Below are 50,941 nucleotides of genomic sequence, written 5' to 3' on the forward strand. Positions count from 1 at the left end.
GCAGCAGGAGCGGGATGCCGACGACGACCTGGATCAGGGCGATGAGGTGGGGCCGTACGCCCGTGATGCGCTTGGTGACGAGGGTGGAGAGGCCGTAGAGCAGCGCGGCCAGGAGCGCGAAGCCGATGCCGGTGAGCGAGCCGAGATCGCCCGGGCGCACCCCGGAGACGAGGATCAGCCCGGCGAACGCGGTACCGAGCCACATCAGTTGATGCTTCGTCAGGCGCTCGCGGAAGATGACCGCGCTGAGCAGCACGAGCAGGAACGGCTGCGTGTGGTAGACGACGGTCGCCAGCGAGATCGACGTCTCCTCGTACGCCTTGAAGAGGAACACCCAGTTGAAGACGATGAACGCCCCGCCCAGCGCGGCGAGTCCGGCCTTCTTCGGGGTGATGCCGTGATTGCGGAAGTAGCCGCGGGCGAAGGCGTAGGCGCCGAGCGCGATGGCGCCGAACAGGACGCGGAAGAACACGACGTTGAAGGCCGACGCGCCCGACTCGACGACGAAGATCCCGAGGGTGCCGGAGAGCACCATCGCTGCGGTGAGCTGGGCCGTGCCCTTGTTCTCTGAGGTCATGCCCAAGAAGCTACGAGCGGACGTATGCGCTGGTCCACGAGCCAGTGGGGCGTCCTGCCGATGGGGCCATCGACGGGGACGATAAGCCCTGACGAGAGCTCAGGGGGCCCGGTTGGGGCACCCTGTCGGAGTACGGCGTGGAGATTTTGGTCCTGGATGATCCCGCGTGCGCGGCGATGATGGGGGACTTCATCGCGGCGCGGCCGGAGTTGTGGCACGAGGACATCGGCTTCGAGGGGGGCGGTGCGGGCGGAGGTGGCGGGGGCTGAGCGCGACGTCTGCGTTGGGCAGGCGTCGCGCCTCTCGTGGCTCGTGGTTAGTCGCGCGGGCGCTTGCCCGCCTTGTCCACGACGACCCGCTCCAGGACGGCGCTGCGGCCGACCACGTCGCCCTTCTCGAAGCCCTGTGTGTCCTCGGTCGCGACCTGGCGTTCGCCGAGGAACTGCTTGGTCTCCTTGTCGAAGATCAGCTCCTGGCGCTCGCCGTCGTTCTCCCGGGCGATCGCGACTCCGTGCCGCCCGTCGGCGTCGGTCACGTCGTCGATCAGCTTGACGCCGGGGATCTTCGCCGCGGCGAGGTAGAGGGCGGCCGCTTGCTTCGGCGGCATCAGGGACTCCAGCGAGAGATCGCCGACCAGCACGAAGGTGTTCTGGTCCTCGCTCTCGCCGCCCTCGCTCACCTTGTGGAGCCAGTCCAGCATGTTGACGGGGTCGGTCGGCAGCTTCTCCAGGTTGCGGTAGTTGGTCGCCGATTCGGGCAGCGGCTCCCCCGGCCCGATGTCGGGATCGAATCGCTCCATGTCGAGATCGTGCAGCGGCTCATGGATCACGTCCCCGTGCCTGCCGTCCACCGACTGCCAGAACTCGCGCGGGTGCACGGGATCGAGCTTGGCCGGTCCGTCCCCGCCCACCCCCAGATAGCCGCCCTTGCTCCTGATGTAGACGAACTGGTCGTCCCGGATGTCCTTCTGCACGGGCTGCCGCTCGGCCGCCGCGGCGATCTCCTTCAGCATCCGCACGGTCTCCGCCGAAGGCGCCGCTTGAGCGGACTGGCCGCCGAACGGCGAGGCGACGATGACGCCCGCCGCGACGGCGGCGGCGACGGCTCCCGCGATGAGCGCGGGACGGAACCAACGCCGCTGAGACTTCTGGGACTGCTTCTCGCTTTGCCGGATCTCGGTCAACAGGTGCTCCCTGAGCAGGTGATGACGGCCCGGCGGAAGGTCACGCTCACGAAATTCACTCATCGGTTTCCCTCCCTGACGGGCCCGACCGCGGAAGTGCGGTCATCTCTCATCTGTCCGCGCCCGGCAGGCGGTTCCATATGTTTCGCGAGTTTTGTCCGCGCCCGCGAAAGACGCGAGCGTACGGTCCCGACCGGCACCCCGAGCGCCTCGGCCGCCGCCGCGTAGCCGAGCCCCGACCACACGCACAGGGCAAGGACCTCACGCTCACCGCGCCGCAGGGTCGCGAGGGCCGCTCGTACGAGGGCGAGCTGCTCCTTGTCGTCGATGCGCCCGGCGACCTCGTCGGCGAAGTCCGCCACGGTCTCCTGGCGCGGAAGGCGCGCGACCGCGGCCGCGTGCCGCCGGGCGGCGCGGCGCGCGTTGCGGGTCACGTTCGTGGCGACGCCGAGCAGCCACGGCCGCAGCGAACCGCCGTCCGCGTCGAGCCTGCCCCGCAGCCGCCACGCCTCCAGGAAGGTGAGCGACACCATGTCCTCCGCCGCCGCCCAGTCCCCCGTGAGGCGGTAGGCGTGGTTGTAGACGGAGCGCGCGTACGCGTCGAAGAGCTCACCGAAGGCGTTGGCGTCGCCGTCCCTGATGCGGACGCGCAGCGCTCTCGGGTGTGCCTGAGGTTCCCCCTGATTCGTCTCCACGCCCTCTTACCTGTCCGTACGACGAAGGCCGGTTCCCGACCCTTTTCCAGGTCATGGGAACCGGCCTCGGAAGCCGCACGCTCGGAGCGTCAGACGCCCGCGTACGAGTGCTTGCCGGTGACGAAGATGTTCACGCCGTAGTAGTTGAACAGCCAGCAGCCGAAGGCGATCAGGGCCAGGTAGGCGGCCTTGCGGCCCTTCCAGCCGGCGGTGGCGCGCGCGTGCAGGTAGCAGGCGAAGGCGACCCAGGTGATGAAGGACCAGACCTCCTTGGGGTCCCAGCCCCAGTAGCGGCCCCACGCGTCGCCGGCCCAGATCGCGCCCGCGATGATCGTGAACGTCCACAGCGGGAAGACCGCGGCGTTCACGCGGTAGCCGAACTTGTCGAGCGAGGCCGCGGCCGGCAGCCGCTCCATGACGGAGGTGGCGAACTTGCCGGGCTGTCCGCCGCGCTCCAGCTTCGACTCGTAGCTGTCCCGGAAGAGGTAGAGCACCGTGGCGACGCCGCCGACGTAGAAGCAGGCCCCGCAGAAGATCGCGGTGGAGACGTGGATCCACAGCCAGTACGAGTGCAGGGCGGGAACCAGCTGGTCGCTCGCGGTGTACAGGACGGTGACGGCGAGGCCGAGGTCGAGCAGGACCGTGGTGATCAGCGGAAGGCCGAGCCAGCCGACGTTCTTCTTCAGCGCCATGAGCACGAGGTACACGCCGACGGCCATCGTGGAGAACGTCAGGTTGAACTCGTACATGTTGCCCCACGGCGCCCGCTGCACCGAGAGCGCGCGGGTGAGCACACCGCCGAACTCGACGAGAAACGCGAGCACGGTGAGGGACACCGCGATACGGCCGTAGAGGTCGCCCTTCTCGTCACCGGCCGAGGCACCGGGGCCGTCCGGCACGTCACGGCGTCCGGCGGCCGAGCGCGTGACGACCTTGGGGGCGGTCTGCGGCCGCTCCAGGACGGCGGTGCCGCCCTTCGCCTTGGTGGTGACCGCGGGCGCCTTGGCGGCGGTGTCGGTCTTCGCGGTGATCGCGGCGGCCGTACGGGCGACCTTGCTGCGGCTGCCGAGGATCCACTCGGCCATGTGCGCGAAGAACGCCAGGAGATAGACGGCCATCGCGGAGTAGATCAGCACATTGCTGATGTGCGCGAGGTTCTCGTTCGGTTCGGCGGCGAGGGTGGTGGCGAGATTCACTTCTCAGCCCCTTCGGCAGGAACAACTTGGGGGGTGGAATCGGCATGTCCGGTACCGGCATGCCCGGCTTGGTCCGCGTCGGGCGCGCTCGGCGCCTTCTCGTGGAGGTGGGCGGCGAGGTCGCCGAGCTCATCGGGCAGCTTGGCGGACTCGCTGCGGCCGAGCCCGGCCATCTCGACGACGGTCACGCCGTCGGCGCCCCGGACGGCCCGCACCCACACGCGGCGGCGCCGGATGAACAGCGACCCCGCGAGGCCGACGATGGCGGAGATCGCCCCGACGAGCGCCCACATGCTGCCGGGCTGCTGGGAGATCTGGAAGGTCGCCCAGCGCTTGATGTCCTTCTCGAAGGTGATCGAGCCTGCGCCGTTCGGCAGCTTCATCGTCTCGCCGGGCACCATCCGCTGCTTCAGGAGCTCGCCCTTGGCGTCCTTGAACTTGGACATCTTGCTGGTGTCCAGCTGGTACACGTTCTGCGGCAGACCCGAGTCCACACCGAGGCTTCCGTGGTACGCGGACAGCGCGAGCACCGGATAGTCCAGCGCGGGGAACTGGGAGAACATGTTGCCCTGCCCGGAGCCCGCGAACGTCGGCACGAAGAAGGCGTTGAAGCCCAGCTGCTCCTTCTTGCCGTTCTTGTCGCGGTAGCCGTCGAGGACCTTGATGGCGCCGGTCGCCGTGCCGTTGGAGTCGATCGGCAGGAGCGGTGTCGACTGGCGGCTGACGATCTTGCCCTTGCCGTCGCGCACGGTGACGGTCGGCGCGTAGCCCTGGCCGATGAGGTAGACCTTCGAGCCGTCGACCTCGAGCGGCTTGTTGACCTCGATGGCCTTCTTCTTCTCGGGGCCGTCGATTCCCTCGCTGTAGGTGACGTTCGCCCGGTAGGTGCGGGCCGTCCCCTTCTCGGGGCCCTTCCTCTCGAACGTCGACTCGAAGCTGTCCAGCTTGAAGCTGAACGGCGCCAGGTCGTCGGTGTTGAAGAGGTTGCCGGACTTGAAGTTGTCGTACTGGGTGAGGGTGTTGGCGAACCCGTCGCCCTGGACGACGAGCTTGCCGCCCTCGGACTTGAACAGGGCGCCGACGGCGAAGGCCACCAGGAGCACGATCAGCGAGATGTGGAAGAAGAGGTTGCCCGCCTCACGCAGGTAGCCCTTCTCCGCGGCCACGGACGCGGTGGCGCCGCCCTTGCCGGAGGTGAGGTCCGCACGGAACCGGCGGCCCTTGAGCAGCCCGAGTGCGGCCTCGTGGACCTGCTCGGGCTCGGCCTCGGTGCGCCAGGTGGTGTAGGCGGGCAGCCGGTCGAGCCGTTTGGGCGCGCCCGGCGGACGGCCGCGCAGCTGGCCGACGAACTGCCAGGTGCGGGGCACGATGCAGCCGATGAGGGAGACGAAGAGCAGGATGTAGATCGCCGAGAACCACACCGAGCTGTAGACGTCGAACAGCTGGAACTTCTCGTAGATCGGCGCGAGCGTGGTGTGCGCGGCCTTGAAGTCCTGGACCTTCAGCTCGTCGATGCTGGTCTGCGGGATCAGCGAGCCGGGGATCGCGCCGAGCGAGAGCAGCAGCAGGAGGAGCAGCGCGACCCGCATCGAGGTCAGCTGCCGCCACATCCAGCGCACCCAGCCGGTGGCCTCGCGGCCCGCCCAGGCCAGCCAGCCCGCGGTGCCGGGGGCGCGGTTGCCGCCGAAGGATCCGGGCATGGCCCGGTCGACGGGCGCGGTGGAGAGCTGGGAGCCCGCGGCGCCCAGGTCGCTGTGCTCTTCAGGGGCTTCGGTCTTGCTCATGGATCAGATCCCCACCGTGTAGCCGTTGGACCAGACCTGCATCTGCTGCAAGATGCTGTCCCAGACGCCGGTGACAAGCAGCAGTCCGGTCGCGATCATCATGATGCCGCCGATGCGCATCACCCAGACGTAATGCTTCTTGACCCAGCTGAACGCGCCGAGCGCCTTGCGGAAGGCGATCGCCGCGAGGATGAACGGAACGCCGAGCCCCAGGCAGTACGCGACGCTCAGTATGGCCCCGCGGCCCGCGTTCGCCTGGTCGAGGGCCAGCGCGTTGACGGACGTGAGGGTCGGGCCGACGCAGGGCGCCCAGCCGACGGCGAACAGCGCGCCCAGTATCGGGGCGCCCGCGAGCCCGGCGGCGGGCTTCTTGTGGAAGCGGAACTCCCGCTGGGACAGCCACGGCATGAGCCCCATGAAGAAGATGCCGAGGACGATCATCAGTGCGCCGAGCACCTTGGTGATGACGTCCTGGTACTCCTGGAGGTTCTGCCCGGCGTAGCCGAAGAGCGCTCCGGTGGAGACGAAGACGGCGGTGAAGCCGAGCACGAAGAGCCCGGCGCCCGCGGCCATCCGCCCCCGTTTGGCCTCCGCGAGATCCGTGCCGCCGACTCCGGTGACGTAGGACAGATAGCCCGGTACGAGCGGCAGTACGCACGGCGAGAAGAAGGAGACGAGGCCGCCGAGCAGTGCCACGGGGAGCGCGACGAGAAGCGCGCCGTTCATGACGGTCTGGTTCGCTTCGCCGGCGGCGGCGAGGGTGGACATCACGGGGAAATCACTTCTCCGCGATCAGCGGGTCGATCATCTTGCGCAGGTTCTTCTCGTTGAGCGCCTGCTGCGAGCGGGCCGCGATCTTGCCCTCGCGGTCCAGGATGATCGTGGAGGGGATGAACTTCGGGTTCATCGTGCCCTTGGGGAAGCGCAGCATCAGCTTGCCCATCGGGTCGTGCAGGCTCGGGTAGGAGATCTTCCACTCCTTCTCGAACGCGAGCGCCGGGTCCTTCTGCGGATCGCGGGTGTTGATCCCGACGAACTGCACGTCCTTGCCGGAGAGGTCCTTGGAGACCTTCGCGAAGTTCGGCGCCTCGGCCCGGCAGGGCGAACACCAGGAGCCCCAGACGTTCAGGACGACGATCTTGCCCTTGTAGTCGTCGACGTCGAGGTGCTTGCCCGTGAGGGTGTCCCCTTCGAGCTTGGGCCCGTCCTGGCGCTCACCCTTGTCGGCGGTGGCGATGCCGTCGGAGCCGGTGACGAAGTTGGTGTTCCCCGAGCCGCCTGACGTGCCGCCTGAGCTGCACGCCGACAGGGTCAGCGCGGCGACCGCGGCCCCGGCGCCCAGCAGGGCGGTGCGGCTGCGGCTACGGCTGCGGTTCGTGCTGCGGGGGACTCGGCGGGCGGCACTCATGTGAAAAGTTTCGCATGTCTGTTTCGGGGATCTTCCGCACCCCCCGGGGTTGCGGAAAGTCCCATTTCAGGCGGCCTTCCCGAGTCCCTTCCAGCCACTGGTGGGCGCCTGGCCGACTTCGAGGCCCTGCAGGTCGGCGAGGACCTTCGGGTCCTGGACGTCGAGCCAGTCGACGAACTGCCGGAATGAGACGAGGCGCACGTCCTTCTTGCCCGCGATGTGCTTCAGGGCCGCCTCGACGGCGTCCATGTAGATGCCGCCGTTCCACTCCTCGAAGTGGTTGCCGATGAAGAACGGCGCGCGGTTGGACTCGTAGGCCCGCTTGAATCCGGCTATGTAGGACTCGGTGGCCTGCTTGCGCCAGCCCGGGTAGTTGGCCGGCGGGGCCTTCGTGGAGTTCTGCGACTGGTTGGCCAGGATGTTGTAGTCCATGGACAGGACCTCGAAGGTGTGGCCGGGGAACGGCATCGCCTGGAGCGGCAGATCCCAGACGCCCGACTTCTTCCGGGGCCAGCGCTGGAGGCCGCCGGACGACGAGGCGTCGTAGCGCCAGCCGAGCTTCTTCGCGGTCGGCAGCAGGTTCTCCTGGCCGAGCAGACAGGGCGTACGGCCGCCGACGAGTTCCTTGTCGTAGTCGAAAGGCAGCGACGGCAGATCGGTCCAGCCGGTATTCGTCCGCCATTCCTTCACGAACGAAGTGGCCTGGTCGATTTCGCTCTGCCATTGCGCGGGCGTCCAGTTGGCGACCGTGCCGCTGCCCGCGCAGAAGTGCCCGTTGAAGTGCGTGCCGATCTCATGGCCTTCGAGCCAGGCCTGCCGGACGTACTTCAGCGTCTCCTTTATGTGACCGTCGGTGAGGTAACCGATGTCGGACGCCCCGACCTTGTTGTTCGGCGGCTTGTAGAGCCGCTTCTTCGACTCGGGCAGGAGATAAAGCCCGGAGAGGAAGAACGTCATGCGGGCGTCGTGTTCCTCGGCGAGCTTGAGGAAACGCGGGAAGAGGCCGTTGCCGACCTCGCCCGCGCCGTCCCAGGAGAAGACCACGAACTGCGGGGGCGTCTCACCCGGCTGGAGGGGAACGGGCTTGCCCGGCTGATTGGGCTGCTTGCCCGTGTACGAGGTCGAACCGTCGCCGATCGGCTTCGCCGGACGCTTGCCGCCGGTCTTGCCGTTCTCCGCCTTGTCGGCGGAACCGCCCGATTGACTGCCGCCGCCCGTGCCGCAGCCCGCGAGTCCCACGGCGGCGGCGGTTCCGACGCCGAGGCCGATCATTCCCCTGCGACTGATGTCGCGCATTCCATCCCCATTCGTCGCGCCCTTCGTCCATGCACGATGGACGCCCCGTTAGAGGGCACGACGAACAAGGGGGTTCCTGGCAACACGCACATATTTAGCGCCTTTTACCAAGAATGGACATACAGTCGCCGGTCAATTACCTGGCGTGGGCGCCCCGAAGGGGCGCGGGGAACTGCGCACCCAGCCACGACGACGCCGCAGACAATCGACGGCAATACCAGCGGAGCGCTTATGCGCCGAACGCCTTGGCCTTCCCCTTCACCGGCTTCGCGCCCGCCAGGAGATGCGCCGGAACGAGATCCCGGGCCGGTTCCGTGTACCCCACCGAGACGATCTTGTCGCCGCGGTACGTGAAGGTCGTGAGCGAGGCGAGCGTGCACTGCCGCTTGCGCGGGTCGTGCCACAGGCGCCGCTTCTCCACGAAGCTCCGCACGATCCAGATCGGCAGCTGATGGCTGACGCACACCGCCTCATGCCCGCGGGCCGCGTCCTTCGCCGCGTCCAGGGCGCCCATCATCCGCACGACCTGCTCGACGTACGGCTCGCCCCAGGACGGCTTGAAGGGGTTGACCAGGTGCTTCCAGTTCTCCGGGTTCTTCAGCGCGCCGTCGCCCACGCCGAAGGTCTTGCCCTCGAAGACGTTGCCCGCCTCGATGAGCCGCGCGTCCGACGCAAGCTCCAGACCGTGCTCCTTGGCGATCGGCGTCGCCGTCTCCTGCGCACGGTCCAGGGGCGAGGCCACGACGTGCGTGATGTCACGCGAGGCCAGGTGCTCGGCGACCCGGTCGGCCATCTGCCGCCCCAGGTCGGAGAGGTGGTAGTCGGGAAGGCGCCCGTAGAGGATCCCCTCCGGGTTCTCCACCTCGCCGTGGCGCATCACATGGACGACGGTGAGCTCGCTGCCCGCGCTCATGCGGTGGCCTCCGTGGACTCAGTGGCTTCGGCGGCCGCGCGCGCCGCAGCGGGAAGGGCCGCGGCGATCTTCTCGATCGCCTGCTCGTCATGGGCGGTGGAGACGAACCAGGACTCGAAGGCCGACGGCGGCAGATACACGCCCTGCGACAGCATCGAGTGGAAGAACGCGGTGAAGCGGAACGACTCCTGCGTCTTCGCGTCCTCGTAGTTGCGCACCTCACGCTCGGTGAAGAACACGGAGAACATGTTCGACGCGTTCTGCAGCCGGTGCGCGACGCCCTCCTTGGAGAGCGCGTCGGTCACCAGGGCCCGCAGCTGCCCGGAAACGATGTCGACCTTGTCGTACGCCGCGTCGTCGAGCAGCCGCAGCTGCGCGAGGCCCGCGGCCGTCGCGACCGGGTTCCCCGACAGGGTGCCCGCCTGGTAGACGGGGCCGACCGGGGCGAGGTGCTCCATGACGTCGGCACGACCACCGAACGCGGCGGCCGGGAAGCCGCCGCCCATGACCTTGCCGAAGGTCATCAGGTCGGGCCGCACGCCGTCGACGCCGAACCAGCCCGCCTTCGACGTACGGAAGCCGGTCATCACCTCGTCCGAGATGTACAGCGCGCCGTTCTCCCGGCAGAGGTCCGCGAGGCTCTGGTTGAAGCCTTCGAGCGGCGGTACGACGCCCATGTTGCCGGGCGACGCCTCGGTGATGACGCAGGCGATCTCACCGGCGTTCGCCGCGAAGGCGGCGCGCACGGCCTCGATGTCGTTGTACGGAACGACGATCGTGTCGCCCGCCTGGGCGCCCGTGACACCGGGGGTGTCCGGAAGGCCGAACGTGGCGAGACCGGATCCCGCCGCGGCGAGCAGCGCGTCCACGTGACCGTGATAACACCCGGCGAACTTGATGATCTTGGCGCGGCCGGTGAAACCGCGCGCGAGACGGATCGCCGACATCGTCGCCTCGGTGCCGCTGGACACCAGCCGCACCTGCTCGACGGGCTCGATGCGCGCGACGATCTCCTCGGCGAGCGCGACCTCGCCCTCGCCCGGCGTACCGAAGGACGTGCCGCGGGCGACAGCCTCCTGAACTGCGGCGATGACATCGGGGTGGGAGTGGCCGAGGATCATCGGCCCCCACGAGCAGACGAGGTCGACGTACTCACGGCCGTCGGCGTCCGTCAGGTACGGACCGGTACCGGACACCATGAAGCGGGGCGTACCGCCCACAGCGCGGAAAGCGCGCACGGGAGAGTTCACACCGCCGGGTGTCACGGCCGCCGCACGGTCGAAGAGAGTCTGCGAAACTGGGGCGCTATACGGGAAGCTCACATGAACCATGGTGTCAGAGGCTTCGGACATCCTGCGGACAGGTGTTTCACTCGACGTTTTAGCCGGTGACCGTGGGGGAGGTCACTGACACGATGATCGGGTTGCGCGGCGGGGGCCGCGAGGCCTAGAAAAGCAGGGGCGGGCGCCCTGGAAAAGCAGTCGGGTGGAGATATGCATCGCGGTGGCGGACTGGGCGAGGGGACCGACGGCCTGGGTCCGCGGCGTGCCCGGCGGATCGGCAGGCACCGGCGCGAGGCTGAGGCGGCCGAGGCAGCAAAGGCCGTGGCACGTGGCGAGACGGAGCAGGACCGGGCGGCAACCAGGAGTGGCCGGGTGGGTGGGGTGACCTACAAGTACTTCGGAGCTCCGGACGGCGCGACCGCCGCCCGTGTGCCCATTTCGATGCGCCCCGAGGAGCTCGGCGGCGACGAGCTCGGCATGGGCGGCATGTTCACGAAGATCAAGCCGGAGACAGTGGCCGCGATGGTCCTGACCGGCATCGAGGGCATACCCCTGCACAAGGTGCCCCCACTCGAACTGGTCGTCCTGCACCCCGACTACGCCGTGGTGAAGCTCCCCATGACGGTCGTCGACCCGCTGCGCGGCGTCGGCGAGGAGTCGGTCGGGGCCGCGGCCTTCATCTGGTCCACGGTCCCCGACCGCGGCGGCCCGCGCGACGCGTTCAACGTCTACCAACTGCTGCACGAATGGCAGGACTTCAGCCACCGGCTGCATGACGCGGGGCATCAGGCCTACTGCCTGGTGTGGCCGTGACCGTTCTGATGTGGCCCTGACCTGAGCCCCGCGTCCCTCCCTTACTCCGTCCTGAGCGCGGCCAGTTGCTGCTCGAAGGGGATCAGTGCCTCTTCGCGTACCGGCGCGGGCCGCATGATGTCGGCCAGTTCGGCCGCGGCCCGCTCGATCCGCTCGTTCAGACCGTCCGCGCCCCAGTCCTCGGACGCCGCGTACACGGCCGTCGGTACGGCAAGGGCACGCAGGTAGGCGAAGAGCGGACGCATCGCGTGCTCCAGGACCAGCGAGTGCCGTGCGCTGCCGCCGGTCGCCGCGAGCAGCACCGGCGTACCGGCGATCGCGTCCTTGTCCAGGACGGTCAGCACGTCGAAGAACGACTTGAACAGACCGCTGTACGAGGCGGAGAAGACCGGCGTGACGACGATCAGGGCGTCCGCGCCCTTCACCGCGTCCGCCGCCGCGCTCAGCTCCGGTCCTGGGAAGCCGGTCACGAAGTTGTGCGCAATCTCCACCGCCAGGTCGCGGAGTTCGACGGTCTCGATCTCCACGTCGGCGCGGCGCTCGGTGGCCGCCGCGAGGCGGTCGGCAAGGAGGCGGGTGGAGGAGGGGACGCTGAGTCCCGCGGAGACGACGACGAGTTTCATGCGGAGACTCCGTTCTCGCTCTGGAGGGCCGAGACGCGTGCCGCGTGGGTCGGCGCGTCCGGGACGGTCGCCGGGCGGTTCTTGGCGAACTCCTCGCGCAGGACCGGGACGACCTCCTCGCCGAGGATGTCCAGCTGCTCAAGGACGGTCTTGAGGGGCAGGCCCGCGTGGTCCATCAGGAACAGCTGGCGCTGGTAGTCGCCGACGGTGTCGCGGAAGGACAGCGTCCGGTCGATCACCTGCTGCGGGGAGCCGACGGTCAGCGGCGTCTGGGAGGTGAACTCCTCCAGGGAAGGACCGTGTCCGTAGACGGGCGCGTTGTCGAAGTACGGGCGGAACTCGCGTACGGCGTCCTGGGAGTTCTTCCGCATGAACACCTGGCCGCCGAGTCCGACGATCGCCTGCTCCTCGGTGCCGTGCCCGTAGTGCGCGAACCGGCGGCGGTAGAGGTCGACCATCTTCTTGGTGTGCTCCTGCGGCCAGAAGATGTTGTTGTGGAAGAAGCCGTCGCCGTAGTACGCGGCCTGCTCGGCGATCTCCGGGGAGCGGATGGAGCCGTGCCAGACGAAGGGCGCGACGCCGTCGAGCGGGCGGGGCGTCGAGGTGAACGACTGGAGGGGCGTACGGAACTTGCCCTCCCACGTCACGACGTCCTCGTGCCACAGGCGGCGCAGGAGCGCGTAGTTCTCGACGGCGAGGTTGATGCCCTCGCGGATGTCCTTGCCGAACCACGGGTAGACCGGGCCGGTGTTGCCGCGGCCCATCATCACGTCGGCCCGGCCGCCGGCCAGGTGCTGGAGCATCGCGAAATCCTCGGCGATCTTCACCGGGTCGTTCGTGGTGATCAGGGTGGTGGAGGTGGAGAGGATCAGGTTCTCGGTGCGGGCGGCGATGTAGCCGAGCATCGTGGTGGGCGAGGAGGGGACGAACGGCGGGTTGTGGTGCTCGCCGGTCGCGAAGACGTCGAGACCGACCTCCTCGGCCTTCAGCGCGATGGCGACCATGGCCTTGATGCGCTCGTGCTCGGTGGGGATGCGGCCCGTGGTGGGGTCCGGCGTCACGTCGCCGACGCTGAAGATCCCGAACTGCATGCCGGATCCGGACTGCATGGCTGACTCACTCTCCGCAGGTTGTTGACGCTTCAACTATACCTGCGGAACGGTGGGGGGTCGGCGGGTATTCCCGGGGTGGGGTTCAGGAGGGGTCGGCAGGCGTCGGCTCTGCGGGGTCCTACGGCGTCCAGCGGGGGTCACGGCCCGTCTCCGACAGGAGTCGGTCCAGCTCAGAGGCGCCTTCGGGAACGGCCACCGGCTCTCCGAAGACGCCCATCTTCCGGGCCGTCGGACCCAGACCCGCGACCGCTTCACGCAGCACGGCGACGACACCGCTGCTCTCGGGCGCCGCCTCGTACTCCTGCCCCGTGGCACGGGCCAGGTCCCAGGCGTGCACCGTCAGGTCCAGCAGCACCATGCAGCCCACGGTCCTCGCGGGCATGTCCATCGCACCCGTGGTGCCCTCTTCGGCGCCGGGCGCGGACCAGGCGGCGACGAGCTTGCCCGCCTCCTTGGCGAAACGCTCGCGCCAGTCGGGGCTCCCGGCGACGGCATCCGGGGGCGCGGCGCCGAAGTCGGAGTCCTGCTTGGCGGCGAGCGCCTGGAACTGGACGGTCACCTGGAAAAGGTGGTTGACCAGCGCTTTCACGTCGTACTCGGCGCACGGAGTGGGCGCGGTGAGGCGATCGTCCGGGATCGCGCGGACCACCGGGACGGCGTGCGCCGTGGCCGCCTTCAGAAGGTCGGCAATGCTGTTCTCGGTCATGCCACGACGCTATGGCGGGGGCGTGCGCCCGGGCTTGAAGAAACGCGACACGTGCGAGACCCCGGCATACGATCCAGCCATGGCCGACGCCGACGCCACTCCCTCCGCCCCGTGCGGCGACACCGCCCCGCGCAGCGACACCAAGGGCATCGTCGACGCCGCCGGACTCCTGGCCCGCACACGGTTCCGCAGGCACCTGGCCGCGCCCGCCCTGCACCCCTACGTGGAGCAGTACTGGCTGATCGACTGGGACCTCTCGGAGCCGTACGCCTCGCACGTCGTGCCGCATCCGTCCGTGAACGTCGTCTTCCAGCGGCTCCCCGGGCAGGAGCCCTTCGCCGAGGTGGCGGGGGTCGGCCTCGAGCTCTTCACGCAGAAGCTGGAGGGGAGCGGCCGGGTCTGCGGGGTGAAGTTCCGGCCCGGCGGCTTCCGGCCGTTCGCGCCGTCGCAGCCGGTGTCCGCCTGGACGGGCCGCCGGTTCCTCCCCCTCGACGAGGTGTTCACCGAGGTCCCCGACGGCGCGCTCGACGCGGTGCTCTCCCCCGACGACGAGCACGCGCGCGTGGCGGCACTCGACGCCTTCCTCCTGGCCGTCGGCCCCGCGCCCGACCCCAGGGCCGACCTCGCCATGGCCCTGGCCGAACGCATCCGCACCGACAGCGGGATCCGCCGGGTCAGCGAGTTCGCCAGAGCGGAGGGCATGTCCGTACGGACCCTGCAGCGACTGTTCTCGGCGTACGTGGGGGTCGGCCCGAAGTGGCTGATCCTGCGCCACCGGATCCACGAGGCGCTGGAGCAGGCGGAGGCGGGCCGGCCGGTGGACTGGGCGGACGTGGCCTGCACCCTGGGCTACGCCGACCAGGCCCACCTGATCAGGGACTTCACGGCGACGGTAGGCGTCCCGCCCACGGCGTACTCCCCGCACTGACGCCCACGTCAGGCCGATGCGTCACCCCAGCTCTACGCTCCAGTCGTTGCACCGCATCCAGTGCCCCTTCGGATACTCGAAGTCGTGCTCGCCACCCGGCGTGAACCCGGCCTTGCGGCACACCCCGTTGGAAGCCGCGTGATCCGCGGCGGGAAAAGCATGCAGCCGCCGGTGCCGGCCGGCGGCCCTGGCCTCCTCGACGACCAGCCGGGCCGCCGCAGCCGCTATCCCCCGCCCCTGAAAACCGGGCAGCACGCTCCACCCCGTCTCCCAGGCGGACTCCCCCTGCCAGGACGTCTCCCAATACCCGATGGATCCGACGGCAGCGTCACCGTCGTCCACCACGATCCGGAACATCCGCCCCCGATCCCCGAGGGTCAGATAACGACGATGCCGGGACACCAACTGCTCAGGCGTCTCGGGGCCGCCCAAGTGAGCCGTCATCTCCGCGGAATTGCAGGCGACAAGAAGCTCGAAATCCTCCTCCGCCCAGGGAACCAGCCTCGGACCAACCAACGGCGATCTCTCCATGCCGACCACGCTACGGCGAGCCACTGACAACGCCCCGGGTCCCGCCGACCCGACCGCCCGGACCCGGCGACCTATCCTGGCGAAACAAGCAGGAACACACGAACGTACGTACGCCACGCCCAAGGAGCAGCCATGACCGCCGCGAACGCCGCGCCCGCCGCCACCCGCATCGCGATCGTCACCGGCGCGAGCAGCGGCATCGGTGCCGCCACCGCGCGCGGACTCGCGGCCGCCGGCTACCGCGTCGTCCTCACCGCCCGCCGCAAGGACCGCATCGAGGCCCTCGCCGCCGAGATCACGGCCGCGGGCCACGACGCGATGGCGTACGCGCTCGACATCACCGACCGCACGGCCGTCGACGAGTTCGCCACCGCCTTCCGCAAGGTCGCCGTCCTGGTCAACAACGCGGGCGGCGCGCTCGGCGCCGACACCATCGCCACCGGCGACCCCGCCGACTGGCGCCAGATGTACGAGACGAACGTCATCGGCACCCTGAACGTCACCCAGGCCCTGCTTCCCGCACTGACCGCGAGCGAGGACGGCACGATCGTGGTCCTCTCCTCCACCGCCGGGCACGGCACGTACGAGGGCGGCGGTGGCTACGTCGCCGCCAAGCACGCCGAGCACGTACTCGCCGAGACCCTCCGCCTGGAGATCGTCGGCACCCCGGTCCGCGTCATCGAGGTCGCCCCCGGCATGGTCAAGACCGAGGAGTTCGCCACGACCCGCTTCGGCGGCGACACGGAGAAGGCCGCGAAGGTCTACGCGGGCGTGGCCGCCCCCCTCACGGCGGACGACGTCGCGGACACGATCACCTGGGCGGTAACCCGCCCGCCCCACGTAAACATCGACCTCCTGGTAGTCCGCCCCCGAGCCCAGGCCTCCAACACAAAGGTCCACCGGGAGCTGTAACGACCCCCTGCGGGCCCGCCCCAAGACGCGAGTCACCCACACAGGTGAACGCGTCGTATCGCCACGCCGGTTGACGATCGACGTGCCTAGGCTCAGACCAACAACAGCAAACAGAACGGCCCCCGCCCGGGATTGCAGTCCCGGCCGGGGGCCTGACCATCAAGGAAGGACATAACTTCCTCATGGCTGAACGCGAGCCTAGCGCGCAGCAATTCACGCTGGACGACGCCCTCGGCATCGACACGCCAGCGCCCTTCATGGACCTAGAAGTCCCTGAGTACGCGTACATGTTCGGCTTCTTGCAGGCCGACGGGCATCTCTCACAACAATCCAGGGACCGAGGGCGACTCACTGTCGAGATCAACGTGCGAGACATCAAGATCCTGCACGAGTTCCAGCGTCTCACCCCGTACAACAGCACGATCCGCGAGCGCACCAGGGCTACAAACTTTTCCGAGAGCCACCACTCGGCGATCTGGACGCTGTGCTCCCTAGAAGCCAGAACAACCGTCAACCAACTCGGTCTGCCCTACGGCCGCAAGTCCAAGAAGATCACCCCACCACGCGTCGAATTCTCACGCCGCGACTACCTGCGGGGCGTCATCGATGCGGACGGGGCCGTTGGCTACACGGGGCAAGGCCTCCCGTTCGTCTCCCTGACCACGGCCAGCACCGCCGTAGGGGTCTACCTCTGCCGCTACACGCGCATGCTCACAGGGGCTGAGCGCATCATCAGGCGCAATGCCCGTGACGGCATCTACAACATCGTCTACACGAAGGAAGCGGCCATGGGGCTGGCCGCAGACCTCTACTACCCGGGCTGCCTGGCCCTAGAGCGCAAGCAGACGGCTGCCGCATCACTCGGCGCATGGGTCCGCCCGGCCGACATGAAGATCGCGCCTGAACGCCGCCGTTGGAAGCAATGGGAGGACCGTGTCCTGCTGCAGCAGGACAACCCCACCTCGGCGGCAGAAGCGCTGGGCCGAACCGTGCAGAGTTGCAGCCTCCGCCTCTGGCGTCTGCGCAGCGGCAAGGTGCCGATGCCCGCGAACGACCAGCGAGGCACTGAGGACGGGCCCGGGCTGTTGCCAGCCGGGGCCCGTCCTCACTTCAGCCCTTGACGCAGATGAACTGCTTCAGCTTCGCCACGACCTCGACGAGGTCACGCTGATGCTCCATGACCTGCTCGATCGGCTTGTACGCACCCGGGATCTCATCCACGACACCCGAGTCCTTACGGCACTCGACGCCCCGCGTCTGCTCCTCCAGGTCCCGCACCGAGAAGCGCCTCTTCGCCGCGTTGCGGCTCATTCGACGCCCCGCGCCATGCGAGGCAGAGTTGAACGCCTTCTCGTTGCCGAGGCCCTTCACGATGTACGAGCTCGTGCCCATGGACCCCGGGATGATTCCGTACTCCCCGGAACCGGCACGGATTGCGCCCTTACGCGTCACCAAGAGGTCCATCCCCCCATACCGCTCCTCCGCCACATAGTTGTGGTGGCACGAGATCTCCTGCTCGAAGGTCGGCTTGGCCTTCTTGAACTCCTTGCGGATCACGTCCTTCAGGAGAGCCATCATGATCGCGCGGTTGTACTTCGCGTACTCCTGAGCCCAGTAGAGGTCGTTCCGGTAGGCCGCCATCTGTGGGGTGTCTGAGACGAAGACCGCAAGGTCGCGGTCGACCAGGCCCTGGTTGTGCGGCAACTTCTGGGCCAGCCCGATGTGGTGCTCAGCCAGCTCCTTGCCGATGTTGCGGGACCCGGAGTGCAGCATCAGCCAGACCGCCCCGTCCACATCGAGACAAGTTTCGATCATATGATTCCCGGCTCCGAGCGTTCCCATCTGCTTAGTCGCCCGCTCCTGACGGAATTTGACCGCATCGGCAACCCCGTCAAACCGCCCCCAGAAGTCGTCCCACCCCGCAGTCCCGAACCCGTGCAGCCGCCCCGGGTCCACGGCCTCGTCATGCATCCCCCGCCCCACCGGAATCGCCTGCTCGATCTTCGAGCGGAGGCGGGACAAGTCGCCCGGCAGGTCATTTGCCGTCAGGGACGTCTTCACCGCCGACATTCCGCAGCCGATGTCGACGCCGACCGCCGCCGGGCAGACCGCGCCCTGCATGGCGATCACCGAGCCGACCGTCGCGCCCTTGCCGTAGTGGACGTCCGGCATGACCGCCAGGCCCTTGATCCAGGGCAGCGTCGCCACGTTCCTCAGCTGCTGGAGCGCGACATCCTCGACCGTGGCCGGATCCGTCCACATCCGGATCGGTACCTTGGCTCCAGGAACCTCCACGTACGACATTGCGTCCTCATTCCCCCGTAGTACCTGTAGCGCCTGTAGTTGAACAGACGTATCGAAAGTCTCTTAGCGCAAATACCGGCGCCAAGGTCAACGAAAGGGATGACGGACCGGCGTCCACGGCATTGCGTGCGATACACATTGTGTCCACCGGTCGCCCGTCAGCGGCAACCGAATAACCCCGGCGAGAAGGAGCCCACACGGTGCAGCGGAAGGCCTACGTACCGGGCGTCGCAACCCTCCTCGCGGCGCTGCTCGCCGGCTGCACGGGCGGGGGCGCACTCGGCGGCGAGGCGGACGACTCGAAGCCCGGCGAGACCGGCGGCACGACCGCCGCCGCCGAGCCCGGCAAGTACCGCACGCTCCGCGAGCCCTGCAGCCAGGTCGAACCGGGCACGCTCGACTCGATGCTGCCCGGCATCGAGGAGATGCCGGACGAGGAGCAGCAGGAGAAGGCGTACGAGGGCGAGCCGACCGTCACGTACGACACGGACCGGCGTGTGGGCTGCCGCTGGAAGGTGGAGTCCTCGGACGCCACGCACCACCTGCTCGTCGACTTCGAGCGGGTCGTCTCGTACGACACGGCTGTGAGCGATGACACCCGTGCGACGGAGGTCTACTCGTCGAAGGCGCAGAAGGCGAACCTGCCCGAGCCCTCCGCCTCCACGACGGACGACGAGGAGCAGGAGGGGGCTTCGGACGGGGACGGAGACGCGGACGCCAAGCCTTCCGGCGATACCGGCACGGATGGGGGCGAGTCGGGCAAGGGTAAGGGCAGCGACAAGGCCAAGGACAAGGACAAGGGTGACGCGGGCGACAGTGCCTCCGGTGGCTCGCCGACCGAGGCCGTCACGCCGCCCGGTCTGGAGCCCCGCATCCTTGAGGATCTGGGCGACGAGGCCTTCCTCGACGACGCGCTGACCACGGCCGCGTCAGCGACCCGACACCGCACTGTGACTGTGGTGTTCCGCACGTCGAACGTCATCGTGACGGTCGAGTACGACGAGCAGCCGGGGCGTCGCACCGACATCCCCGACAGCAAGGAAATGCAGGACAAGGCGCAGGAACTGGCCGGAAAGCTTGCCGACAAGTTGAGCGAATAGCGACGGTTCGGGCGGGTGACCGGCTCCGTGGAAGCGGAGTCGTCCGCGCCGGGCACGGCGTACCGTGGCCCATCGAACCGACGACAGCCGTCTTGAGTGACTTGAGTGAAGGAACCATGCACCGACAAGGACAGCGACTCACCCGCATACTCACCTGCGCAGCCGCCGTACCGGTGATCCTCATTGCCTCCGGCTGCTCCTCCGACTCCGGCGACTCGGGCTCGGACGGGGCCAAGAAGGACTCGGGCTCGAAGGCCTCCGCGTCGGCCTCGGGCAAGGACAAGGCCGCGACCGTGGAGAAGGCGGCGTTCAGCAAGCTGCCCGAGCCCTGCGAGGTCCTGTCGAAGAAGACGCTCGACGACCTTGTCCCGAAGGCCAAGGACAAGTCGGGCAAGGCGGGCACGTCCGACGACACGTCGGCGCGCGGCACCTGCTCCTGGGACAGCCTGGAGAACAACGGCGTCGACGGCTCGCAGTTCCGCTGGCTGCGTGTCTCGCTGATGCGCTTCGACTCGGACGCGTCGCTCGGCAGCGGTGCCAAGCGTGCGCAGGCCAACTTCGCGAAGCAGGTCGCGGACGCACAGGCGACGGAGGGCGCGAAGAGCGTCAAGACGGAGCCGGTGCCCGGGATGGGCGACCAGACGACGGTCGTGCACTACGACCTGAAGAAGGACAAGGAGAACTTCAAGCAGCAGACGGTCGTGACGCGTGTGGAGAACGCCGTCGTCACGATCGACTACAACGGCGCCGGCCTCGCGGGCGACAAGGCGCCGAGCTCGAAGGATCTGTCCAAGGACGCCGAGAAGGCCGCGAAGGAGGCCGCGGAGGCGGTCGTCTCCGCGAACAAGGCGGGCGGCGAGTCCTCCTCGAAGGGCTCGGAGAGCCCCAAGTCGGACGACTCGAAGAAGGACGACTCGAAGTCGGATGACTCGAAGTCCGACGACTCCAAGAAGGACTCCAAGTCCAGCGACACGCCCAAGAGCTGACGCCGGACGCGGACATAGCGGCGCGCGCCACGCGTAAAGGTCTCGTACAACTGGCGTCGAAGTAGCGGAAGTTGTGGAGCCCGGCCCCTTGGTGGCCGGGCTCCTGCCGTACCGGCACACCGTCTTCCGCATGCGTGTGCCAGGCTGTCGCTCGCAACAAACCGAACAGGGAGGGGTTCGCGGGTGGCCGCGATGCAGCTGACACGCACGCACCGGATACTCATCGGCGTGGTCGTCGCCGGTGCGGTCGTCATCGCCGGTATCGGTTTCGCGGGGTCGTACGCGGCCGTGCGCGAGCTGGCCGAGAAGAAGGGCTTCGGCGGCTTCTCGGTGGTCTTCCCCATCGGTATCGACGCGGGTATCTGCGTCCTGCTGGCTCTCGACCTCCTGCTGACGTGGATCCGCATTCCCTTCCCGCTCCTTCGTCAGACGGCGTGGCTCCTGACGGCGGCGACGATCGCCTTCAACGGCGCCGCCGCCTGGCCGGACCCGCTGGGCGTGGGCATGCACGCCGTCATCCCGGTCCTGTTCGTGGTGGCCGTGGAGGCTGCGCGCCACGCGGTGGGCCGCATCGCCGACATCACGGCCGACAAGCACATGGAGGGCGTCCGCCTCACGCGCTGGCTGCTGTCGCCCGTGCCGACGTTCAAGCTGTGGCGCCGGATGAAGCTGTGGGAGCTGCGTTCGTACGAGCAGGTCATCAAGCTGGAGCAGGACCGCCTGATCTACCAGGCCCGCCTCCAGGCCCGCTTCGGCCGCTCCTGGCGCCGCAAGGCCCCGGTCGAGTCGCTGATGCCGCTGCGCCTGGCGCGGTTCGGCGTTCCGCTTGCGGAGACCGCTCCGGCGGGCCTCGCGGCGGCGGGCATCGAGCCCGCGCTGCTTCCGCCGGCGCCGGTGCCGGTGGCGGCGGAGCCGCAGCAGCACGAGCTGGTGGCGGCGCCTGAGCAGCGGGCCGAGCGGGAGCAGGAGCCGGAGCCCCGGCCGGAGCAGCAGGAGCAGCCCGGACAGCAGGAGCAGCAGGGACCGCAGGAGCAGCAGGGACCGCAGGAGCAGCCCACGCCCGAGGGCGGGCACGTGAGCCCGTGGTTCGCGGCTCAGCAGCCCTCGTACGTTCCCGAGGAGCCGCACGACCAGTGGTACGCGGAGCAGCAGGCGTACGCGGACCAGCAGGCCTATGCCGATCAGCAGGCCTATCTGGAGCAGCAGCAGGCGTACTTCGACGAGCACGGTCAGGCGGCGGCTGCCCCCGTCGGGCCGGAGTCCGAGTTCCAGGTCCCGGCGGGGCCGGGCCGTACCCGTCCGCTCGGTGGTCAGCACCTGATTCCGGGGCCGCGCGAGGAGCAGGGTCCGGAAGGCGAGACGCAGGAGGACGCGCCGGAGGAGCTGGGGCCGCTGCCCGAGGCTTCGGGTCTCCCGGACGACGTCTCGCGTGACGACGCGTACTTCGCCGCGTTCCGCAAGTACGTGAGCGAGCTCGGGGACTATCCCAACGCCCGGCAGTTCGGCCTGTACCTGATGGATCTGTACGGCGTCACCGGCCAGGCGGGCGGCCCTCCGGCGGAGAGCACGCTGCGCCCGTACCTGCGTGATTTCCGGGGTCGCTACCAGGAGGAGCTGGACTCCGAGTACAGCGCGTAGCGTCGGGCCCGCTTGCCCTGACCGGGGTCTCAGGCCCGGCCCGGGTCTCAGGCCCTGCTGCGGGCGCGCTTCTTGCCGGTCTCGCCCCAGATGGCGAGGGCGGCGCCGACGATGAACAGGGCGAGGTACGCGGGGGTGGGGATGTCCCACCACCTCTGGAGTAGGCCCCACGGCTTGTCCCCGAAGATGCGGCCGGCGGCCCCGAGGGCCCCCTGGATCCCGGCGACCCACCCGACGATGGCGATGATTTCCTTCATACGTCCACGATCACGCACCCCGAACCCCGGCACGTCCTGCCCCGGAGTGATCCCCCGGTAGTCCAAAGGATGCAGGGCCTCTACAGCCCCCCAAGAAGCCCGCCGCTTCGCGGCGGAGTCTTTGCCGCCCACCCACCCGATTACCCGGGGTGCTCGGGTGGGTGGGCGGGAGAGCATCCGCCGCGAAGCGGCGGCCCAGTCCACGGCATACGAAGGGGGCCCCGCCCAGCGAAGAGGGGCCCCGCCCAGCGAACCGGACGGCACCCCCTCCCCGTACAGGCAAAGCGCCAAGCGTTACGCGCCGAGCAGCTTCCGCACCCGCTCCGCGCCCACGGCGAGCAGCAGTGTGGGCAGTCGCGGCCCCGTCTCCCGCGTCACCAGGAGGCGGTACAGGAGAGCGAAGAAGGACCGCTGCGCGACCTTGATCTCCGGGGGGAGTTCCTTCGCCGTCGCGTCCGCGGAGAACCCGGCCTGCACCTTCGGCACGCCGTACACCAGGTGCGTGAGCCCGTCGAGGGACCAGTGCGAGTCCAGGCCCTCAAGGAGCAGCCGCAGCGACTCGCGCCCCTCGTCGTCCAGGGAGGAGAGCAGCTCGGTGTCCGGCTCCGCGCGCACGATGGTGCGGGCGTCGGCCGGGACCTGGGTGGTGATCCAGTTCTCGGCACGGTCGAGCCGCGGCCGCGCCTCGTCCAGGGACGAGATCGGGTCGGAGGGGTCCAGGTCCCGCAGAATCCGCAGGGTCTGGTCCTCCGCGCCCGCCGTGACGTCCGCGACGGACGCGAGCGTCCGGTACGGAAGCGGACGCGGGGTCGCGGGCAGCGAACCCGCGGCCGTACGCACCGCACGCGAGTGCGCGGCGGCGTCGGCGGGCAGCGCGGAGCCGTCGGCGACCTTCGCGTCCAGCTTGTCCCACTCGTCGTAGAGCCGCTGGATCTCCTGGTCGAAGGCGATCTTGAAGGACTGGTTGGGCTTGCGCCGGGCGTAGAGCCACCGGAGCAGCGGGGCCTCCATGATCTCCAGCGCGTCGGCCGGGGTCGGCACGCCGCCCTTGGAGGACGACATCTTCGCCATGCCGGAGATGCCCACGAACGCGTACATCGGTCCGATCGGCTGCACGCCGTCGAAGATCTCGCGCACGATCTGCCCGCCGACCACGAAGGACGACCCCGGAGACGAGTGGTCCACGCCGCTCGGCTCGAAGATGACGCCCTCGTAGGCCCAGCGCATGGGCCAGTCGACCTTCCAGACCAGCTTGCCGCGGTTGAACTCGCTGAGGTGGACGGTCTCGCTGTGCCCGCAGTCGGCGCACACGTACGAGAGCTCGGTGCTCTCGTCGTCGTACGACGTGACGGTGGTCAGGTCCTTCTCACACGCGCCGCAGTACGGCTTGTACGGGAAGTACCCGCTGGTGCCGCCGCTGCCGTCGTCCTCGCTGGCGGCGCCGGACCCCTCGGCGGCCTCGAGCTCGGCCTCGTCGACGGGCTTCTGCGACTGCTTCTGGCCGCCCTTCCCGGGGGCCTTCTTGGTGCGGTACTGGTCGAGGATCGCGTCGATGTCACCGCGGTGCTTCATCGCGTGCAGGACCTGCTCGCGGTAGACGCCCGAGGTGTACTGCGCGGTCTGACTGATCCCGTCGTACTCCACGCCCAGCTCGTCCAGCGCCTCGGTCATGGCCGCCTTGAAGTGCTCGGCCCAGTTCGCGTACGCGGAACCGGCCGGGGCGGGCACGGAGGTGAGGGGCTTGCCGATGTGCTGGGCCCAGGTCTCCTTGTCGACGCCGAAGATGCCTTCCGGGACCTTGCGGTACCGGTCGTAGTCGTCCCAGGAGATGAGGTGACGGACCTCGTGCCCGCGCCGCCGGATCTCGTCCGCGACCAGGTGCGGGGTCATGACCTCGCGGAGATTGCCCAGGTGGATGGGGCCGGACGGGGAGAGCCCGGAGGCGACGACGACCGGTTTGCCCGGGGCACGACGCTCCGACTCGGCGATGACCTCGTCCGCGTAGCGGGAGACCCAGTCGGTGGTATCGGTGCTCTGAGCCACGATCGGCACGCCTTTCTTCTTCTACGTGAGTACCGCTTGTCGGAGTCATTCTCCCAGCAAGCCACGCGAGAGCGAAAACGCCTTTGCACCCCATGGGATACTTGCCGGGTCTATCTGCACCTCGAGGAGAACGGCATCCACTCCATGGCCTCGGTCACGTCCCTCACCGCCTCCGTCCACCAGCGCCTCGCGGACGCCCTTTCGGCTGCCCTGCCGGAGGCCGGCGCCGCCGACCCGCTGCTGCGACGAAGCGACCGGGCCGACTACCAGGCCAACGGGATCCTGGCCCTCGCCAAGAAGGCGAAGGCGAACCCGCGCGAGCTGGCGACCCAAGTCGTCGAGCAGATCACCAACGGCGATCTGCTGGCCGATGTCGAGGTGTCGGGCCCCGGCTTCCTGAACGTCACGGTCACCGACAAGGCGATCACCGAGACGCTGGCGGCCCGCGCTGCCGACGGCGACCGGCTCGGCGTGCCGCTGAACCCGGCGGCGGGCACGACGGTCATCGACTACGCCCAGCCGAACGTGGCGAAGGAGATGCACGTCGGTCACCTGCGCTCGGCGGTCATCGGCGACGCGCTGCGCGGCATGCTCGACTTCACGGGCGAGAAGACGATCGGCCGCCACCACATCGGCGACTGGGGCACCCAGTTCGGCATGCTCATCCAGTACCTGATCGAGAACCCCGACCAGTTGGCCCCGGCCGACGACGTCGACGGCGAGCAGGCCATGTCGAACCTGAACCGCATCTACAAGGCGTCCCGTGCCGTCTTCGACGCGGACGAGGACTTCAAGGAGCGGGCCCGCAAGCGGGTCGTCGCGCTCCAGTCCGGCGACAAGGAGACGCTCGACCTGTGGCAGCGGTTCGTCGACGAGTCGAAGATCTACTTCTACTCGGTCTTCGAGAAGCTGGACATGGAGATCCGGGACGACGAGATCGTCGGCGAGTCCGCGTACAACGACATGATGGCCGAGACGGCTCGGATGCTGGAGGAGTCGGGCGTCGCCGTCCGTTCCGAGGGCGCGCTCGTGGTCTTCTTCGACGAGATCCGCGGCAAGGACGACCAGCCGGTGCCGCTGATCGTGCAGAAGAAGGACGGCGGCTTCGGCTACGCGGCCTCCGACCTCTCCGCGATCCGCGACCGCGTCGCCGACCTGCACGCCACCTCGCTGATCTACGTCGTGGACGTACGGCAGTCGCTGCACTTCAAGATGGTCTTCGAGACGGCGCGCCGCGCGGGCTGGCTGAGCAACGACGTCACGGCCCACAACATGGGTTACGGCACGGTGCTCGGCGCGGACGGCAAGCCGTTCAAGACGCGTGAGGGCGAGACGGTCCGACTTGAGGACCTCCTCGACGAGGCCGTCGAGCGGGCGACCGCGGTCGTGCGGGAGAAGGCCGAGAAGATCGGCCTGACCGAGCAGGAGATCGTCGAGAACGGGCGGTTCGTCGGGATCGGCGCGGTGAAGTACGCCGACCTGTCGACGTCCGCGAACCGGGACTACAAGTTCGACCTGGACCAGATGGTGTCGCTGAACGGCGACACGTCCGTCTACCTCCAGTACGCGTACGCGCGGATCAAGTCGATCCTGCGGCGTGCCGGTGACTCGGCGGAGCCCGTCGCGCACCCGGAGCTCGAACTGGCCCCGGCCGAGCGGGCCCTTGGCCTGCATCTGGACGCGTTCGGCGATCTGGTCTTCGAGGCCGCCGCCGAGTACGCGCCGCACAAGCTGGCCGCGTACCTGTACCAGCTGGCGTCGCTGTTCACGACGTTCTACGACCAGTGCCCGGTGGTGAAGCCGCGTCCGGCGCAGGAGATCGTCGAGAACCGGCTGCTCCTGTGCGACCTGACGGCCCGCACGCTCCACCAGGGCATGGCCCTGCTGGGCATCAGGACCCCCGAGCGCCTCTGATCGTCCCTCGAACGACATGTGGCCCGCGTCCCGGAGGGGACGCGGGCCACATGTCGTTCAGGGGCGCGGCGGTCAACCGACCAGCGCACCCCCGAGCCTCCGCAGCCCCTCCGCGATCTCGTCGGGAGTCTGCGTCACGAAGCACATCCGCAGGGTGGCAACGTCAGGCGCCCCCGCATAGAACGGCGCTCCCGGCACGTACGCCACCAGATGCTTCACCACCTCGGGCAGCAAGGCGGTGGTGTCGTACCCGTCGGGCAGCTTCGCCCAGACGAACATGCCGCCCTCGGGCCGGATCCAGCTGGACCCTTCGGGCAACGCGTCCGCGAGCCCGGCCAGCATGGCGTCCCGCCGCTCGCGGTACGCGCCGGTGACGCGGGCGAGGTGCGCGTCGAGGTCGTTGTCCGCCAAGTACCGCGCCGCGGCGAGCTGGTTGACGGTCGGCGTGTGCAGATCCGCGGCCTGTTTGGCGATGGCGCAGGCACGCAGCAGCCCGGCGGGACCGCGCATCCAGCCAAGACGCAGGCCCGGCGCCATGACCTTGGAGAAGCTGCCGAGCAGGACCGTGCGGTCCTCGGCTCCGGGGTACGAGGCGATCCACGGCGCGCGCTCGCCCTCGAAGCGCAGCTCGCCGTACGGGTCGTCCTCGACGATCCACAGTCCGCGCCGCGCGGCGACGGCGGCGATCGCGGCGCGCCGGTCGGCCGGCATGGTGCGGCCCGTGGGGTTCTGGAAGGTGGGCACGGTGTAGAGCAGCTTGGGCTGGTGGAGGGCGACGAGTTCGTCCAGGGCGTCCGGGACGACCCCGGCCTCGTCGCACGGCACGGCTATCACCCGCGCGCCCGCGAAGCCGAAGGCCTGGAGGGCGGCGAGGTAACAGGGGCTCTCGACGAGGACGGTCTCGCCGGGCTCGATGAGGGCGGTGGCGAGCAGCGAGAGCGCCTGCTGCGAACCGGTGGTGACGAGCAGGTCGTCGACCTCGGTCGCCAGGCCGCGCCCGGAGAGCCGTGCGGCGATGGCGGCACGGAGGGTGGGCTCGCCCTCGGTCGTGGAGTACTGGAGGGCCCGCTCGGGCTGTTCGGTGAGCACGGCCTGGAAGGCGGCGGCGATGCCCTCCTTGTCGAAGAGGCCGGGGGCGGGGAGCCCGCCCGCGAAGTTGATGACCTCGGGCCGTGCGGTGACGGCCAGGATGTCCCGTACCGGAGAGCCCCCGACCGAGGCGGCGCGCGCGGCGAGCGGCGGGGTGGGGGCTGTGGTGGCGGCGGGGACTGCTGCGCTGACGGTCATCTGCGACTCCTTCGTTTGTCAGGCAGATTAGGTATGTCCGTGTCGCATACAAGTGTCATTTCGCGATACGGACACGGCTCGATCCGCCGGGCACGGCTGGACCTGCCGGGCACGGCTTGATCCGCCCGACGGTTGCCTGCCGCCCGGTCACGCAGCCGGTTCCGGCACGTTGTCGTTGTCGCGGTTGGTCTTCGTCCACTTCTTGGTGTCGAGCGAATAGCCGTAGACGGGGCGGCTCTTGTCGCCGCTCGTGGCGAACGGCTTGCCCGTGTCGTCGATGCGCACCGTGCCGCTTCGGCCGCCGCTGGACCACTCCAGTTCCAAGTACCAGCGTACGTAGCGGGTGTTGGCGGTCGCTTCGACGTAGAACGCCTCGGGGTCGCTGGCGCTGACCTTGTAGGGGAAATTGTCGTCCCCGGACTGGGGTGCCGGGCGGGGCACCGACGCGTCGAGGTTGACGTCGAAGGTGTGCTTGGGCACGTTGCCGCCGCAGCCGACGCCGAGGTAGCCCATCTTGTAGTTGTTCCAGGCGAGCGGGGCGCCGGTGCCCGCGACGCGGACGTTCAGGGACTCCAGGACGACGGTGTCGTCGCCCTTGCCCTGGACGACCAGCTTCACGGTCTGGTCCCTGGCGGAGACCGCGCCGTTCGCGGACGCCCAGCCGGGGGCGTCCTGCTCGTTGGGGGGCGGGGAGAGGGCGCCGGGCTCCTTGTCGACGAGGTAGGGGTGGCCGCAGGGGTCCTGCCAGTAGTGGGCCTGGGTGGAGACGGTCACCGGGGCGGCACCGCCGGCACCGCCTCCCTCGCCGCCGCCACCGGCGGCGGGCGCCGACGGCTCGTCCCCAGAGCCTTCACCCTTGCCCTTGCCCTTGCCCTCGCCCTCGCCGTCCGGTTCGCCGGAGGGCTTCGCCTCCTTGTCCGGCTTGCCCTTGCCGGACTCCTTCGCGGAGGGCGACGCGGATCCGGGGCCGTCCGGGCCGCCCTCGCGCTTGCCGTCGTCGGCGCTCGGGGAGTCGGTGGACACCTGGTTGCTGTCACCGCCGCCGGATGCGGCCTGTACGGCGACGGCGGTGGCACCGAGCGCGAGCACGACACCGGCGGCGACGAGCACGCGGGCCCTGGGCAGCCGCCTCCCCTCACGCCGCGCCGCCGCGGGGGCGGAGCCGATCACGATGCCGGGGGCTTCGTCCTTGGGGTCGGCGCCGGGAGAGGTTTCGTTGCGGGAGCTTCCGTCGCGGGGGTCTCCGTTGTGGGGGCTTTCGTTGTGGGGGCCTTCGTCGCCGGGGTTCGGTTCGCGGAGGCCTCCGTCGCGGGAATCCGTGCCTTGGGAGCCTCCGTTACGGGGGTCGCCTGCACCGGGATCGGCGGCGGCCGACTCGCCGCGGGCCGGAGCGCCGGGGTTCACGCCACCGGCCGCCGGGGCGCCGGAAGCCGCACCCCCGGAAGCCAAGCCCCCGGACACCGCACCCCCGCGGGACGGTCCAGCCGCGTCACCGGATGCCTCGCCGGGCGAAGGCTCCGGATCCTTGCGGTCACGGTCACGGTCACGTTCGCCGCGCGACGCGTCGGCCAGGATCCACCGCCGGTGGACCTCGACCATCTCCTGCCGCGAGGCCCCGCAGACCCGGGCAAACCGCTCCAACGGAGCGAACTCCGTCGGTACGGCCGACCCGCTGACATAGCGGTGCAGCGTCGACGTCGACACGTGCAATCGCTTGGCCAGCGCCCCGTAACTGAGCCCCGACCGCTCCTTCAACTCCCGCAGCAGTTCCGCGAGATCGCCCGCCCCCACGCCTTCTCCATCCCGTTCATCCGTTCCATGGAACGGAGTTATCGCAGATCACAGCCGTACGAACGTCCCAGCGTCCCCCGCTGTCGTTCCGCGCTGGCCGCCGGGACAGAACCCCGCACAAGCTCTGGGCCATACAAGCACGCCGCGTCCAGAAGCCTTTGGTCGCGACTCACGTCACGCCCGTCACACCGAAAGAGACCAGCCATGCGATTCAGCGCCAAGGCCACCGCCGCCGCAGCAGCCCTCACCGCCGCCCTCTCGCTCACCGCGCTCGGCAGCGCCGCGTCGGCCGTCGCGTCGGCCGCCACGCCCGCCGCGAAGGCCGCGCCGGTCACCTGCTCCGCCGCCACCACGAAGGTCACCGTCAAGGAGGTCAGCCGGCCCGTCAACCACCTGCTTCTGAAGGCCAAGAACACGGGCACGAAGACCTGTTACGCGTACAGCGCGCCGTTCCTCCGCTTCGACGAGGCGCAGGCCCCCACCCCGTGGCTGCACGACAGCACGCCGCAGGCGGTCGTCACGCTGGAGCCGGGCCAGAGCGCGTACGCGGGCATCGCCACGTCGTCGCCGGAAGGCTCGGAGGGCTACCGGGCCCACAGCCTGGATGTCCTGTTCTCCAACCGCGCCGCGAGCGGCGGCGTGGGCGGCCCGGCTGCGGCCAAGCTCCCGTCGGGCGGCGTGTACGTGGACAGCTCGGCGTTCGTCACGTACTGGCAGACGTCGGCGTCGGACGCGCTCCAGTGGTGACTGACGCGCCCGGCCCCGGACCCGCCTCACCAACCTCCGGGTAAGTACGCACAAAAAAGTCGGTACTTGTCCGCTTCTCCGTACACGAGAAGGATCGGAGGCGTTCCCACCAGACGCCTCCGATCGGAGCCCCCCAGCCATGCCCGCTCAGCCCGCACAGCCCGTACAGCCCGCCCAGTCCCCCGTCACCGTCCTCGGCCTCGGCCTCATGGGCACCGCCCTGGCCTCCGCCCTCATCAAGGCGGGCCACCCGACCACGGTCTGGAACCGCACCGCGTCCAAGACGGGCCCCCTGGCCGCCCAGGGAGCGACCCCCGCGGCCACGGCCGGGGAAGCCGTCACCGCGAGCCCCCTCACCCTCGTGTGCCTCACGACCAACCACGACGTCCGCGCCCTCCTCACTCCGGAGGCGGAGTCCCTCGCGGGCCGCACGCTCGTGAACCTCACCAACGGAACACCCGCCCAGGCACGGGAGTTGGCGGCCTGGGCGGCGGCGCACGGCATCACGTACATCGACGGCGGCATCATGGCCGTACCCCAGATGATCGCGACACCCGGCGCGTACATCCTCTACAGCGGTACCGACGAGGCCGCCTACGAGACGCACCGCCCCACGCTGCAAGCGCTCGCGGACACCCAGTGGGTCGGCAAGGACCCCGGCCTCGCCGCCCTCTACGACCTCTCCCTGCTCACCGGCATGTACGGGATGGCGATGGGTGTCGCGCAGGCCTACGCGCTGATCGGCAGCGAGGGCATCCCGGCCCGCGAGTTCGCGCCGCTGCTCGGGGGCTGGGTCGCGGCGATGACGGACGCGATCGTGCCGGAGACGGCCGAGGCGATCGACACCGACCAGCACCTGACCGACGTGTCCAACCTCGCCATGAACCGCGAGGCGTTTCCCAACTTCCTTCAGGCGTATGCCGATCAGGGCCTGCGGACCGAGCTGTTCGAGCCGCTTCAGGGTGTCCTGGACCGCGCGGTCGAGGAGGGCCACGGCGCGGACGGCTTCTCGCGCCTGGTGACCCTCCTCAAGCAGGACTGAGGGGCCGGCACGCAGGACTGAGGAGCCGGCACCGGGGGCTATGGCACGAGCACGACCTTCCCCGTGGTCTCCCGCCGCTCCATGGCCGCATGGGCGCGAGCCGCGTCCGCAAGCGGGAACGTCTGCACCGCGGGCACCAACTCCCCCTTCGCGGCGGCTTCCAGGGCCCGCCGCTCGAATTCGGGCCCGTCCTCGGGCCGCTCGATCAGCTGGAGCAGGGCGTTGGTGACGGTGATCCCCCGTTCCGCCACCACCCCCGCATCCGGTTCGAACTCTTCCTGCGAGGACCAGCCGATGACCACGTACCGCCCGCCCTCACCGAGCAGTCCGAACACGGCGGCGGACTTCTCGCCGCCCACCCCGTCGAGCACGGCACTGACCCGGCGCCCGTCGAGCCGCTCCCGCACGAGGTCCGCCCAGCCGGGTTCGTTGTAGTCGACGGCGAGATCGGCGCCGAGTTCCCAGACGGCCTCGACCTTGTCGGCCCCACCGGCGGCGCCGATCACGACCGCCCCGAGCGCGGCGGCGTACTGCACCACGAGCCGCCCGACGCCCCCGGCGGCTGACGTCACGAGGACCACGTCGTCGGCGGTGAGCCGGGCGGCGTCCAGGAGCCCCATGGTCGTCGCCCCGGTCATCACCATGGTCACCGCGGCCTCGAACCCGAGCCCGTCCGGCACCTCGTGCAGCCGCGCGAGATCGGCCACGGCGAGCTCGGCGTACCCGCCGGGTTCGCTGCGCGGGGTCACCACGGACCGCCCCAGCCACGCGGCATCCACACCGGGGCCCACCGCGTCGACGACCCCGGCGACCTCCCCGCCGAAGACGGAGGGCAGCTCGGGCAGCGGAGGCGCCATGTCACTCGCGGCGCCCCGCCGCATGACGGTCTCGACGAAGTGGACTCCCGCGGCCCGTACGGCGATGCGCACCTGGCCCGGCCCCGCGACGGGGTCGGGCAAGGTCTCGTACGTCAGGTTCTCGGCGGGCCCGAACTCGTGCAGGACGACGGCGTGCATGGCGTGCTCCTCGGTAGCGGCGGAACGTCGACGCACACCATCCTGGAACCTCAAGCAAACTTGAGGTCAAGAGGTCAAGAGGTCAAGCACACGGCCCGTCCGGGCCCCGGAGCCTCAGAGCTTGCGCGCCACCTCGGTCGCCCAGTACGTGAGGATCATGTTGGCGCCCGCACGCTTGATGCCGGTGAGCGATTCCATGATCGCCTGGTCCCGGTCGATCCAGCCGCGCTGGGCGGCGGCCTCGATCATCGAGTACTCGCCGGAGATCTGGTACGCCGCGACCGGCACGTCCACGGCGTCGGACACCCGCGCGAGGATGTCCAGGTAGGGCCCGGCGGGCTTCACCATGACCATGTCGGCGCCCTCTTCGAGGTCGAGCGCAAGCTCCCGCAGGGACTCACGGCTGTTGGCCGGGTCCTGCTGGTAGGTCTTGCGGTCGCCCTTCAGGGACGAGCCGACGGCCTCACGGAAGGGACCGAAGAAGGCGGACGAGTACTTCACGGTGTAGGCGAGGATGGACACGTCCTCGTGCCCCACCTGGTCCAACGCGTCGCGGATGACACCGATCTGACCGTCCATCATGCCGCTCGGGCCCACCACGTGCGCACCCGCGTCGGCCTGGACCTGCGCCATCTCGGCGTACCGCTCAAGGGTGGCGTCGTTGTCGACGCGTCCCTCGGCGTCCAGGACACCGCAGTGGCCGTGATCGGTGAACTCGTCGAGGCACAGGTCGGACATGACGATGAGGTCGTCGCCGACCTCCGCGCGCACATCGCGCAGCGCGACCTGGAGAATCCCGTCCGGATCGGTGCCGACGGTCCCCGCGGCGTCCTTCTTCTCCTCCTCCGGCACTCCGAAGAGCATGATCCCGGAGACCCCGGCCTCCATCGCCTCGACGGCGGCCTTCTTCAGGCTGTCGCGGGTGTGCTGGACGACGCCGGGCATGGCGCCGATCTCCACGGGCGCGCTGATTCCCTCGCGCACGAACGCGGGCAGGATCAGGTCGGCCGGGTGCAGCCGCGTCTGGGCGACCATGCGCCGCATGGCGGGAGTGGTCCGCAGACGCCGGGGCCGCGCTCCGGGAAACGATCCGTACTTGGTCACTGTCTCTCTCACCTCACGCTGTGTCTGGCACTCCGGCCCGCCCCAGACCCAACCTCAAACGCCGGACAGGCTGGGATATCCAGCCTGTCCGGCGTTTGAGGACGAACTCGGCGAAGCCGGTGATTCACGGTACGCCCGGCACTCAGGGTGCCGCACGCCGCCTACGGGATCCGGGACGCCGCTCGCTGGGCCGGGTGACGGGGTCCCCCGCCTCCAGGGCGGAGAGCCTGCGCCGGGTGCCGAACTCGGCAAGCGCCTCGGCGAGCTTGTGGACGGACGGCTCCGGAGCCATCACGTCCACCCGGAGCCCGTGCTCCTCCGCGGTCTTGGCGGTGGCGGGGCCGATACACGCGATGACGGTCACGTTGTGCGGCTTGCCCGCGATGCCGACCAGGTTCCGCACGGTCGACGAGGACGTGAAGAGCACCGCGTCGAACCCGCCGCCCTTGATCGCCTCGCGCGTGTCCGCCGGGGGCGGCGACGCGCGCACGGTCCGGTAGGCGGTCACGTCGTCGACCTCCCACCCGAGGTCGATGAGCCCGGCGACCAGGGTCTCCGTGGCGATGTCGGCCCGCGGCAGGAAGACCCGGTCGATCGGGTCGAAGACGGGGTCGTACGGCGGCCAGTCCTCCAGGAGACCGGCGGCCGACTGCTCGCCGCTGGGCACCAGGTCGGGCTTCACGCCGAAGGCGATCAGCGCCGCGGCCGTCTGCTCGCCCACCGCCGCGACCTTGATCCCGGCGAAGGCGCGCGCGTCGAGCCCGTACTCCTCGAACTTCTCGCGCACCGCCTTGACAGCGTTGACGCTGGTGAAGGCGATCCACTCGTAGCGGCCCGTGACGAGCCCCTTGACCGCGCGCTCCATCTGCTGCGGCGTGCGGGGCGGCTCCACGGCGATGGTCGGCACCTCATGGGGCACCGCGCCGTAGGAGCTCAGCTGGTCGGAGAGCGAGGCCGCCTGCTCCTTCGTACGCGGGACGAGCACCCGCCACCCGAAGAGCGGCTTCGACTCGAACCACGACAGCTGGTCGCGCTGGGCGGCGGCGGACCGCTCACCGACCACGGCTATGACCGGCTGTCCCCCGTCGGGCGAGGGCAGCACCTTCGCCTGCTTGAGGACCTGCGCGATGGTGCCCAGGGTCGCCTGCCACGTGCGCTGACGCGTCGTCGTACCGGCGATGGTGACCGTCATCGGGGTGTCCGGCTTGCGCCCGGAGGACACCAGTTCACCGGCGGCCGACGCCACGGAGTCCAGGGACGTCGACACGACCAGGGTCCCGTCGGACGCCCCCACCTCGCTCCAGCAGCGGTCGGACGCGGTGCGCGCGTCGACGAAACGCACGTCCGTGCCCTGTGCGTCGCGCAGCGGGACACCGGCGTAGGCGGGTACACCGACCGCCGCCGCGATGCCGGGCACGACTTCGAAGGAGATGCCCTCGGAGGCGCAGGCGAGCATCTCCTCGGCCGCGTACGTGTCGAGGCCGACGTCGCCGCTGACGGCACGTACGACCCGCTTGCCGCCCCTCGCCGCCTCCATGACAAGATTGGTCGCGGCTCGCACAGAAGACGCTTCGGCGATCGCTGATGCGTCGTCAACTGCCCCTGGCCGAGGTGTGTCCACACCTCCCCTGGCATGCGCGCGAACGACGTCGAGCACATCCGGCTCGGCGATCAGTACGTCCGCTCGGGCCAGCGCCTCCACGGCGCGCAGCGTGAGTAGTCCCGGATCTCCGGGTCCGGCACCAAGGAAGGTGACGTGCCCGTGTGCGGGAAGGCCGGGAAGGTTCGAGGTGGGGCTCAAAGTGCTCGCTCCCCCATCAGACCGGCCGCGCCCTTGGCAAGCATCTCGGCAGCGAGTTCACGGCCGAGCGCCAAGGCTTGGTCATGCGTCTCGGGCACGGGACCGGTGGTGGACAGCTGCACCAGCGCCGAGCCGTCGGTTGCCCCGACGACGCCGCGCAGGCGCATTTCCTTGACAATCTGCCCGTCGGCCAACAGGTCGGCCAGCGCTCCCACAGGTGCGCTGCAGCCGGCCTCCAGGGCGGCGAGCAGGGACCGCTCGGCGGTCACGGCGGCCCGGGTGTACGGGTCGTCGAGCTCGGCGAGCGCGGCGGTCAGCGACGCGTCGGACGCGGCGCATTCGATCGCCAGTGCCCCCTGGCCGGGGGCGGGCAGAACTGTGTCGACCGACAGGAAGTCGGTCACCTCGTCGATCCTGCCGACGCGGTGAAGTCCGGCGGCGGCGAGCACGACGGCGTCGAGCTCGCCCTTGTGCACGAATCCGATGCGGGTGTCGATGTTCCCGCGGATCGGCACGGTCTCTATGGCGATCCCGTGGTTACGTGCGTAGGCGTTGAGCTGCGCCATGCGGCGGGGCGAGCCCGTGCCGATGCGTGCGCCGCTCGTCAGCTCCGGGAAGGTCAGGCCGTCGCGCGCGATGAGCACGTCACGGGGGTCCTCGCGCGGCGGCACCGCGGCCAGGGCCAGGTCGTCCGGCTGCGCGGTCGGCAGGTCCTTCAGCGAGTGCACGGCGAAGTCGACCTCGCCGCCGAGCAGCGCGTCGCGCAGCGCGGTCACGAAGACGCCGGTGCCGCCGATCTGCGCCAGGTGCTCACGGGACGTATCGCCGTACGTCGTGATCTCCACGAGCTCTACGGGGCGGCCGGTCAACCGGCGTACGGTATCGGCCACTTGCCCGGACTGGGCCATGGCCAGCTTGCTGCGCCGTGTCCCGAGCCTGAGTGCCCTCTCGGTCATGCCCGGCCTCGATTCGGATCTGATTGCGGTGCGTTCTGATCGGTCTGATCAGTGGATTCGTTGATCTTGTCGGCCCTGCTGACGGCGGCGACCGTCTGCGGGTCGAGGTCGAAGAGGGTGCGCAGCGCGTCCGCGTACCCGGCGCCGCCGGGCTCGCCGGCCAGCTGCTTGACCCGCACGGTGGGTGCGTGCAGCAGTTTGTCGACGACGCGGCGGACGGTCTGGGTGATCTCCGCGCGCTCCTTCTGGTCAAGTCCGGGGAGCCGTCCGTCGAGCCGCGCGATCTCGCTCGCGACGACGTCGGCGGCCATGGTGCGCAGGGCGACCACGGTCGGCGTGATGTGCGCGGCCCGCTGCGCGGCGCCGAAGGCGGCGACCTCGTCGGAGACGATCGCGCGGACCTGCTCCACGTCGTCGGCCATCGGTGCGTCGGCGGACGCGTCGGCGAGCGACTCGATGTCGACGAGGCGTACGCCTTCGATGCGGTGCACGGCGGCGTCGATGTCGCGGGGCATGGCCAGGTCGAGCAGCGCGAGCAGGACGTTGCCCGTCTCGACGAGCGAGGGGCGGCGGCGCAGCTCGGGCACCCGTCCGGTGGCGGCCACGGCCGCGGCGAGCGCGGTGATCGTGTCGGTCTCGCTCTGCGGGTCGTGGCGGCGCGCGGCGGGCGCGTTGTCCACCCAGGCCGCGTGCTGTTCGAGGGTCGCGGCGTCCATCCCGGCCACGGCGTCCTCGCCCATGACGGAGAAGCCGACGCCGCGGGGTACGGCCGCACCGTCGCCGGAGAGCCCGAGCGGGCACGCCTCGTCGGTGTCGGGGGCGGTGTCGGTGTCGTACGGGGCGGAGGAGGCCGCGGAGCCGGTCGCCGGTACGCGCGGTGCCGGTGCGCCCACCGCGACGGGTGCGCCCGCGCGGTCCGCGACCGAGGCCGCGACGGCTTCGCCGGTCAGCACGAGGCCTGTGGCGCCGGTGCACGACACGGCGACATCTGCACGTGTCAGTTCGGCCGCCACCTCGTCCATCGGCACGGCGCGCGCGACGGTGCCCGTGGCGCCCGCGGTCAGGATCTCGGCCAGGCGGTGCGCCCGCTCAAGGGTGCGGTTGGCGACGACGACTTCTTCGATCCCGGCGCGCGCGAGGGTGGCCGCGGCGAGCGAGGACATGGATCCGGCGCCGATGACCAGGGCGCGCTTGCCCTTGACCCAGGTCTCGACCGGTTCGCGCCCGGCGAGCTGTTCGAGGCCGAAGGTCACGAGCGACTGCCCGGCCCGGTCGATGCCGGTCTCCGAGTGCGCGCGCTTGCCGACCCGCAGGGCCTGCTGGAAGAGGTCGTTGAGGAGGCGCCCGGCGGTGTGCAGTTCCTGGGCGCGCGCGAGGGTGTCCTTGATCTGGCCGAGGATCTGGCCCTCGCCGACGACCATCGAGTCCAGGCCGCAGGCCACCGAGAACAGGTGGTGGACGGCTCGGTCCTCGTAGTGGACGTAGAGATAAGGAGTGAGCTCTTCCAGGCCGACGCCGCTGTGCTGGGCGAGCAGCGTGGACAGCTCGGCGACGCCCGCGTGGAACTTGTCCACGTCGGCGTACAGCTCGATGCGGTTGCAGGTGGCGAGCACGGCCGCTTCGGCGGCGGGCTCGGCGGCGAGCGTGTCCTGGAGCAGCTTGGCCTGCGCGTCGGCGGCCAGGGCGGCGCGCTCCAGCACGCTCACCGGGGCGCTGCGGTGGCTCAGCCCTACGACGAGGAGACTCATGCCGGCATCACGGCGGGGACGTCCCCGTCGGGTCCTTTGCGCTGCTGCTTGGCGGCGGAGGGCGGCACGGCACCGTCGTCCGAGGCTTCCTCGCCGGCCTTGCGCTGCTCGTGGAAGGCGAGGATCTGCAGCTCGATGGAGAGGTCCACCTTGCGTACGTCGACGCCGTCGGGCACGGAGAGAACGGTGGGCGCGAAGTTCAGGATCGAGGTCACACCGGCGGCGACGAGCCGCTCGCAGACCTGCTGGGCGGCGCCCGCCGGGGTGGAGATGACGCCGATGGAGACGCCGTTGTCGCTGATGATCTTTTCGAGGTCGTCCGTGTGCTGCACCGGCATGCCCGCGACGGGCGTGCCCGCCATCGCGGGGTCGGCGTCGATCAGCGCGGCGACCCGGAAGCCGCGCGAGGCGAACCCGCCGTAATTGGCGAGCGCCGCACCGAGGTTACCGATACCGACGATCACCACGGGCCAGTCCTGGGTCAGGCCGAGCTCGCGCGAGATCTGGTAGACGAGGTACTCGACGTCGTAGCCCACGCCGCGCGTCCCGTAGGAACCGAGGTAGGAGAAGTCCTTGCGCAGCTTCGCGGAGTTGACCCCCGCGGCGGCCGCGAGCTCCTCGGAGGAGACCGTGGGCACCGAGCGCTCCGACAGTGCGGTGAGGGCTCGGAGGTACAGCGGAAGCCTGGCGACGGTGGCCTCGGGAATCCCTCGGCTGCGGGTCGCCGGTCGGTGAGTTCGGCCAGTTGCCACGGTGCTCCTGCGGGTAGAGCGGGGCTGCAGGCGGTCACACGTCCCCAGACCGCCCCGTCGAATGCAGGCTATGTCTTTGTGAACGCGTGCACAAAGATAGTGTCCGATTTGCCCGGCCAACGTGACCGGGGTCACGCGCCCCGGGCGCGCATTCCTGGAACCGGCGCGCAGGGGGCGGCGTTGCTCATTTGATGGGGGCAAAACCGCACACTCTCCTCACGATCATCGCCCCCGAGACCAAACCGCCCACGATCCTAAGGGACCATTCGGGCCGTTTGTACTCGTCGGTCAGTGACGTTTCGGACTACGGAGCGAGCGCGCGACGCAGCCGGTCTTCGTCCACGCGCCAGAAGGTGTGCTGCTCGCCGTCGACCAGAACCACCGGGATCTGTTCCCAGTAGGCCCGGTTGAGCTCTTCGTCCTGCGTGATGTCCTTCTTCTCCCACGCGACCTCCAGCTCGCCGCAGACCTTCTCGATCACCAGCTGTGCGTCATCACACAGATGGCAGCCGGGCTTGCCGATCAAGGTGACGGTCCGCTCCTGCGGCTTCTTCTTCTCCGTACGGCGGAAAATCGGGCTCATGACACCATTCTCGCCCCGCCGACGCGCCGCACGGCCCGCCATTTGCCCGCACGTTTAACGGTGCGGTCGCGGAGAGTTCACAGCACGGAATCCTGCCGACTCCGGAACGACCGAACGAACTAGCTATGCTCACGACATGGCCGCTCTCGGATGGCTCACCCCCCGTAGGCGCTCCGCCACCGCGCGGAGCGTGTTGGCAGGCGAGGCCTCGGCTGAGGCAGCGCGCAAGTCCTCCCAGGAGCTGGAGGCACTCGACGAGGCCGCGGCAGCCGCGGCCGTCGCGGAGGAACCCGCTCCACCGGAGCCCGCCGAGCCGGAGTTCCCGGTCGTCGGCGACGACAAGGCGGCTGCCTTCTTCGACCTCGACAACACCGTGATGCAGGGCGCCGCGATCTTCCACTTCGGCCGCGGCCTCTACAAGCGGAAGTTCTTCGAGCGCCAGGAGCTCGCCAGATTCGCCTGGCAGCAGGCGTGGTTCAGGCTCGCGGGCGTCGAGGACCCCGAGCACATGCAGGACGCCCGCGACAGCGCCCTGTCCATCGTCAAGGGCCACCGCGTCGCCGAGCTGATGTCCATCGGCGAGGAGATCTACGACGAGTACATGGCCGAGCGCATCTGGCCCGGCACGCGCGCCCTGGCCCAGGCCCACCTCGACGCCGGCCAGAAGGTCTGGCTGGTCACGGCCGCCCCGGTGGAGACCGCGACGATCATCGCCCGCCGCCTGGGCCTGACCGGCGCGCTCGGCACGGTCGCCGAGTCCATGGACGGCATCTATACGGGAAAGCTCGTCGGCGAGCCCCTGCACGGCCCCGCGAAGGCCGAGGCGGTACGGGCCCTGGCTTCGGCGGAGGGCCTGGACCTGGCCCGCTGCGCGGCGTACAGCGATTCGCACAACGACATCCCGATGCTGTCGCTCGTCGGGCATCCGTACGCGATCAATCCCGACGCCAAGCTGCGCAAGCACGCGCGCGAGCGGGACTGGCGCCTGCGGGACTACCGCACCGGCCGCAAGGCCGCGAAGGTCGGTATCCCGGCCGCGGCGGGCGTCGGCGCCCTGGCGGGCGGCACGGCCGCGGCCATCGCCCTGCACCGCCGCCGCCACTGAACATTCTCTCGCTCATACCCCGCCCCGGCTCCCGCCAGTCACGTTGGTAGCAGTCGACCACAACACGCACCTCGCTTAGCCGGAATGTGACCCATTTCGATCAACAAGCGATCACTGTGCGCTACTTGAACGGGCATCGACCGATAACAGAAGCGACGTAATCGGTGATTTGAGCAACTGGGTGTAGTGCCGCCTGTACGAAGCGTTATTCTCCTCAGACGCATTACGGACCCCACACGTCGCTACGACGGGTGAACGGTTCCGCACTGCACGTGATGGAAGCTCTGCCTCTGGGAGTCCCGTGTACCCACACGTCGGGGTTGACGCCTCGGGCCTGGCTACGCTGCGCGCAACGGTCGCCGACCGCTTGCGCGGCTTCGTCCCCACCGCGTACGCCGGCCCCGCCGTCCCCGCATTTGCCGTCCCCACACCCGCCGGGCCGCTCTACGCCCTGGCGGACAGCGGCGCGGCGGTCAGCAGACGGGCCCGTTCCGCCTCTGCCGCCACCTCAACCCCCACCCACCGCCGTCCCGCCGCGGACAGCGACAGCGCCCGCATGATGGACCTCGTCGAACGCGCCCAGGCGGGCGAGTCCGACGCCTTCGGCCGTCTCTACGACCAGTACAGCGACACGGTCTACCGCTATATCTACTACCGCGTCGGCGGCAAGGCGACCGCCGAGGACCTCACCAGCGAGACCTTTCTGCGCGCCCTGCGCCGCATCAGCACGTTCACCTGGCAGGGCCGCGACTTCGGCGCCTGGCTGGTCACCATCGCCCGCAACCTGGTCGCCGACCACTTCAAATCGAGCCGATTCCGCCTCGAAGTGACCACCGGCGAAATGCTCGACGCGAACGAGGTCGAGCGCAGCCCCGAGGACTCCGTCCTGGAGTCCCTCTCCAACGCCGCACTGCTCGACGCCGTGCGCCGCCTCAACCCCCAGCAGCAGGAGTGCGTGACCCTGCGCTTCCTGCAAGGCCTCTCGGTCGCCGAGACCGCTCGGGTGATGGGCAAGAACGAGGGCGCGATCAAGACCCTCCAGTACCGCGCGGTCCGTACCCTCGCCCGGCTCCTGCCGGACGACGCGCGCTAACGCCGCACCCCGCCGATAGCCCTCTGTAGCCGTGCGGAGTCGCCAACTGACCCTCCGTGGCGGCCAGATGGCCGTCGCGGAATTAGGGCGGTCCGATCATCCTCCGTCCGTAACCCAAGTGCCGCGACGCTCGTTGTGCGGGATGCAGGCTCCCTGTGGTCGCCCCCTGATTACCTCCACTCACTCGATCGTGTGGATGTACTCAGGTCGTGCAACCCTCAGGACCCCCTGGGGAGTCGACCGTCATGACGAGAGGAGGTGCCGCCAGTGATCGCGAACGTATCGGCACACCGGCGGGCGAACGCCTTCGCCCAAGCCCTTGAGGAGCAATCCGACCAGGGCCCGGCGGCCGAGCAGACCGAAGGTCCAGTCACACCCGATCCCGCGCCGTCCGAGAAGACGGCGCAGGAGCAGATGTTGACGCTCACGAACGGCCTCGGCGAACTGCCGAAGCCGGAGCTGGATCCCGAGGTCAAAGTGGTCCAGCGGGCCCAGCTCGTAGCCGCCATGGAAGCCATGCTCCTGGAGGGCACGGCCGCGGGCGGTGGGACCATCGGCACCTCGGTGCCCGAACAGCGGTCCCGCAAGGGCGCGCACCGGGCCACGGGACTGCGCAAACTGAAGCCGCGCTCCAGACTGTCGAAGGGCATCGCCGCGGGCGGGCTCACCGTCGGCGTGGCCGCAGGAGCGTTCAGCGGAGTGGCCGCCGCCAGCTCCGACGCGCTGCCGGGCGATTCGCTGTACGGCCTCAAGCGCGGCATGGAGGACCTCAAGCTCGGCATGGCCGACGGCGAGAGCGACAAGGGCGGGATCTATCTCGACCACGCCTCGACCCGCCTGAACGAAGCCCGCCGGCTGATGGAGCGGGGCCGCTCCGGCGAGCTCGACCACGAATCCCTCGGCGAAATCAGGCGCGCCCTCTCCGGCATGCGGCACGACGCCACGGAAGGCCACCGCCTGCTCCACGAGGCGTACGAACGCGACGGCTCGCTCGGTCCCATGCAGACCCTGTCCGCCTTCTCCGAGTCACACCGCAGAAGCTGGCGCGACCTGCAGAGCAGGCTGCCCGTCCAGCTCGGCGACGTGGGCGAGCAGGTGAACTCGGTCTTCGACGCGATGGACCAGGAAGTGGACCCCCTCCGCTCCCTCTTCCCCCGCACCCCGGAAAAGGGCGACACCACCGACCGGCCGAGCCAGGGCGGCTACTCCGGCTCCTCGGCCCCGGACAGCCCCTCGGCCCCGGATTCCTCGCCGCGGGACGGTGCGAGCGCCGACAAGGGCGAGCCCCGCCCGTCGGCACCGGACAAGGGCGAGGACGACGGCTTGCTGGGCGGGAACACGGGCGGCCTCCTGGACCCCCCGAAGTCCGACACGACGCCGAGCAGCCCGTCGAGCGGCGATTCGTCCGGCAAGGGCAAGGAGACCCCGGCCCCGAAGCCCGACGTCACGGTGCCTCCGATCCTCCCCGGCTTGCTGCCGGGCCTGGGGATCGACGAGGAGGACGCGAAGTAGCCAGCTGAGAACGAGCGCCGGGGGTCTGATGCATCAGACCCCCGGCGCTCGTTTTCGGCCCTCATCAACCCCTCATCGGCCCCCCATCAGCCCTCAGAAGAAGACCGACCGGCGCTGCACGAGCAGCTTGTAGAGCGTGTGCTGAATCTGCTCCCGCACCTGATCGGTCAGGTTGAACATCAGCATCGGGTCCTCGGCCGCCTCCGGCGGATATCCGTCCGTGGGAATCGGCTCCCCGAACTGAATCGTCCACTTCGTCGGCAGCGGCAACGCCCCCAGCGGCCCGAGCCAAGGGAACGTGGGCGTGATCGGGAAGTAGGGGAAGCCGAGCACCCGCGCCAGCGTCTTCGCGTTGCCGATCATCGGGTAGATCTCCTCCGCCCCCACGATCGAGCACGGAACGATCGGCGTCCCCGCACGCAGGGCGGTGGAGACGAACCCGCCACGCCCGAACCGCTGGAGCTTGTAGCGCTCGCTGAACGGCTTCCCGATGCCCTTGAACCCCTCCGGCATCACCCCGACAAGCTCACCCCGCTCCAGCAGCCGCTCGGCGTCCTCGGCGCACGCCAGGGTGTGCCCCGCCTTGCGCGCCAGTTCGTTGACCACCGGCAGCATGAAGACGAGGTCCGCCGCGAGCAGCCGCAGATGCCGCCCCTCGGGGTGGTTGTCGTGCACGGCGACCTGCATCATCAGGCCGTCGAGCGGCAGCGTCCCGGAGTGGTTGGAGACGATCAGCGCCCCGCCCTCGGACGGGATGTTCTCGATGCCCTTCACCTCGACGCGGAAGTACTTCTCGTAGAGCGGCCGCACCATGGACATCAGGACCTGGTCGGTGAGCTCCTCGTCGTAACCGAAGTCGTCGACCTCGTAGTCGCCCGTGAGCCGCCGGCGCAGGAACGCGAGGCCTCCCGCGATACGCCGCTCCAGGCCGCCGCCCTGCCGCGGCTCCGGTGCGGCCCCGGCCGCCGCCCCCGGCCCGGCGGCCTCCTGCCGCGAAGGCTGCGGCTCGGCCCCTTCCACCTGCGGCTCCCCGTCCTGCTTGCCCGGCATGGCCGTGACCTCACGCACGGCTGCCGGATCGTTCTTGCGCCGGGCAGCTCCCGTCGCGCCCCTGCGCCGCGCCGGGCGCTGCGCACCCGCGCGCGACCGGTCGTCGTCGAACGGAATGACCTTGGCGTCCGCCATCGTTGACGCTCTCCTCAGTTGGCGCTCTGGTTGCCCGCGAAGGGCAGTGTGGCGATCCGGTCGATGGCCCCCGCGACGGCCTGCGGCGGCAGAAGTCCCGGACCCCGACTGCGTACGAAGTCCGCGAAGGTCTCCGCGGTCGTGTACTTGGGGCTGAAGCCCAGTGTCTCGCGCATCTGCCGGGTGGCGACGACCCGGCCATGGGTGAGCAGCCTGATCTGCTCGGGCGAGAAGTCCGTCGCGCCCAGGGTGCGCAGCGCCTGGCCGACCCAGGTGACCGCGGGCATGAACACCGGCAGCGTCGGACGCCCCAGGCGCCGCGCGCACTGCGAGAGCAGCAGCAGACCGTCGCCCGCGATGTTGAACGTGCCGCTGTTGAGCGTGCCGCGCTCGGGCTCGCGCGCCCCGAGGCGAAGCACCTCGATCGCGTCGTCCTCGTGCACGAACTGCAGCCGCGGGTCGTAGCCGAAAACGGTCGGCAGGACCGGCAGCGAGAAGTACTCGGAGAGCGGGGAGTCCGCCGTGGGGCCCAGGATGTTGGCGAAGCGCAGCACGCAGACCGCCACGTCCGGGCGGCGGCGCGCGAATCCGCGTACGTAGCCCTCGACCTCGACGGTGTCCTTGGCGAAGCCGCCGCTCGGCAGCGACTTCGGCGGGGTCGTCTCGGTGAAGACCGCGGGGTCGCGCGGCGCGGAGCCGTACACATTGGTGCTCGACTTCACCACGAGCCGCTTGACCGTGGGCGACTTCTGGCAGGCACCGAGCAGCTGCATGGTGCCGATGACGTTGGTTTCCTTCAGCGAGCCGCGATTGCCGCCGGCCAGCGCGGTGCCCGTGACGTCCATGTGCACGACCGTGTCGACGGAGAACTCGGCCAACACCTTCGCTATCGCGGGCTGCCGGATGTCGGCCTGGACGAAGTCGGCGCCGCCCAGATGGTGCTCCGGGGGAACCGCGTCCACGGCGACCACCCGGTCGACCTCGGGGTCCCGCAGCGCGCGGCGGACGAACCGCCCGCCCAGTTGTCGGGCCACCCCGGTCACGAGCACGACCTTGCCCAAGATCAGCGCCTGCCTTCCCCAGCCCTTGAAGTCCTGCCGCGCCCCAACATTTCTCTCCTGGCACACGCTAGCGGGTCGATGTTGCGCTGTGATGACCGCCCGATGCAGGAAGTGACGACAGCCCCAACACAGGTGCACGGACCTGGCCCTATGCCCAGACCAGGACGTACGCCGGATCGGGACGCACATCCTGCCCAGAGGGTACGTTCGAAACAAGCCCCCGGGCGCTCCGGTACGGCGCGAAAACCGGCCGGAAGACGCCCCGGGCGGTTTTCGCGGACAACCAGGCGAGTACCCCGAAAACGCCGAAGCCCTCCCGCCGGATGACGGGAGGGCTTCGGTACGCGCTGTACAGCTGTCGCTTACTTCTTGTTGCGACGCTGAACGCGGGTGCGCTTCAGCAGCTTGCGGTGCTTCTTCTTGGCCATCCGCTTGCGCCGCTTCTTGATAACAGAGCCCACGACTACCCTCGCTCACTTCTCTTCACTCGGTGCGGGGCAGCTGACTGGGCCCACACGACCTACGTCGGCCCTAGCCTACCCGCCTCGTGGTGAGGGACGTAATCGAGGGGGATCGATCGACTCCGATCAGCCCGCCTCGACTCCTACATAGGACTCGCGGAGGTACTCGTGAACCGCCTGCTCCGGGACCCGGAAGGACCTCCCGACCCGGATGGCGGGCAGATGACCGCTGTGCACCAAGCGGTACACGGTCATCTTGGACACTCGCATCACCGAGGCGACTTCCGCCACGGTCAGGAACTGAACCTCGTTCAGCGGCCTCTGGTCTGCAGCCATGACACCCCACCTGAACCTTCCGCACATGACGGGCACCGGCTTCCCCTTCCGGTGACTCTTCGTCTCTGCGCGCTCACTCCCCAGACTAGGGGCGGATGATGCGAGTGGGGAAGAGGAGTAGCGATCGGCCGCCTACTGTGACAGACACGCTCGATTGAGTACATAGCGAGTAAGCGGTCGGTAGTAATCAGACCGCACAGCGTCATCAAGCGGAACGACGACGGACACCTGCCCCTCGGCCTCTCCGACGAACAGCGCGGGATCGTCCGTATCCGCCAGACCGATCGCCTCGAACCCCAGCTGACCTGCCCCGCAGACCCATCCGTGGTCCCCGATGACGAGCTCGGGAAGCAGCCCTCCGACCCCCGCGGCGGCCGCGAGCGCGGCTCGAACCGGGAGCGGGGAGTGGGTGTGTGCGCCGGTCTCACTCCCGGCGGGACGCGCGCCGGGTTCCCGCACCAGCGCGACTCCTTGTACGTAGTCAAGGTTGTACGTGCGTAGGCCGAACCGGGTCGTTATGTCGACACTGTCGCCCTGCGCGGGGGTGAGGACGGTGCACCCGGCCGCCGACAAAGCGTCCGCCAACGCGGCGTAGAAGCCGAGGAGACGGTGCGGATGTCCTGTCCCGAGAAGCACGGGAATCCGCCTTCGCGCCGCGTCCGCGAGCCTTTCGGCGAAGGCGTCGAGCGCGGCCAGCGTGCGTTCGGGGTCGATGACATCGGCCCCCGAGGTGTGCCGCGGGTCAGCGGAGACCCCGCACTTGTCCGCCATCAGCCCCAGCAGGTCGCCCGGGCCCCAACTCCACTCGGGGTCGAGCCCCAGGAGTATCCGGGGGTCCCGGGCCGCGAAGAGCCGATAGCTCCGCAGGCTCTCTTCCCGCAAGGTGGCCACGGGCCCGGCCAACCGAGCAGCCAACAGATGCGCACGCAACGCTCCGGTGCTCAACACGGGCTCGATGCTGGCGCATTACCGGGACGCCCACCCCCAAAACCCCGGAAAACCCCCACAGTTGGGCTAACGCGACGTACTCTCACATGCGGCCAGCCCGCTGCCCTACGGCAGGAGCCCCCGCAACGGAAACGCCGCCCGGCGAGCAGCAAGCACCGCCTGGTCGAGCCGGTCAGCGGGGTCGTATCCCTCGGACCAGTCCGCCCAGGAGACGGGCCAGCGCCCATCACTCATCCGCGCGGGAGCCAACTGCCGGGTACGGGCGAAGACTTCCTGCCGCCAAGCCTCCGGAATCATCTGCGAAGGCTCGATCTCCCGCCCCGCGGCAATGGCGGTCAGATGCGTCCACGACCGGGGCACCACATCCACCACGGCATACCCGCCGCCGCCCAGAGCGACCCAACGCCCCTCGGCGTACGAGTGCGCCAGGTCATGGCAGGCCACCTGCACCGCCCGCTGCGCATCGAGCGAAACGGCGAGGTGGGCGAGCGGATCCTCGAAGTGCGTATCGGCCCCGTGCTGAGTGACGAGCACCTGCGGCCGGAACTCCGCGAGCAACTCCGGCACGACAGCATGGAACGCCCGCACCCACCCCGCGTCCCCGGTCCCGGCCGGCAGGGCCACATTCACCGCCGACCCCTCCGCAGCCCCGGCCGCCCCCGTCTCCTCGGGCCACCCGGTCTGCGGAAACAGCGTCCGCGGATGCTCGTGCATCGAGATCGTCAGAACCCGCGGATCGTCCCAGAAGGCGGCCTGCACCCCGTCCCCGTGGTGCACGTCCACATCCACGTACGCGACCCGCTCGGCGCCCAGTTCGAGCAGCCGCGCGATGGCCAGCGCGGCGTCGTTGTAGATACAGAACCCCGAAGCGGACCCCGGCATCGCGTGGTGCAGCCCGCCCGCGAAGTTCACCGCGTGCAGCGCTTCCCCGCGCCACACCGCCTCGGCCGCCCCCACCGACTGCCCGGCGATCAGCGACGACACCTCGTGCATCCCCGCGAAGGCGGGATCGTCCATGGTCCCGAGGCCGTAGCTGCCGTCCGCCGACGCCGGATCGGCGGAGGCGGCCTTGACCGCGTCCACATAGTCCTCGCGGTGCACGAGCCGCAGCGTCGAATCACCGGCACGCTTGGCCGCGACGACTTCCACCTCACGGTCGAGCCCGAAGGCACCGACCAGACTTCTGGTCAGCGCGAGCCTGACCGGGTCCATGGGGTGCTCAGGACCGAAGTCATAGCCCGTTACTGCCTCGTCCCACATCAGCTGTGCGCGGCCGCTCATGCCCGTCACCGTATCGGTCCGCTCCCGGGGCGAAGGAACGGGCGTACAACAAGGTCGCGAGCACCAGCACCATGGGCACGAGCATCGCCGCGCGGTAGTTCCAGGCGTCCCCGAGCGCCCCCACCAGCGGAGAACCGATCAGGAAGCCCACATAGTTGAAGACATTGAGCCGCGCGACAGCGGCATCCGAGGCCCCGGGAAAGAGCCGCCCGGCCGCGGCGAACGTCTGCGGAACGATCACACACAGCCCGAGCCCGAGCACCGTGAAGCCCAGAATCCCGGTCCACGCCCCGGGCGCCGCCGCCACGACCGCGAACCCGAGAGCGGCCACCACCGACCCGGCCCGCACCACCGCCACGGCCCCGAACCGCCGCACGCCCAGATCCCCGAGCCCCCGCCCGAGCAGGGTCATGACCATGTAGACGTTGTAGGGGACGGTCGAGACCTCCTCCGAACTCCCGAGCACGTCCTGCAAGTACTTCGCGCTCCAGTTGGAGACGGTCGAATCCCCGATGTACGCGAAGGTCATCACCAGGCACAGCGGCAGGAGCAGCTTGAAGACGACGGGCCCGCCCTTGCCCTCACCGGCGGCACCCGCATCGCCGCCGCCATCTGCGTCGACGTACCACCGGCTCCCCACCAGCGCCGCAGGCAGCAACACCACGACCACCGGCAGATAAGAGACGAAGAGCGACAGATCCCAGTGCGCCCCCGCCCACGCGATCGACGCCCCCGCGATCCCGCCCAGGCTGTAAGCCGCGTGAAACCCCAGCATGATGCTGCGCCCGTACGTCCGCTGCAGACTCACCCCGAGCATGTTCATGGAAGCGTCGAGCGCCCCCACCGCAAGCCCGAACACCCCGAGCGCCACGCCCACTTGCCACAGGGCGTCGCCCGCGCCGACCCCGAGCAGCGCCAGGAGCACCACGGGCTGCGCCCACCGCAGCACACGGCTGGGCCGCACCCTCTTGACCAGCCACTCGGTGCCCACGCTCCCGACCCCCGCGAGGATCGGCACGGCGGCGAGGAACACGGGCAGCAGGCCGTCGGATATCCCGTAGCGATCCTGAATGGCGGGGATCCGCGTGACCAGCAACGCGAAGGTGACGCCCTGCACCAGGAAGCTGAACGCCAAAGAGGCCCTGCCGCGCCGCAGCTCATCTGTCATGGCTGCTGAGCGTAGGACCCCTGACTACCGGTGGGTAGATAGATCACCCAACCAATTCCCCGCGTCTTTCCTTCACCGCCCGAGCGCGGCGACCTCCTTCGTCACCTTCTTCTCCATCGGGTCGACGACCAGGGCGCCACTCACCATGACCGTCGCCGTGATGGTCACCGCGGCGATCACACCCCCGAGCCAGACCATGGTGTCGATGGGCAGCGTGTAGGCGCCCACCGCCCGCAGCGCCGCCTCACCGAACAGCGCCACGCCCCAGAACACCGAGAACATCCGCTCCATCCGCGCGAACCGCCCCCGCTCGGCGATCAGCCGCTCCCACACCGCGGTCCGCACCGGGTTCCCCTTCGTGACCCAGGGCTTGAGCCCGGCGGTCATCAACGGCCGCCCGCCGGCCACGGACACCAGCACGGCGATGCCGATCGTCGCGGTGATCCCGCTGTCCTTGGCCAGCATCAGCCGCGGGTCACCGGCCACCAGGCTGAGCAGCAGCCCGACGACGTTGGCAGCCAGGATGAGCGCCGCGAGCCCGTTCACGCGCCGGTCCTTGACCACGCTCCACAGCGTCCGCCCGGCGGGCACCACACTGCTCCAGGCGAGCGCCGCCATCGTGCCCATGCCGAACCCCTTGCTGAGCAGGTAGTACGAGGCTGTGGGCACCGCCGCGTCGAGCACGAGCGGCTTGAGCGACTCCCAGCGCGACTGCCGGACGGAGGCTTCCGCGGGGACCGCCTCTGCGGCTCCTGTGGCTTCCGTGGCTCCTGCGGCGGCCGTGGTGGTGACGAGCTGGCTCATGGTGATCGGTCCTCCGTCGTCCCTGTGACTGTCGCAGTCACTGAGTGCGTCCCGTTCGTTCTCGACGTACTCAGCTTCGCCGCGACCACCCATCGGCCGACAGAAACGATCGTCCGGACCTGGCAGTGACAAATGTCAGGCCGATACCCATGGCAGCGTCATACGAGCAGGTCAGCCAACTCCCCCATGTCCCCGAAGAGTTCAGTGGCGCCCGTGAGCCGCTCGGCGGGCGTCATGGCGGTGAACCCGAGGACGTCCATCCCGGCAGCCAGGGCCGCCTGGACCCCCAGCGGACTGTCCTCGACCACCACACACTTCCCGGGCGCCACTCCCATGCGCTCGGCCGCGTAGAGGAAGAGATCCGGCGCCGGCTTCCCCCTCCCCACGTCCTCGGAGCTGAAGATCCGCTCGTCGTCGAACCACCGGTCGAGCCCGGTCCTGCGATGCCCGACCCGAATCCGCTCATGACTCCCGGACGAGGCCAGGCAGTACGGCACTCCCCCGGCCACCAGCTTTTCCAGCACGTCGACGGCACCCGCCACGGGCTCAAGCTCACGCTCGAAGGCGGCGAATACCCGCGCGTGGAACGCCTCGTCGAAATCCGCCGGCAACCGCTGCCCACTGCGCTCGAGAACCAGATCGTGTACGCGGTGAACGGCGGCCCCCATGTAGTCACGCAGGGAGTCCTCGTACGTGGTGGGGTGGCCGAGCTCGGTCAGATAGGCGGCAAGAATCGTGTTGGAGAGCGGCTCGCTGTCCACAAGGACGCCGTCATTGTCGAAGATGACCAGGTCGTATCGCATAACCCGACCCTAAACGCAGAAAACCCCCGCACCATAAGGTGCGGGGGTCTCCCGTCAATGATAGTTCGGCGGCGTCCTACTCTCCCACAGGGTCCCCCCTGCAGTACCATCGGCGCTGTGAGGCTTAGCTTCCGGGTTCGGAATGTAACCGGGCG

General features: G+C 69.6%; 48 protein-coding genes, 1 rRNA gene and 1 pseudogene (1 of these 50 cut by a window edge). 14 read left to right on the plus strand and 36 right to left on the minus strand.

The window, feature by feature from the left end; translation table 11 throughout:
* Positions 1 to 577: the 5' portion of a DMT family transporter gene (locus ABZ906_RS43960; protein ID WP_361199511.1), read on the minus strand. The gene continues 350 nt to the left of window position 1, outside the view; the window shows 577 of its 927 coding nt (coding positions 1–577); its start codon is at positions 575 to 577; its stop codon lies beyond the left edge, outside the window.
* A gap of 122 nt (positions 578 to 699) precedes the next feature.
* Here ABZ906_RS43960 and ABZ906_RS43965 point away from each other — a divergent pair.
* A pseudogene (locus tag ABZ906_RS43965) lies at positions 700 to 846 on the plus strand (nucleoside deaminase); the annotation flags it as partial.
* A gap of 47 nt (positions 847 to 893) precedes the next feature.
* Here ABZ906_RS43965 and ABZ906_RS43970 read toward each other — a convergent pair.
* The 9 genes from ABZ906_RS43970 to hemL form a co-directional block, all read right to left on the minus strand.
* Positions 894 to 1,823 carry a CU044_5270 family protein gene (locus ABZ906_RS43970; RefSeq protein WP_361392798.1) on the minus strand — a complete coding sequence of 310 codons (930 nt, stop codon included), beginning with the start codon at positions 1,821 to 1,823 and terminating at the stop codon, positions 894 to 896.
* Positions 1,820 to 2,455: an RNA polymerase sigma factor gene (locus tag ABZ906_RS43975; protein WP_361392800.1), complete on the minus strand. Its 636-nt coding sequence runs from the start codon at positions 2,453 to 2,455 to the stop codon at positions 1,820 to 1,822. Before ABZ906_RS43975 ends, ABZ906_RS43970 begins: the two co-directional genes overlap by 4 nt.
* Positions 2,456 to 2,544: 89 nt before the next feature.
* Positions 2,545 to 3,651 (minus strand): c-type cytochrome biogenesis protein CcsB, encoded by a 1,107-nt coding sequence (gene ccsB / locus ABZ906_RS43980; protein WP_361199502.1) that lies wholly within the window; start codon positions 3,649 to 3,651, stop codon positions 2,545 to 2,547.
* The gene (locus tag ABZ906_RS43985) at positions 3,648 to 5,435 is read right to left on the minus strand and encodes a cytochrome c biogenesis protein ResB (RefSeq protein WP_361392802.1); all 1,788 of its coding nucleotides are present in this window, start codon (positions 5,433 to 5,435) and stop codon (positions 3,648 to 3,650) included. Before ABZ906_RS43985 ends, ccsB begins: the two co-directional genes overlap by 4 nt.
* Before the next feature lie 3 nt (positions 5,436 to 5,438).
* Positions 5,439 to 6,203 (minus strand): cytochrome c biogenesis protein CcdA, encoded by a 765-nt coding sequence (locus ABZ906_RS43990; protein WP_361199647.1) that lies wholly within the window; start codon positions 6,201 to 6,203, stop codon positions 5,439 to 5,441.
* A gap of 10 nt (positions 6,204 to 6,213) precedes the next feature.
* Complete coding sequence (locus tag ABZ906_RS43995) at positions 6,214 to 6,843, minus strand: TlpA disulfide reductase family protein (RefSeq protein WP_361199495.1); 630 nt, start codon at positions 6,841 to 6,843, stop codon at positions 6,214 to 6,216.
* Between the two features lie 66 nt (positions 6,844 to 6,909).
* Positions 6,910 to 8,139, minus strand: coding sequence for a hypothetical protein (locus ABZ906_RS44000; protein ID WP_361392804.1), 1,230 nt, complete (start codon positions 8,137 to 8,139; stop codon positions 6,910 to 6,912).
* Between the two features lie 229 nt (positions 8,140 to 8,368).
* A complete protein-coding gene (locus ABZ906_RS44005) occupies positions 8,369 to 9,052 on the minus strand; it encodes a histidine phosphatase family protein (RefSeq protein WP_361392806.1) in 684 nt (227 codons plus the stop codon).
* The gene (gene hemL, locus ABZ906_RS44010; protein ID WP_361199486.1) at positions 9,049 to 10,383 is read right to left on the minus strand and encodes a glutamate-1-semialdehyde 2,1-aminomutase; all 1,335 of its coding nucleotides are present in this window, start codon (positions 10,381 to 10,383) and stop codon (positions 9,049 to 9,051) included. The genes ABZ906_RS44005 and hemL overlap by 4 nt, the downstream gene beginning before the upstream one ends.
* A gap of 162 nt (positions 10,384 to 10,545) precedes the next feature.
* Here hemL and ABZ906_RS44015 point away from each other — a divergent pair, with 162 nt between their 5' ends.
* Complete coding sequence (locus ABZ906_RS44015) at positions 10,546 to 11,148, plus strand: hypothetical protein (RefSeq protein ID WP_361199484.1); 603 nt, start codon at positions 10,546 to 10,548, stop codon at positions 11,146 to 11,148.
* A 41-nt stretch (positions 11,149 to 11,189) separates the two neighbouring features.
* Here the strand turns inward: ABZ906_RS44015 and ABZ906_RS44020 are convergent, their stop codons facing one another.
* The 3 genes from ABZ906_RS44020 to ABZ906_RS44030 all read right to left on the minus strand — a co-directional run bounded on the left by ABZ906_RS44020 (position 11,190) and on the right by ABZ906_RS44030 (position 13,589).
* Positions 11,190 to 11,771: an FMN reductase gene (locus ABZ906_RS44020; RefSeq protein WP_361392808.1), complete on the minus strand. Its 582-nt coding sequence runs from the start codon at positions 11,769 to 11,771 to the stop codon at positions 11,190 to 11,192.
* Positions 11,768 to 12,862 carry an LLM class flavin-dependent oxidoreductase gene (locus ABZ906_RS44025; protein ID WP_361392857.1) on the minus strand — a complete coding sequence of 365 codons (1,095 nt, stop codon included), beginning with the start codon at positions 12,860 to 12,862 and terminating at the stop codon, positions 11,768 to 11,770. Before ABZ906_RS44025 ends, ABZ906_RS44020 begins: the two co-directional genes overlap by 4 nt.
* A gap of 139 nt (positions 12,863 to 13,001) precedes the next feature.
* Positions 13,002 to 13,589: a TIGR03086 family metal-binding protein gene (locus ABZ906_RS44030; protein WP_361392809.1), complete on the minus strand. Its 588-nt coding sequence runs from the start codon at positions 13,587 to 13,589 to the stop codon at positions 13,002 to 13,004.
* A gap of 79 nt (positions 13,590 to 13,668) precedes the next feature.
* On the opposite strand from ABZ906_RS44030, the gene ABZ906_RS44035 reads away from it, so the two are divergent.
* Positions 13,669 to 14,517 carry a helix-turn-helix domain-containing protein gene (locus ABZ906_RS44035; RefSeq protein WP_361392811.1) on the plus strand — a complete coding sequence of 283 codons (849 nt, stop codon included), beginning with the start codon at positions 13,669 to 13,671 and terminating at the stop codon, positions 14,515 to 14,517.
* 21 nt (positions 14,518 to 14,538) lie between these two features.
* On the opposite strand, the gene ABZ906_RS44040 is transcribed toward ABZ906_RS44035, so the two are convergent.
* On the minus strand, positions 14,539 to 15,048 hold the full coding sequence (locus ABZ906_RS44040) for a GNAT family N-acetyltransferase (protein ID WP_361199473.1): 510 nt from the start codon (positions 15,046 to 15,048) through the stop codon (positions 14,539 to 14,541).
* 132 nt (positions 15,049 to 15,180) lie between these two features.
* Between ABZ906_RS44040 and ABZ906_RS44045 the strand changes: the two genes are divergently transcribed.
* Together ABZ906_RS44045 and ABZ906_RS44050 are read left to right on the plus strand one after the other, a co-directional pair.
* On the plus strand, positions 15,181 to 15,960 hold the full coding sequence (locus ABZ906_RS44045; protein WP_361392813.1) for an SDR family NAD(P)-dependent oxidoreductase: 780 nt from the start codon (positions 15,181 to 15,183) through the stop codon (positions 15,958 to 15,960).
* Positions 15,961 to 16,142: 182 nt separating this feature from the next.
* A complete protein-coding gene (locus tag ABZ906_RS44050; protein ID WP_361392815.1) occupies positions 16,143 to 17,081 on the plus strand; it encodes a hypothetical protein in 939 nt (312 codons plus the stop codon).
* Here the strand turns inward: ABZ906_RS44050 and ABZ906_RS44055 are convergent.
* Positions 17,071 to 18,264, minus strand: coding sequence for an RtcB family protein (locus ABZ906_RS44055; protein WP_361392817.1), 1,194 nt, complete (start codon positions 18,262 to 18,264; stop codon positions 17,071 to 17,073). The genes ABZ906_RS44050 and ABZ906_RS44055 overlap by 11 nt on opposite strands.
* A 200-nt stretch (positions 18,265 to 18,464) precedes the next feature.
* Between ABZ906_RS44055 and ABZ906_RS44060 the strand changes: the two genes are divergently transcribed.
* From ABZ906_RS44060 to ABZ906_RS44070, 3 genes are all read left to right on the plus strand, one after another.
* Positions 18,465 to 19,364: a DUF3558 domain-containing protein gene (locus ABZ906_RS44060; protein ID WP_361392819.1), complete on the plus strand. Its 900-nt coding sequence runs from the start codon at positions 18,465 to 18,467 to the stop codon at positions 19,362 to 19,364.
* Positions 19,365 to 19,480: 116 nt separating this feature from the next.
* Positions 19,481 to 20,350 (plus strand): DUF3558 domain-containing protein, encoded by an 870-nt coding sequence (locus ABZ906_RS44065; protein WP_361392821.1) that lies wholly within the window; start codon positions 19,481 to 19,483, stop codon positions 20,348 to 20,350.
* A 183-nt stretch (positions 20,351 to 20,533) separates the two neighbouring features.
* Positions 20,534 to 21,988 carry a DUF2637 domain-containing protein gene (locus ABZ906_RS44070; RefSeq protein ID WP_361392823.1) on the plus strand — a complete coding sequence of 485 codons (1,455 nt, stop codon included), beginning with the start codon at positions 20,534 to 20,536 and terminating at the stop codon, positions 21,986 to 21,988.
* A 47-nt stretch (positions 21,989 to 22,035) separates the two neighbouring features.
* On the opposite strand, the gene ABZ906_RS44075 is transcribed toward ABZ906_RS44070, so the two are convergent.
* Both ABZ906_RS44075 and lysS read right to left on the minus strand, forming a co-directional pair.
* The gene (locus ABZ906_RS44075) at positions 22,036 to 22,245 is read right to left on the minus strand and encodes a hypothetical protein (protein WP_361392825.1); all 210 of its coding nucleotides are present in this window, start codon (positions 22,243 to 22,245) and stop codon (positions 22,036 to 22,038) included.
* A 294-nt stretch (positions 22,246 to 22,539) separates the two neighbouring features.
* Positions 22,540 to 24,297 (minus strand): lysine--tRNA ligase, encoded by a 1,758-nt coding sequence (lysS, locus tag ABZ906_RS44080; RefSeq protein ID WP_361392826.1) that lies wholly within the window; start codon positions 24,295 to 24,297, stop codon positions 22,540 to 22,542.
* Between the two features lie 135 nt (positions 24,298 to 24,432).
* Between lysS and argS the strand changes: the two genes are divergently transcribed.
* Complete coding sequence (argS, locus tag ABZ906_RS44085) at positions 24,433 to 26,202, plus strand: arginine--tRNA ligase (RefSeq protein ID WP_361392828.1); 1,770 nt, start codon at positions 24,433 to 24,435, stop codon at positions 26,200 to 26,202.
* 72 nt (positions 26,203 to 26,274) lie between these two features.
* Here the strand turns inward: argS and ABZ906_RS44090 are convergent, their stop codons facing one another.
* Positions 26,275 to 27,489 (minus strand): PLP-dependent aminotransferase family protein, encoded by a 1,215-nt coding sequence (locus ABZ906_RS44090; RefSeq protein ID WP_361392830.1) that lies wholly within the window; start codon positions 27,487 to 27,489, stop codon positions 26,275 to 26,277.
* A gap of 147 nt (positions 27,490 to 27,636) precedes the next feature.
* Complete coding sequence (locus ABZ906_RS44095; RefSeq protein ID WP_361392832.1) at positions 27,637 to 29,280, minus strand: helix-turn-helix domain-containing protein; 1,644 nt, start codon at positions 29,278 to 29,280, stop codon at positions 27,637 to 27,639.
* A 204-nt stretch (positions 29,281 to 29,484) separates the two neighbouring features.
* Here ABZ906_RS44095 and ABZ906_RS44100 point away from each other — a divergent pair, with 204 nt between their 5' ends.
* Together ABZ906_RS44100 and ABZ906_RS44105 are read left to right on the plus strand one after the other, a co-directional pair.
* Entirely contained in the window at positions 29,485 to 30,027 is a 543-nt protein-coding gene (locus tag ABZ906_RS44100) for a DUF4232 domain-containing protein (RefSeq protein ID WP_361392834.1), read from the plus strand.
* 139 nt (positions 30,028 to 30,166) lie between these two features.
* A complete protein-coding gene (locus ABZ906_RS44105; RefSeq protein WP_361392836.1) occupies positions 30,167 to 31,069 on the plus strand; it encodes an NAD(P)-binding domain-containing protein in 903 nt (300 codons plus the stop codon).
* 38 nt (positions 31,070 to 31,107) lie between these two features.
* On the opposite strand, the gene ABZ906_RS44110 is transcribed toward ABZ906_RS44105, so the two are convergent.
* The 7 genes from ABZ906_RS44110 to ABZ906_RS44140 all read right to left on the minus strand — a co-directional run bounded on the left by ABZ906_RS44110 (position 31,108) and on the right by ABZ906_RS44140 (position 39,029).
* Complete coding sequence (locus ABZ906_RS44110) at positions 31,108 to 32,085, minus strand: zinc-binding dehydrogenase (RefSeq protein ID WP_361392838.1); 978 nt, start codon at positions 32,083 to 32,085, stop codon at positions 31,108 to 31,110.
* 114 nt (positions 32,086 to 32,199) lie between these two features.
* Positions 32,200 to 33,189, minus strand: coding sequence for a porphobilinogen synthase (gene hemB / locus ABZ906_RS44115; RefSeq protein WP_361392859.1), 990 nt, complete (start codon positions 33,187 to 33,189; stop codon positions 32,200 to 32,202).
* A 142-nt stretch (positions 33,190 to 33,331) separates the two neighbouring features.
* Entirely contained in the window at positions 33,332 to 34,990 is a 1,659-nt protein-coding gene (locus tag ABZ906_RS44120; protein WP_361199430.1) for a bifunctional uroporphyrinogen-III C-methyltransferase/uroporphyrinogen-III synthase, read from the minus strand.
* Positions 34,987 to 35,946 carry a hydroxymethylbilane synthase gene (gene hemC / locus ABZ906_RS44125; protein WP_361392840.1) on the minus strand — a complete coding sequence of 320 codons (960 nt, stop codon included), beginning with the start codon at positions 35,944 to 35,946 and terminating at the stop codon, positions 34,987 to 34,989. The genes ABZ906_RS44120 and hemC overlap by 4 nt, the downstream gene beginning before the upstream one ends.
* On the minus strand, positions 35,943 to 37,694 hold the full coding sequence (locus ABZ906_RS44130) for a glutamyl-tRNA reductase (protein WP_361199424.1): 1,752 nt from the start codon (positions 37,692 to 37,694) through the stop codon (positions 35,943 to 35,945). Before ABZ906_RS44130 ends, hemC begins: the two co-directional genes overlap by 4 nt.
* Positions 37,691 to 38,446 carry a redox-sensing transcriptional repressor Rex gene (locus ABZ906_RS44135; protein ID WP_361392842.1) on the minus strand — a complete coding sequence of 252 codons (756 nt, stop codon included), beginning with the start codon at positions 38,444 to 38,446 and terminating at the stop codon, positions 37,691 to 37,693. Before ABZ906_RS44135 ends, ABZ906_RS44130 begins: the two co-directional genes overlap by 4 nt.
* A 304-nt stretch (positions 38,447 to 38,750) precedes the next feature.
* Positions 38,751 to 39,029: a glutaredoxin family protein gene (locus tag ABZ906_RS44140; protein WP_361199418.1), complete on the minus strand. Its 279-nt coding sequence runs from the start codon at positions 39,027 to 39,029 to the stop codon at positions 38,751 to 38,753.
* Positions 39,030 to 39,165: 136 nt separating this feature from the next.
* Here ABZ906_RS44140 and ABZ906_RS44145 point away from each other — a divergent pair, with 136 nt between their 5' ends.
* The 3 genes from ABZ906_RS44145 (at position 39,166) to ABZ906_RS44155 (ending at position 42,739) form a co-directional block, all read left to right on the plus strand.
* Positions 39,166 to 40,134: an HAD-IB family hydrolase gene (locus ABZ906_RS44145; protein WP_361392844.1), complete on the plus strand. Its 969-nt coding sequence runs from the start codon at positions 39,166 to 39,168 to the stop codon at positions 40,132 to 40,134.
* 301 nt (positions 40,135 to 40,435) lie between these two features.
* Complete coding sequence (locus tag ABZ906_RS44150) at positions 40,436 to 41,227, plus strand: ECF subfamily RNA polymerase sigma factor, BldN family (RefSeq protein ID WP_361199413.1); 792 nt, start codon at positions 40,436 to 40,438, stop codon at positions 41,225 to 41,227.
* 267 nt (positions 41,228 to 41,494) lie between these two features.
* The gene (locus ABZ906_RS44155; protein ID WP_361392846.1) at positions 41,495 to 42,739 is read left to right on the plus strand and encodes a DUF5667 domain-containing protein; all 1,245 of its coding nucleotides are present in this window, start codon (positions 41,495 to 41,497) and stop codon (positions 42,737 to 42,739) included.
* A 93-nt stretch (positions 42,740 to 42,832) separates the two neighbouring features.
* Here ABZ906_RS44155 and ABZ906_RS44160 read toward each other — a convergent pair whose 3' ends face one another.
* The 10 genes from ABZ906_RS44160 to rrf form a co-directional block, all read right to left on the minus strand.
* Positions 42,833 to 43,924 carry a lysophospholipid acyltransferase family protein gene (locus ABZ906_RS44160; protein WP_361199408.1) on the minus strand — a complete coding sequence of 364 codons (1,092 nt, stop codon included), beginning with the start codon at positions 43,922 to 43,924 and terminating at the stop codon, positions 42,833 to 42,835.
* 14 nt (positions 43,925 to 43,938) lie between these two features.
* The gene (locus ABZ906_RS44165; protein WP_361392848.1) at positions 43,939 to 44,985 is read right to left on the minus strand and encodes an NAD-dependent epimerase/dehydratase family protein; all 1,047 of its coding nucleotides are present in this window, start codon (positions 44,983 to 44,985) and stop codon (positions 43,939 to 43,941) included.
* A gap of 362 nt (positions 44,986 to 45,347) precedes the next feature.
* Positions 45,348 to 45,446: an AURKAIP1/COX24 domain-containing protein gene (locus tag ABZ906_RS44170; protein WP_003948845.1), complete on the minus strand. Its 99-nt coding sequence runs from the start codon at positions 45,444 to 45,446 to the stop codon at positions 45,348 to 45,350.
* 126 nt (positions 45,447 to 45,572) lie between these two features.
* On the minus strand, positions 45,573 to 45,782 hold the full coding sequence (locus ABZ906_RS44175) for a helix-turn-helix domain-containing protein (RefSeq protein WP_157869005.1): 210 nt from the start codon (positions 45,780 to 45,782) through the stop codon (positions 45,573 to 45,575).
* A gap of 132 nt (positions 45,783 to 45,914) precedes the next feature.
* Entirely contained in the window at positions 45,915 to 46,730 is an 816-nt protein-coding gene (locus tag ABZ906_RS44180) for a phosphatase (RefSeq protein ID WP_361199401.1), read from the minus strand.
* Between the two features lie 105 nt (positions 46,731 to 46,835).
* A complete protein-coding gene (locus tag ABZ906_RS44185) occupies positions 46,836 to 48,011 on the minus strand; it encodes an acetoin utilization protein AcuC (protein WP_361199398.1) in 1,176 nt (391 codons plus the stop codon).
* A complete protein-coding gene (locus ABZ906_RS44190; RefSeq protein WP_361199395.1) occupies positions 47,962 to 49,179 on the minus strand; it encodes an MFS transporter in 1,218 nt (405 codons plus the stop codon). Before ABZ906_RS44190 ends, ABZ906_RS44185 begins: the two co-directional genes overlap by 50 nt.
* Before the next feature lie 72 nt (positions 49,180 to 49,251).
* Positions 49,252 to 49,983, minus strand: coding sequence for a VC0807 family protein (locus ABZ906_RS44195; protein WP_361392850.1), 732 nt, complete (start codon positions 49,981 to 49,983; stop codon positions 49,252 to 49,254).
* A 158-nt stretch (positions 49,984 to 50,141) separates the two neighbouring features.
* Positions 50,142 to 50,786, minus strand: coding sequence for an HAD family hydrolase (locus ABZ906_RS44200; protein WP_361392852.1), 645 nt, complete (start codon positions 50,784 to 50,786; stop codon positions 50,142 to 50,144).
* Between the two features lie 63 nt (positions 50,787 to 50,849).
* Positions 50,850 to 50,941 (minus strand): 5S ribosomal RNA (rrf, locus tag ABZ906_RS44205); the annotation flags it as partial.

The organism is Streptomyces sp. NPDC046925 (assembly GCF_040644915.1).
Lineage (GTDB): Bacteria > Actinomycetota > Actinomycetes > Streptomycetales > Streptomycetaceae > Streptomyces.

Coding starts and splice junctions, on each gene's coding strand:
- ABZ906_RS43970 (WP_361392798.1), bottom strand. CDS start 1,823: ATGAGTGAATTTCGTGAGCGTGACCTTCCGCCGGGCCGTCATCACCTG.
- ABZ906_RS43985 (WP_361392802.1), bottom strand. CDS start 5,435: ATGAGCAAGACCGAAGCCCCTGAAGAGCACAGCGACCTGGGCGCCGCG.
- ABZ906_RS43990 (WP_361199647.1), bottom strand. CDS start 6,203: ATGTCCACCCTCGCCGCCGCCGGCGAAGCGAACCAGACCGTCATGAAC.
- ABZ906_RS43995 (WP_361199495.1), bottom strand. CDS start 6,843: ATGAGTGCCGCCCGCCGAGTCCCCCGCAGCACGAACCGCAGCCGTAGC.
- ABZ906_RS44000 (WP_361392804.1), bottom strand. CDS start 8,139: ATGCGCGACATCAGTCGCAGGGGAATGATCGGCCTCGGCGTCGGAACC.
- ABZ906_RS44005 (WP_361392806.1), bottom strand. CDS start 9,052: ATGAGCGCGGGCAGCGAGCTCACCGTCGTCCATGTGATGCGCCACGGC.
- hemL (WP_361199486.1), bottom strand. CDS start 10,383: ATGGTTCATGTGAGCTTCCCGTATAGCGCCCCAGTTTCGCAGACTCTC.
- ABZ906_RS44015 (WP_361199484.1), top strand. CDS start 10,546: ATGCATCGCGGTGGCGGACTGGGCGAGGGGACCGACGGCCTGGGTCCG.
- ABZ906_RS44020 (WP_361392808.1), bottom strand. CDS start 11,771: ATGAAACTCGTCGTCGTCTCCGCGGGACTCAGCGTCCCCTCCTCCACC.
- ABZ906_RS44025 (WP_361392857.1), bottom strand. CDS start 12,862: ATGCAGTTCGGGATCTTCAGCGTCGGCGACGTGACGCCGGACCCCACC.
- ABZ906_RS44030 (WP_361392809.1), bottom strand. CDS start 13,589: ATGACCGAGAACAGCATTGCCGACCTTCTGAAGGCGGCCACGGCGCAC.
- ABZ906_RS44035 (WP_361392811.1), top strand. CDS start 13,669: ATGGCCGACGCCGACGCCACTCCCTCCGCCCCGTGCGGCGACACCGCC.
- ABZ906_RS44040 (WP_361199473.1), bottom strand. CDS start 15,048: ATGGAGAGATCGCCGTTGGTTGGTCCGAGGCTGGTTCCCTGGGCGGAG.
- ABZ906_RS44045 (WP_361392813.1), top strand. CDS start 15,181: ATGACCGCCGCGAACGCCGCGCCCGCCGCCACCCGCATCGCGATCGTC.
- ABZ906_RS44050 (WP_361392815.1), top strand. CDS start 16,143: ATGGCTGAACGCGAGCCTAGCGCGCAGCAATTCACGCTGGACGACGCC.
- ABZ906_RS44055 (WP_361392817.1), bottom strand. CDS start 18,264: ATGTCGTACGTGGAGGTTCCTGGAGCCAAGGTACCGATCCGGATGTGG.
- ABZ906_RS44065 (WP_361392821.1), top strand. CDS start 19,481: ATGCACCGACAAGGACAGCGACTCACCCGCATACTCACCTGCGCAGCC.
- ABZ906_RS44075 (WP_361392825.1), bottom strand. CDS start 22,245: ATGAAGGAAATCATCGCCATCGTCGGGTGGGTCGCCGGGATCCAGGGG.
- argS (WP_361392828.1), top strand. CDS start 24,433: ATGGCCTCGGTCACGTCCCTCACCGCCTCCGTCCACCAGCGCCTCGCG.
- ABZ906_RS44090 (WP_361392830.1), bottom strand. CDS start 27,489: ATGACCGTCAGCGCAGCAGTCCCCGCCGCCACCACAGCCCCCACCCCG.
- ABZ906_RS44100 (WP_361392834.1), top strand. CDS start 29,485: ATGCGATTCAGCGCCAAGGCCACCGCCGCCGCAGCAGCCCTCACCGCC.
- ABZ906_RS44105 (WP_361392836.1), top strand. CDS start 30,167: ATGCCCGCTCAGCCCGCACAGCCCGTACAGCCCGCCCAGTCCCCCGTC.
- ABZ906_RS44110 (WP_361392838.1), bottom strand. CDS start 32,085: ATGCACGCCGTCGTCCTGCACGAGTTCGGGCCCGCCGAGAACCTGACG.
- hemC (WP_361392840.1), bottom strand. CDS start 35,946: ATGACCGAGAGGGCACTCAGGCTCGGGACACGGCGCAGCAAGCTGGCC.
- ABZ906_RS44130 (WP_361199424.1), bottom strand. CDS start 37,694: ATGAGTCTCCTCGTCGTAGGGCTGAGCCACCGCAGCGCCCCGGTGAGC.
- ABZ906_RS44140 (WP_361199418.1), bottom strand. CDS start 39,029: ATGAGCCCGATTTTCCGCCGTACGGAGAAGAAGAAGCCGCAGGAGCGG.
- ABZ906_RS44145 (WP_361392844.1), top strand. CDS start 39,166: ATGGCCGCTCTCGGATGGCTCACCCCCCGTAGGCGCTCCGCCACCGCG.
- ABZ906_RS44160 (WP_361199408.1), bottom strand. CDS start 43,924: ATGGCGGACGCCAAGGTCATTCCGTTCGACGACGACCGGTCGCGCGCG.
- ABZ906_RS44175 (WP_157869005.1), bottom strand. CDS start 45,782: ATGGCTGCAGACCAGAGGCCGCTGAACGAGGTTCAGTTCCTGACCGTG.
- ABZ906_RS44185 (WP_361199398.1), bottom strand. CDS start 48,011: ATGAGCGGCCGCGCACAGCTGATGTGGGACGAGGCAGTAACGGGCTAT.
- ABZ906_RS44190 (WP_361199395.1), bottom strand. CDS start 49,179: ATGACAGATGAGCTGCGGCGCGGCAGGGCCTCTTTGGCGTTCAGCTTC.
- ABZ906_RS44195 (WP_361392850.1), bottom strand. CDS start 49,983: ATGAGCCAGCTCGTCACCACCACGGCCGCCGCAGGAGCCACGGAAGCC.
- ABZ906_RS44200 (WP_361392852.1), bottom strand. CDS start 50,786: ATGCGATACGACCTGGTCATCTTCGACAATGACGGCGTCCTTGTGGAC.